Origin of the sequence: Pseudomonas lini, from assembly GCF_964063345.1 — a bacterium.
Lineage (GTDB): Bacteria > Pseudomonadota > Gammaproteobacteria > Pseudomonadales > Pseudomonadaceae > Aquipseudomonas > Aquipseudomonas lini_B.
In genome coordinates this window covers 1,376,647-1,431,337 of sequence record NZ_OZ061318.1, presented here as the reverse complement: position 1 = coordinate 1,431,337, position 54,691 = coordinate 1,376,647, and the positions used below count along the sequence as shown (strand labels likewise).

Sequence of the window (54,691 nt, the reverse complement as noted above, 5' to 3'; positions counted from 1 at the left end):
TCAAGGTCGGCATGCGTACTTCCAGCGCCGTACCGTGGCGCCACGCGCGGTGGTAATTGCAAGCCATGCCACCGAGGCTGATAGTGTGCAGCTGTTGTCGCGAAATACACTCATGTTTGAACAACGTTAATTCGACGGGCACATCATCAGGATGAGGAAGATAACGTCTCATGAACACGGACTCCCTGTGTCGGCCATCTGACATCGTTCCTCCCAGTATAGTGGTCGAATCGGAACTGACCGATTTCGACGCCGACCAACGGCTGTTGGCGATGAACGGTATTTCCCTGGTGATCTTTACCAGCGTCGGCTGCGCCAGTTGCCGATTTGCCCGTGAGCAACTGCCCAGGTTTGATCTGGCGGTCGATCGACTGTGCTGGATCGATGCCGGAAACAATGGCGGGGTGGTCGAGCGTTATCGGGTCTTTCATTTGCCGGCGCTGTTTGTGGTGCGCGACGGTGAGTTCTTCGGGGCGCTACAGTCGCGTCTGACCCGTACGGCGCTCAACGAGGCCCTGGGTCAGGCGTTGAGTCGACAAGCAGAGGAGTTGCCATGACAGACACAGTGGTCAAGCCGAGAATCGGCATCATCGGGACCGGCGCAATCGGTGGTTTCTACGGGCTGATGCTGGCGCGTGCCGGCTTCGATGTGCACTTTTTGTTGCGCAGTGAGTTTTCAGCGGTAGCTGAGCGCGGCTTGCATCTCGACCATGCGTCGTTGGGCCCGCTGGTCTTGAATCCGGTTCAGGCGTATTCGTCGGCCGCAGACATGCCCCCCTGCGACTGGCTGCTGGTAGGCGCCAAGACCACCAGTAACGCGGACCTGGCACCGGCCATTATTCAAGCCGCGGCACCTGATGCCAAAGTACTGCTGCTGCAAAATGGCCTGGACGTCGAAGACAGTCTGCGCGAGTTGCTTCCCGATTCGCTGCACCTGCTGGGTGGGCTCTGTCTGATCTGCGTCCATCGCGCCGGCCCAGGGGTCATTACCCATCAGGCGCTCGGGGCCGTGAACGTTGGCTATCACAGCGGCCCCGCCGCCGATGAACAGACGCGCATGAATATCGTCGAGGAGGGTGCCGGACTGTTTCGCAGTGCGGGCATCGACTCCTCGGCCATGCCAAACCTGCAACAGGCGCGTTGGCAGAAACTGGTCTGGAATATCCCCTACAACGGTCTGTCGGTTCTGCTGGGAGCCAGCACCACGCCATTGATGACGGATGCCGACAGCCGCGCGCTAATTCAGGCCTTGATGGCCGAAGTGGTTCAGGGGGCCAAGGCCTGTGGGCACGATATACCGCCGGGTTACGCCGATTATCTGTTCATGATGACCGAGAAAATGCCCGACTATTGGCCGAGCATGTACCACGACTTCCTGCACAAGCGACCGCTGGAACTGGACGCGATCTACACTCGGCCACTGGCAGCGGCGAAGGCGGCGGGATGTGAATTGCCACGAATAGAAGCCTTGTATCGCAGCTTGAGTTTTATCGACCGACATAATCACTGAGTCGGTCAAAAGGAGAGGGAAGGGCATGGCCAATGGCATAGACGACAAACTGGTGCTGGCGATTTCTTCGCGGGCGCTGTTCGACTTGAGTGAAAGCCACAAGGTTTATCTGTCGAGCGGTGTCGAGGCCTATCGGCAATACCAGATCGAACACGAAGACGAAATTCTCGAACCCGGCGATGCGTTCCCGTTGGTGGAAAAACTCCTGAATCTGAACGCCAGTCTCGGCCGTGCCCGGGTCGAGGTGATCCTGGTGTCGCGCAACAGCGCCGACACCGGCCTGCGGGTTTTCAATTCGATTCATCACTATGGCCTGGCGATCTCGCGTGCGGCATTTGTCGGCGGACGCAGTCCTTATCCGTACCTCAAGGCCTTTGGCTGCGACCTGTTTCTTTCGACCCATTCCGACGATGTGCGCAGTGCGCTGGAGGCGGGTTTCGCCGCAGCGACTATTCTGTCGGGCGGTGCCAGTCGCGCCGCCAGTGATGAATTGCGCATTGCTTTCGACGGTGACGCGGTGCTGTTTTCCGATGAGTCGGAGCGGGTCTATCAGTCGGGAGGCCTGGCGGCGTTTCAGGCCAGCGAGCGGGAGGCCGCTCGCGAGCCTTTGCGCGGCGGGCCGTTCAAGGGTTTCCTCGCGGCGCTCAACCTTTTGCAGCGTGAGTTCCCCGATGATGCCTGTCCAATCCGCACTGCGCTGGTGACCGCGCGCTCGGCGCCGGCTCATGAACGGGTGATCCGCACCTTGCGCGAATGGGACATCCGTCTGGACGAATCGCTGTTCCTTGGGGGGCTGACCAAATCGGCTTTTCTCGAAGCCTTTGCCGCCGACGTATTTTTCGACGATCAGGCCGGCCATTGCGAGCTGGCCCGCGAAGTGGTCGCCACCGGTCATGTGCCGCATGGCATCAGTAACGAGCCGTCGATTTAAAGCGCTGCGGTTCGATGCGCGGAGCCGAACGCCGCACTCGCCACGGCACTGCTAAGCTGAATCAATCTCCGCCATGTTGGCATTAAAGGAGGTCACTATGATTCATTCGATGCTGTATGCCACCGACCTCGGTCTGTATGCACCTTTTGTGATGCAGCATGCGTTGGCACTGGCTCGAACATTCAATGCCGATTTGTATGTGGTGCATGCGGTTGAGCCAATGGGGTTGTTCGCCGAATCGGTGCTTCAGAGTTACCTCGATGAGCAGGCCTTGAACGAGTTTCACAGTCAGGGTCTGAATACGGTAATTGCCAATATCGAGCAGCGGGTGCTCGACAGCTTTCGCGAAGAACTGGGGGATGAGGGGGAGCAGGATTTGCAACGGATTCGGGCAGTGCGGGTACTGCAAGGCGATCCGTCGCAGGTGATTCTCGACCAGGCGCAGAAACTCTCCGTCGATTTGCTGATCGTAGGGAGTCACAGTCATGGCGCTGGCGCGGAAACGCCATTGGGCAGGACCGCTGCGCGTGTGTTGCAGCTGTCCCGGGTGCCGGTCTATCTGGTGCCACTGATGGAGCGTCGCCGCAAAGGGGATCGCTAGGACCCGAATAATGGCATTTTGATAAAAAGTTCTAGATTTATTAATCAAACCATTAATATAGTTATATACCGTCGCTGATGCCCGTGGCGTCTACCTGCTTTGAGGGATTCATATGAAGCTTCAACAATTGCGCTACATCTGGGAAGTGGCGCACCACGACCTCAACGTTTCTGCTACAGCCCAAAGCCTCTACACCTCGCAACCGGGCATCAGCAAACAGATCCGTCTGCTGGAAGACGAATTGGGGGTCGAGGTTTTCGCCCGCAGCGGTAAGCACTTGACCCGTGTTACCCCGGCCGGCGAGCGCATCATCACCACCGCTGGTGAGATCCTGCGCAAAGTTGAAAGCATCAAGCAGATCGCCCAGGAGTTCTCCAACGAGAAAAAAGGCACCCTGTCGATCGCCACCACGCACACCCAGGCGCGTTATGCGTTGCCACCGGTGATCAGCAATTTCATCAAGCAATACCCGGACGTTGCCCTGCACATGCACCAGGGTTCGCCGATGCAGATCGCCGAGATGGCCGCTGACGGCACCGTCGATTTCGCCATCGCCACCGAAGCGCTGGAACTGTTCGGCGACCTGGTGATGATGCCGTGCTACCGCTGGAACCGCTGCGTAGTGGTGCCTCAAGGCCATCCGCTGACCAAGCTGTCGAAGCTGACCCTCGAAGCCCTGGCCGAATACCCGATCGTGACCTACGTGTTCGGTTTCACCGGCCGTTCGAAACTCGACGAAGCCTTCAGCCATCGTGGCCTGACACCGAAAGTGGTGTTCACCGCCGCCGACGCCGACGTGATCAAGACTTACGTTCGTCTGGGCCTGGGCGTGGGCATCGTGGCGAAAATGGCGGTCGACACCAAGCTCGATAGCGACCTGGTAGTGCTCGATGCCAGCGAGTTGTTCGAATCCAGCATTACCAAAATCGGTTTCCGTCGCGGCACGTTCCTGCGTGGTTTCATGTGCGACTTCATCGAGAAATTCGCGCCGCACCTGACCCGCGAAGTGATGGCCAAGGCCATTCAGTGCCACAACAAACAGGAACTGGAAGAGCTGTTCGACGGCGTCGAACTGCCGGTGCATTAATCGTCAATCTTCTTGCCTAGACCACCTCGGTAACAGAAAACTGTTGCCGAGCGCCCGCCACCAGAATCTCCACTTCATCCCCTTCGAACTTGCCCAGCAGGCTTTTGCCCAGCGGTGAGCGAGGGGTGATGACAGTAATCAGTTGCCCCACCAGATCAACTTTCAACCCGGCCGCGTCAGGGGCCAGGAATAGCCATTGTTCGCGACCCTTTTCGTCTTCCAGACCCAGCAGGGCACCGACTTCGATACCGCGCTGATCGTCATAAGGCCGCAGTGTCAGGTTCTGGCAAAGGGTCAATGACTGCCTGATTTCTTCCACTCGTCTGGCCTGTCCGGCCGCCAGATAAGACGCCTCCAGCCCCAACGTGTCGTACTTGTTTTCGGCTATGTTTTCTTCGTGGGTCGCGGTTTCGTAAGCGGTTTGCGCGGCCCGCTCGGCGATGTCGAGATCGATCCGCAGCTTGTCGATAATCAGTTGGTGGACGGTTGGCTTGTGCATAGAGAGCTTCATGATCAATCGCAGAATTGCAGGACGTTGGCGCGGCTTTTTTCGCTCGGCGCAGTTTGATTCTGCTGCAGCCAGAACTGGCATTTTGGATTGGACAGATTGTGTTTGCTGCTTCTGGCCTGTTCCACCATTTGCTGCTGTTCATTCCTGCGCAGGTGGTCCTCGTACTGTTCGAACATCGGGTTCTGCGGGGCAGGTTGGGCAGGCTGCTCAATCACCGGTGGCTTGGCCAGTTGTTCCACCACCTGGGCCAAGGGCGCCAATTGCTCGTTGAACAACAGACGCCAGGCGAGCCAGCAAGTCAGTGCGATCGCGATGAATCCCAGCCACAAACCGAGGGCAATGCTGCCGGTCAGTTGCAGCGCATTAAACTGAATCGGCAAGGGACGGCGCGGGTTGGGACGGTAGGGCATTACTGCCTCCTGGCGGGTAGTCGCGGGCAAGTGGCGATTGTCGCATGAAGATTAATCGCCGTCGGCTCTTCTGCACGGGGTAATTTATGCGGACAATCGGCGCCTTTGCCAACGGGAGCCTGGAATGCCTGAAATGAAAACCCGCTGGGATATTTTTTGCACCGTGGTCGACAACTTCGGCGACATCGGTGTGACCTGGCGCCTGGCCCGACAGCTGGTGGCCGAACATGCCGTGACGGTGCGCTTGTGGGTCGACGACCTGCGGGCCTTCGAGCGTTTGTGTCCGCAAATCGATATCAACGCTGCGCAGCAGTGGCAACAGGGCGTCGAGGTGCGGCAGTGGTCGGCCGACTGGCAGCCCACCGAAGCCGCTGATGTCGTCATCGCCGCATTCGCCTGCCAGTTGCCGAGTGCTTATATGGAGGCCATGGCCGAACGGGAAAAACCGCCGCTGTGGATGAACCTCGATTATCTGAGTGCTGAAGACTGGGTCGTTGGCTGCCACGGCTTGCCGTCGGTGAAGTACAAGAACGTGCAGAAGTTCTTTTTCTTCCCGGGGTTCCGCAAGGGCACCGGCGGCTTACTGCGTGAAAGCGGATTGCTGGAGCGGCGTCGGCAGTTTCAGCAAAGTCCGCAAGCTCAGCGAGAATTCCTGCAAGGCCTGGGAATTGATCGCGCGCCGAATGCACAGTTGATCTCGCTGTTTGCCTACGAAAATACCGGGCTGGCCAGTTGGCTCGACACGCTGGCGGCCGATTCGACGCCGACGCATCTGCTGGTACCCGAAGGCCGTATTCTCGGCGACGTCACACGCTGGCTCGGGGTGGATGGGTTGAAGGCCGGGGCGGTGCATGTGCGCGATGCCTTGACCGTGCAAGTTCTGCCATTCGTCCGACAGGATCAATATGACCTGCTGCTGTGGAGCTGCGATTTCAACGCCGTGCGCGGCGAAGACTCCTTTGTCCGCGCCCAATGGGCTGGTCGTCCGCTGCTCTGGCATATCTATCGGCAGGACGAAGATATCCATCTGGACAAGCTCGATGCTTTCCTGACCCTGTACACCCAAGGCCTGTCCGAGCCTGCCCGCGAGGCGATCAGCGGTCTATGGCGGGCATGGAATGCAGGTGAGACAATGACGGACCACTGGAAATCAACCCGCAAACATTGGCCTGAACTGGAAAAACATGCCGAGACATGGTGTCTGGAACAAGCCTTGCAGGCAGATCTTGCCGCAGCGCTGGTACAGTTTTACCTAAATTGGATATGATACGCGGCCTAGATTTTTGTAAATCCCATCCAAATTCGGATATTCGCAATGAAAACTGGTAAAGAACTGAAACCCGGGATGGTGATCCGTCTCGAAAACGATCCTTGGCTGGTTCAGAAAGCTGAATTCACCAAGTCGGGTCGTAACAGCGCGATCATGAAGACCAAGCTGAAAAACCTGCTGACCGGTTACAAGACCGAGATCGTTTACAGCGCCGACGACAAACTGGACGACGTAATCCTCGACCGTAAAGAAGCGACCCTGTCCTTCATCAGCGGCGACTCCTACACGTTCATGGACACCACCGACTACACCATGTACGAGCTGAACGCTGAAGACATCGAAGCCGTTCTGCCTTTCGTTGAAGAAGGCATGACCGATGTTTGCGAAGCGATCTTCTTCGAAGAGCGTCTGGTTTCCGTAGAACTGCCGACCACTATCGTGCGTCAGGTTGACTACACCGAAGGTTCCGCTCGCGGTGACACTTCCGGCAAGGTGATGAAGCCTGCCAAACTGAAGAACGGTACCGAGCTGTCGGTTGCCGACTTCATCGAAATCGGCGACATGATCGAGATCGATACCCGCGAAGGCGGTTCCTACAAAGGCCGTGCTAAATAAGCACAGCTTCAGGAATGAAAAAGCCCGACCATTGAGTCGGGCTTTTTTGTGCCAGTTGAAATGCAGCTTCAAGAACAGCGATGAACCCTTGTGGGAGCGAGCCTGCTCGCGATGACAGAGTGTCAGTCGATATCAATGTTGAATGACACACCGCTATCGCGAGCAGACTCGCTCCCACATTTGAACTGCGTTATTTCTTCAGGTGTTGCTTGAGTTCTTCAGATGCCTGCAGCATGGCCGAGCGCACCGCGGGCACCTGGCTCACTACGTTGAGCAAACCATAGTCGTGGATCATGCCGTTGTAGCGTACTGCCGTGACCGGTACGCCAGCCTCATCGAGTTTACGGGCGTAGGCTTCACCCTCATCGCGCAGTACATCGGCGCTGGCCGTCTGCACCAGAGCGGGTGGCAAGCCCTTGAGTTGCGAGGTGGTCGCTCGCAGCGGTGAGGCGTAGATTTCGTTCCGCTGTTTGGCATCGGTGGTGTAGTTGTCCCAGAACCACTTCATCATGTTTTTGGTGAGGAAGTGCCCCTCGGCGAACTGGTTGTAGGACGCTGTCTCGAAGCTGGCGTCAGTCACCGGCCACAACAACACCTGGAACCTGATCGCCGGTGTGCCTTTGTCTTTGGCCATCAGCGCAACCACGGCTGCCATGTTGCCACCGACGCTGTTGCCGGCCACGGCCAGACGTTTGCCGTCGACGTTGATCTCTTTACCGTGCTCGGCCACCCACTTCGTCGCGGCATACGCCTGGTTGATCGCCACCGGGTAATGCGCTTCCGGCGACGGGGTGTAATTGACGAATACCGCCGCCGCGCCCGAACCCGTTACCAAGTCGCGAACCAGTCGTTCGTGGGTCGGGAAGTCCCCCAGCACCCAGCCACCGCCGTGAAAGAACATGAACACCGGCAGCTCGCCTTTGACCCCGGCCGGCCGAACGATAGTCAGGCTGATCGGTTGGCCGTCGACCTGGATGGTCTTCTCGCTGACATCGGCTTTGGGCAGCGTCAGTTTCACCCCGGCCTGCGCGCCCACCAACACCGCACGAGCTTCGGCAGGAGTGAGCTGTTCCAGCGGTTTGCCGGTGCCGGCATTCAGTACTTCGAGGAACGCCTGGGTGTTGTGTTCAACCCCATTGCCTGCGAATGCACTGCTGATGGACAGGGCGAGAAGGGTACCGGTCAAGACTTTGCTGAAAGTGTTCATATTCATTTCCTGTTCGACCTTGGAGTCAGCGGTTAGACGGTAACGTGCAGGCGCACATCGACGTTGCCACGGGTGGCGTTGGAGTACGGGCAAACCTGGTGGGCAGCTTCGACCAGGCTTTGTGCATCGGCTTGCTCAAGACCCGGCAGGCTGATGTGCAGATCGATGTCCAGACCGAAACCGCCAGGGATCTGGCCGATGCCGACATGGGCGGTAATCGACGCGTCGTCCGGGATTTTGCGTTTGGTCTGGCTGGCGACGAATTTCAGTGCGCCAATGAAGCAGGCGGAGTAGCCAGCTGCGAACAGTTGTTCAGGATTGGTTGCGGCACCGCCAGCACCACCGAGTTCTTTGGGCGTGGCGAGTTTGACGTCGAGGACGTTGTCGCTGGAGATCGCACGACCGTCACGGCCGCCGGTGGAGGTTGCGATTGCGGTGTAGAGAGTTTGCATGGTGTGAGCCTCATTCGGATTTGGATGTTTTTGCGCTAAATGTTTGTGCGCTAAGTAAGTGCGAGATGAATGTAGCTCGCTAATATTTAGTGCGCAAGATAAATTTTCGAAAAAATGAGTTTCGAGTCATAGGTCCAACAGTTCGATTGAGAAGGAAAAGCTTGAGATAGAGGCTTTCTTGCGGAATTTTTGCGAGGTGAAATTTTTTGCGACGGGGAGGGCGCCTTCGCGGGCAAGCCTCGCTCCTACAGGTTTTCGGTCGATAACATAATTTGTAAACGACACAAAACCTGTAGGAGCGAGGCTTGCCCGCGAAGAACGATAACGCGGTCTAAAGGCTGTCTTGCAGATGGCTACGCAGCGCTTGAAGATCCGCTTGCAGCTTCCTCAACTGTTCCAGCGTTTGTCCGCTGGCGCCGAGAATGCACTGGGGAATGCCCCGTGCCTTGTCTCGCAGCGCACGACCTTGCTCGGTCAGTTCGACAATCACCACTCGCTCGTCTTCACGGCTGCGGGTGCGGCTCAGCAGGCCTTCGGCTTCCAGACGCTTGAGCAACGGGGTGAGGGAACCGGGATCGGTCAGCAGTCGGGTGCTGATTTCGCCGACCGTCAGCCCATCCTTTTCCCACAACACCATCATCGCCAGGTACTGCGGATAGGTCAGGCCCAGCGCTTGCAGCAGTGGCTTGTAGACTTTGGTCATCAGCAGCGAGGTGGAATGCAGGGCGAAGCAGACCTGATTGTCCAGCAGCAGGTCGTCGCAGTTATCCGGGTTGTTGCGCTCGGTGTTCATTTCAAAGCCTTGATCAGTGATCGTCATGAATCTAGCGGGCGAATCTTTAATGCGCCAGATAATTCTGGACTAGTGGCGGTCCAGGTTGGTTTGCAGCGCCAGATCCCACGGCGGGATGGGGCTGAAACGGGTCTTCAGGTATTCCAGCAACAAGCGGCTGCGCGAACTGGGTTGCTGCTCCAGGCGCAACGCATAAATGCCGGTGCTTTCCGGTTTAGGCAAACCATTCTCGCAAAACAGCGGCAGCAGTTCGCCGCGTAATAAATATTCGCTGGCCAGCCAGGTCGGCAAGTGCGCGATGCCCAATCCGGCCAGTGCGCCGCACACCAGCGCCTCGGCATTGTTGGCGCTCATGCGGATTCGCGCTGGTCTGTGCAAGTGCATCTGCCCCTCCCGTTCGAAGCGCCAGGCGAACGGCGGAGCCAGGCCTTCCCAGTCGAGGCCATCGTGGTCGACCAACTGCACAGGGTCGGTCGGCACGCCACGGCGTTGCAGATAATCGGGGCTGGCGCAGGCGATGCGCACCATGCTCGCCAGCGGCGTCGCCACCAGCCGGGTGTCGGCCATCTGCCCGGCACGCAGCACCAGATCGACCTTGCCGAGGTTCGAGCCCTGCATGTCGACAAAGCTGTCGATCAGGTGCAGTTGCACGTCAAGGCCGGGGTAGAGCGTCAGGAAATCGGCAATCACCGGCGCCAAGTGTCGGCGTCCGAACGCTGCCGGCGCATCCACCCGAATCAAGCCTTCTGGCGCACTGCTAAGAGACACCGCTTCCGCCCGGGCCAGGCGCAGTTCAGCGACGATCCGCCGCGCGCGCTCGGCAAAAGCCAGGCCGGCCGGGGTCGCACGCACGGCATGGGTGCTACGAATAAACAATTGGCTGCCGACCGCGCTTTCGAGGCTGTCGATGCGTCGTGCCACTGCCGAAGGCGTCAATGGATGACGGCGGGAGGCGGCGGAAAAACTGCCGCTTTCCAGCACATCGAGAAACAGGCCAAGTTGTTCGGTCAACTGATTGGGATTCATGATTCGTCGGTGCTTGTGCGAAGTTGGCACAGCCATTGTGCGTTGCTGTGCGTTTCCCCGCCAGAGCCGACTGCGTAGGATGAACAACCTGGCAAAAGGAAAATCACCTGTGATTGAGTTCTTGATGTATCTGGTTTTTGGCGCTGCCTTGGGAACCCTCGGCGGACTGTTCGGCATCGGTGGCGGGTTGGTCGCGATCCCGCTGCTGGGCGTGTGGTTCGGTCTTGATCAGCAGATTGCCCAAGGCACCGCGCTGGTGATGGTGGTGCCGAACGTGATGCTGGCGCTGTGGCGCTATCACCAGCGCAATCGCATCGAATTGCGGCATGCGCTGCCACTGGCCTCGATGGGATTTTGCTTCGCCTGGATCGGTTCGATCTGGGCGGTGGGTATCGATGCGCAAACCATGCGCTTGGGCTTCGTCGCTTTTCTGATCGCGCTGTCGGCCTACAACCTGATGCGGATGTTCACCACCAATGCACCGGCCTCTTCGCAGATGCGCTATTCCTGGCCGTGGCTGGGCGTGCTCGGCGCGGCTTCCGGGACGATGGGCGGACTATTTGGAGTGGGCGGGGCGGTGGTGGCAACGCCGGTGTTGACCAGCCTGTTCGGTACCACTCAAGTGGTTGCCCAAGGATTGGCGCTGGCGCTGGCGTTACCGAGTACGGGCGTCACCCTGGCGACTTATGCGGTGCACCATCAGGTGCATTGGGCAATCGGTGTGCCGTTGGCGGTCGGTGGATTGATGAGCATCAGTTGGGGCGTGAGAATTGCCCACGCATTGCCGGAGCGACTCCTGCGCGGGCTGTTCTGCGGTTTTCTGGTGGTCTGTGCGGTAATGCTCGCGTTTAAAGTTTAAAACCTTCCACGATGTGCTCGGCCAGGCATTCGGTGATCGGCGAAGGGTTGTTCAGGTTGCGGATCAGCATGATGCTGGCTTCCGGCAACAGCGGCAGGTCTTCGTTGGCACCAAGGATGCGCATGTCCGGTGTGATCAGGCTTTCCAGCTGCGCGGTGATTGCCAGGCCCGCGCTGACCACGGCCATCAACGCCGACAGGCTGGAGCTGTTGTAGGCAATCCGGTAGTCGCGGCCCATGGCGTCCAGGGCATTGCATGCCCAGAGGCGGCAGAAGCAATCGCTGTTGAACATCGCCAGCGGCAGCGGCGTTTGTTCATGGGCGCTGAAGCATTGGGCTTCGGCCCAGACAAAGCGCTCCTTGCGCAGCAGTTGGCCAATCTCGTTACCGGGCTCACGGGTGACGATGGACAGGTCCAGGTCCTGGCGCTGCAACAGTTGCCGGGTCGATTCGCAATGAACCTCGATCTGGATCAACGGGTAGAACTGTGCAAAGCGCGACAGGATGCCCGGCAGAAAACGCATGACGTAATCATCAGGCGTGCCGATGCGCACTGTGCCGACCATGTGCGGCTCGCGCAGGGTATTGAAGACTTCGCTGTGGAGTTTGAGGATGCGCCGTGCATAGCCCAGCAATACCTGGCCTTCGGCGGTCAGCTTGACCTGGCGCCCGTCGCGTTCGAACAGCTGGCGCTGCAACACGTCTTCTTCCAGGCGCTTCATCTGCATGCTCACCGCCGACTGAGTGCGGTTGACCATTTCACCGGCGCGGGTAAAACCGCCCTGATCGGCGATCGCGACGAAGGTGCGCAGTACATCGGTGTCGATACTGGGGTAGGCGGACATTCATCAATCTCCGAGATGTATGCCATCAGAAACATTCGTTGGATTGATCTTATCGCTGGCGCGAGACTTGAGCCATCCCTAAAGGAGGGCAATACGATGAAAGGTCATAACGAGCATGTAACGGAACAAAAATTCTCAATCCACGCGGTATCCGATCTGCTGCACAAGTTTAGTCGCTGGTACGAACTTCACCGTGAACGTGAAATGTTGGCGGGCTTGAGCGACGAAGCACTGAAGGATATCGGCGTGAGCCGTGCAGATGTGGAGCATGAAACGGTAAGACCGTTCTGGGATGATCCGATGCATAAATGATGATGCCATCGCTACACAAATCACTTGCGGGTGAGGTAGGTTGCGAGCAGACAAGGAGATGCTCATGCCCGCCACACTGTCTTTTTCCCTCAAACAGGCTCGGCGTCTGGCGCTGGCTGCCCAAGGGTTCAACGGGCGCCAGCCGCCAGCGGCGATCAAAGCGGTTCAGCTCAACCGGCTGATCGAGCGTCTGGGCATTCTGCAGATCGATTCGGTCAATGCGTTGGTGCGTTCGCACTACCTTCCCTTATTTTCCCGTCTTGGCAATTACTCCTCCGACTTGCTCGATCAGGCTGCCTGGAGTCAGGGCCGTCGACGCACGTTATTCGAATACTGGGGCCACGAAGCGTCGTTGTTGCCCTTGTCGATGTACCCCTTGATGCGTTGGCGCATGCAGCGCGCGACTCGTGGCGAAGACATCTATCAGCAACTGGCGCGCTTCGGTCATGAGCGGCAAGACACGATTCGCCGAGTTTTGGCGTCGGTTCAGGAGCTCGGTGCGCTGGGTGCGGGCAGCTTGTCGACCCGGCAGGAGCGGGCTGGGCCGTGGTGGGACTGGAGCGCGGAAAAGCATGCGCTGGAATGGCTGTTCGCTGCCGGTGAAGTGACCGTGGCCGGTCGGCGCGGGTTCGAACGGCTTTATGATTTGCCGGAGCGGGTGATTCCTTCGGCGATTCTTCAGCAGCCCTTGCTTGGCGAAGCCGAGGCTCAGCGCGGTCTGCTGCTGCACGCCGCCAATGCGTTGGGGGTGGCGACGGAAAAAGACCTGCGGGATTATTTTCGCTTGAGCCCTGCAGATAGCCGACCGCGTCTGGCGGAGCTGGTCGAGGCGGGTGATCTGCTGCTCTGTGAAATTGAAGGCTGGCGGCAACCGGCCTATTGCCTGGCAGAGCCGAAAGTACCGCGCAAGGTCGAGGCCAGTGCGCTGCTTTCACCGTTCGATTCGCTGATCTGGGAGCGCAGCCGCACCGAGCGATTGTTCGATTTCCGTTATCGGTTGGAGATTTATACGCCACAGCACAAGCGCATCTACGGCTATTACGTATTGCCGTTTTTGCACAATGAGCGGATTGCTGCGCGGGTCGACTTGCGTGCCGAAAGGGCGTTGGGCCGGTTGGCGGTGCATGCCGTGCATGAGGAAGAGCCGGGGCTGGATGAGGCGGGGATGTTGGCGTTGGCGGTCAATTTGCGGCAGATGGCGGATTGGTTGGGGCTGGCGCAGATTCAATTGAATTGCCCGCGAGCGAGTGCGGCAAGATTGCGGGTGGCATTGGCACAAATTGAGGGTGATTGAACCGACGCCATCGCGGGCAAGCCCGCTCCCACAATGACCGCGTCGTTCACAAATTATGTGTCTGGCGCTAACCCTGTGGGAGCGGCGGTGCGACGATTCGACTTGCCCGCGATGGCGGTCTGTCAGGTAATAAAAAATTTACTGACTCACCGTCGAACTTGCTTCAGGGTTTCAGCAATCAAAAACGCTAACTCCAGCGACTGATCGGCATTCATCCGCGGGTCGCAGTGGGTGTGGTAACGGTCCGACAACCCATCCTCGGTAATCGGCCGCGCACCGCCGATGCATTCGGTGACGTTCTGTCCGGTCATTTCGATGTGGATGCCGCCGGCATAACTGCCTTCTGCTTCGTGAACCTGGAAGAACTGTTTCACCTCTCCAAGGATCTGCGCGAAGTCACGGGTCTTGTAGCCGCTGCTGGCCTTGATGGTGTTGCCGTGCATCGGGTCGGAGCTCCACAGCACCTGCTTGCCTTCACGCTGCACCGCGCGGATCAGCTGCGGCAGGTGATCGCCGACCTTGTTCGCGCCCATCCGCGCAATCAGGTTCAGGCGACCCGGATCGTTGTCCGGGTTGAGCACATCGATCAGGCGAATCAGGTCTTCAGGGTTCATGCTCGGGCCGACCTTCACGCCGATCGGGTTGTGCACCCCGCGCAGGAATTCGACATGCGCACCGTCCAGTTGACGGGTACGGTCGCCGATCCACAGCATGTGGGCCGAGCAATCGTAGTAGTCGTTGGTCAGGCTGTCGCGACGCACGAAGGCTTCTTCGTAGTTCAGCAGCAGAGCTTCGTGGGCGGTGAAGAAACTGGTTTCGCGCAGTTGCGGCGAGCTGTCCATGCCGCAAGCACGCATGAAGGCCAGGGTTTCATCGATGCGATCAGCCAGATGGCTGTACTTCTCGGCCAGCGCCGAGTTGGCGATGAAGTCCAGGTTCCATTTGTGCACCTGATGCAGGTCGGCAAAGCCGCCCTGGGCAAAGGCGCGCAGCAGGTTCAGGGTTGCAGTGGACTGGTGGTAAGACTGCAGCAGACGATCCGGGTCCGGCACGCGGCTTTTTTCGTCGAAACCGATGCCGTTGACGATGTCGCCACGGTAGGCCGGCAGCGTTACGCCGTTGATGGTTTCATCGTTGGCCGAACGGGGTTTGGCGAACTGGCCGGCCATGCGTCCGACTTTGACCACCGGGCAACCGGCGGCAAAGGTCATGACGATCGCCATTTGCAGCAACACTTTAAACGTGTCTCGAATTTTCGCGGCAGAGAATTCGGCGAAGCTTTCGGCGCAGTCGCCGCCCTGCAACAGAAACGCCCGGCCCTGGGTGACTTCGGCAAACTGACGACGCAACTCCCGGGCTTCACCGGCAAACACCAGTGGCGGATAGCTCGCCAGGGTTTGCTCGACGTGCAGCAAATGCGCCGCGTCGGGGTATTGGGGTTGTTGCTGGATCGGCAGGGCGCGCCAGCTGTCAGGGCTCCAGGGTTGGCTCATTGCAGTCTCTAGTGTTTTACGCTCGGACGGTTATGTTATCAGCAATTAGTGCGTGACCTGTTCCCGTCGCTTCGCGGACAATCGCGCCTTTGCCGCCACCCACGCGGTCTTATTGCGCTGCTATTTACTGCATTGCAGGCCCGGTAACGATCAGGAGACGAAATGACTGAGGAGCGCGTCGAGCATCTGCTCGCCGAGGTACAGGATGAATTCGGCGTGATTCGCGTGCTGGAAGTGGCCGATTACCGTTTTCTGGAGTTCGGTGATGCCATCGAACAGAGCTGCGTGTTCACCGCTGACCCGAGCTGGCTCGAGTACGATTACACCCGGGCGATGCTGATTGGCGCGCTGTGCCACGAGCAGCCGGAAAGCGCGCTGTTCCTCGGGCTCGGCGCCGGCACGCTGACCCAGGCTTGCCTGAAGTTCCTGCCGCTGGAAGACGTCGAAGCCATCGAGCTGCGCCCCGATGTGCCGCGCCTGGCCATCGAATACCTCGGGCTCGATGACGATCCGCGGCTGTACATTCGCGTCGGCGATGCCCTGGAGCTACTCGAAACGGCTGAGCCGGCCGATCTGATTTTCGTCGACCTCTATACCGATGTCGGGCCGGGTGTCGGGCATCTGGCCTGGGGTTTTCTGGAAAACTGTCAGAAACGTTTGAATCCGGGTGGCTGGCTGGTGATCAACCAGTGGGCCACCGACGATGGTCGACCGTTGGGGGCGGCGTTGCTGCGCGGCCTCTATCACCGGCATTACTGGGAGTTGCCGGTGAAGGAGGGCAACGTGATTCTGATCGTGCCCTCCGAGCTGGATCAGGAGCTGGATATGGAGGGGCTGATTGCGCGCGCTGAAGGCCTGGCGCCGCGATTGGGGTATTCGTTGCAGTCGTTGATCAAGGCGATCCGGCCGGCGACATAAGTCGGCGTCTGTGAGGTCCTCATCGCGGGCAAGCCCGCTCCCACAGTGATTTGCGTCGTTCACGGACCTGTGGGAGCGGGCTTGCCCGCGATGAGGCCCTCACAGTCAACACATGCCTCAAAGCCCTTTGAAAACGCCCGGCCGCTTCTCGAGCATCGACCGCACACCCTCCTTGGCATCCTCGCTATTGAGCAATGTCTTCACCAGCGCCGGCAAAGCCTGAGCTGCCGCCATTTCACCCTCATAGCGCGCCTGCCGGGCAGACATCAGCGTTGCCTGAACCCCCAGCGGTGCCTGCCGGGCAATCCGCTCGGCCAACTCGACCGCCCGCGGCAACAAGTCCTCGCTGGCCATGACCTCCTGCACCAACCCCAGATGCAAGGCGTCATGAGCGTCGAACTCATCGCCAGTAAGCAACCAGCGCATCGCATTGCCCCAGCCGGCCACCTGATGCAGGCGCAAGGTGGCGCCGCCGAACGGGAAGATCCCGCGTTGCACTTCCTTCTGCGCAAAACGGGTATTGCTGGCGCACAGGTTGATGTCGGCAGCCAGCATCAACTCGATGCCAACGGTCAGGCAGTAGCCTTGAGCCGCGACAATCACCGGTTTGCTGACCCTGGGGCCTGCGAGCACGCCCCATGGGTCGCAGCCACCGGGCGGTGCCTGCCAGCCTTCGGCCAGGGCCGCGCCGGCGCTGACCAGATCCAGCCCGGCGGTGAAATGCTCACCATGACCGAACACCACCGCGACCCGCGCCTCGCTGTCGGCCTCGAACTCGCCATAGGCCAGACTGAGTTCATTGAGCAGGTCGAGGTCGAAGGCATTGCGTTTGGCCACCCGATCCAGGCCGATCATCAGGACATGACCGTGTCGTTCACGGGTTACACGACTGGGGCTGGGCTGATTCATGGAAGATTTCCTCGGGCGGGAAGGGGGGTGTCAGACCGAAGGTCTGCGTCACAAGAGTGAACCGTTTTAGCGCCATCGTCAGCAGGGCCGGGCCTTTGCAAAATAGACCGTCGCACGAATATCCGCAAAGCCCGTGACACAACGCTATGCGCCGGTTTTTTCCGATAAAAAAAGCTCCCTTTTCGGGCTAATTCCGGTATAGTGCGCGCCGGCCTTTAACCGGGCCGCGTTTAGGTAGCGCAATTCCCCGAAGCCAGCTTCGGCTGCACGTCCGCACAGCGGACTCTTCCTTGACGAATCTTTTTCATTCATTCGTTTTCGCAAATCCCCGCCGACAAAGCAGCCAGGGCGACTCTTGAGTCTTACACGGCATGCGCAGCTTTGGAGCATGGGTCTTTGCGGATGCACTTAGAGGCAGACCCATGACCCAGGAAACCGGCGGCTTCGCCGCTTTTAATCTTAATCCGAATATTCTTGCAGCCGTCATTGCGACCGGCTACGAAGAGCCTTCGGCTATTCAGCAGCAATCGATCCCGATCATCATGGCCGGCCACGACATGATTGGCCAAGCGCAAACCGGTACGGGTAAAACCGCCGCGTTCGCCCTGCCGATCCTGCACCGCATCGATCCTGCCAAGCGCGAGCCGCAAGCCCTGATCCTGGCGCCAACCCGTGAGTTGGCGCTGCAAGTAGCAACCGCTTTCGAAACCTACGCCAAGCAAATGCCGGGCGTTACCGTTGTGGCCGTTTACGGCGGCGCGCCTATGGGCCCACAACTGAAAGCAATCCGTAATGGCGCACAGATCGTTGTCGCCACGCCGGGCCGTCTGTGCGACCACCTGCGTCGTGACGAAAAAGTTCTGGCTACCGTGAACCACCTGGTTCTCGACGAAGCTGATGAAATGCTCAAACTGGGTTTCATGGACGACCTCGAAGTTATCTTCAAGGCCCTGCCAGCAACCCGTCAGACAGTATTGTTCTCGGCCACCCTGCCGCAGTCGATCCGTGCCATTGCTGAACGCCATCTGCGCGATCCGCAACACGTGAAGATCCAGACCAAGACTCAGACCGTTACCGCGATCGAACAGGCTCACCTGTTGGTTCACGCTGACCAGAAGACCTCGGCTGTATTGAGCCTGCTGGAAGTGGAAGATTTCGACGCCCTGATCATGTTCGTGCGCACCAAGCAAGCGACCCTGGACCTGGCCAGTGCCCTGGAAGCCAAAGGCTACAAAGCCGCTGCGCTGAACGGTGACATTGCTCAGAACCAGCGTGAGCGCGTGATCGAATCCCTCAAGGATGGTCGTCTGGACATCGTTGTGGCGACCGACGTTGCCGCTCGTGGTCTGGACGTTCCGCGTATCACTCACGTGTTCAACGTTGACATGCCGTACGATCCTGAGTCCTACGTTCACCGTATCGGCCGTACCGGCCGTGCCGGTCGCGAAGGTCGTGCGCTGCTGCTGGTGACTCCGCGTGAGCGCCGCATGCTGCAAGTGATCGAGCGTGTAACCGGTCAGAAGGTTGCCGAAGTTCGTCTGCCGGATGCCCAGGCCGTTCTCGATGCCCGCATCAAGAAACTGACCAACAGCCTGTCGCCGCTGGTCGCTGATGCCGAATCGACTCACGGTGATCTGCTGGATCGCCTGACCGCCGACATCGGTTGCACCCCGCGTGCACTGGCCGCTGCTCTGCTGCGCAAGGCAACCAACGCTCAGGCGCTGACCCTGGCTGCAATCGAGAAAGAACGTCCACTGGTGCCGAACAACGCACCGCGTGGCGATCGTCCAGAGCGTTCCGGTGATCGTCCGGACCGTGGTGATCGTGAGCGTCGCGCTCCGGTTCCATTGGCTGAAGGTCGTGCTCGTTGCCGTACCGCGCTGGGTGCGCGTGATGGTATCGCTGCCAAGAACCTGCTGGGCGCCATCCTGAATGAAGGCGGTTTGGCGCGTGAAGCCATCGGTCGCATCCAGGTGCGTGACAGCTTCAGCCTCGTCGAGCTGCCGGAAGATGGTCTGGAGAAACTCCTGACCAAACTGAAGGACACTCGCGTTGCCGGTAAGCAGTTGAAGCTGCGTCGCTACCGCGAAGATTAATCCGCTCTCGAGCTGATTGATCGAACATAAAAAATCCCCGACTGGTTCGGGGATTTTTTTTGCCTGATCGTTCCCACGCTCTGCGTGGGAATTAATCAATGGACGCTCTGCGTCCGCTTCTGGGGCGCGGAGCGTCCCGGGCTGCATTCCCACGCAGAGCGTGGGAACGATCAAGTGTCAGCCAAAGCGATAAATGTCCATCCCAAGTGCTCCCATGGTGAAACCCTTGTGCGCAATGCTGAACTCACCCCCGGCCGCGCGGGCAAAGTACAGCGGCAGCAGATGCTCGTCACTCGGATGGTTGCGCACAGCATTCGGAGCTTGCTGACGATAGTCGTGCAATGCGGCTTCGTCGTTCGCTTCGAGTTTCTCGATCATCCAGTCGCGGAACGCCTTGGCCCAGGGTTCGACGCTTTCCGGGCCAGCGTGCCAGTCCAGTTCGCGCAGGTTGTGGGTGATGCTGCCGGAGCCGATCAACAGCACACCGTGCTCGCGCAGGCTGGCCAACGCATGGCCGACACGGGTTTGCAGGGCAGGGCCGCCACGGGTGGGCAGCGAGACCTGCACCACCGGGATATCAGCTTGCGGATACATCAACGCCAAGGGCACCCAAACACCATGGTCGAACGGTCGCTGGCTGTCGATCCGCGCCGGCAGGCCATCGGCTTTCAGCAGCTCGACCACCTCCGCCGCCAGTTGTGGATTGCCGGGGGCCGGGTATTGCACCTCGAACAAGGCCTGCGGAAAGCCGCCGAAGTCGTGCCAGGTTTCAGGTTGGGGGTTGCCGCTGACCAGCAGTTCGCTGCTTTCCCAGTGCGCGGAAACCATCACGATGGCCCTGGGTTTCGGCAATGCCGCGGCCAGGCGCGCGAGAGCCGGCCCGCTGGCGCCAGGTTCCAGGGCTAGCATCGGGGAGCCATGAGAGATATACAGGCTGGGGAACATGTATGAGCTCCTGAGAGTAAGATGGCACCATCTTCAGTCAGATCATTGATCTAAATCTAATATAAGTTTTAGGGTCTTTTGATCGAATTTTTCGGGGTTAATTATGCAGCCGGAGTTTTGGCACAAACGATGGGCGTCGAATCAGATCGGCTTTCATCTGCCGGAAGTGAATCCTTATCTGCAACGGTTCTGGCCAGCGCTGAGCCTGGAAAAGGGCGCTCGCGTGCTGGTGCCGCTGTGTGGGAAAAGTCTGGATCTGTTGTGGCTGGCGCACCTAGGTCATGAGGTCTTGGGGATTGAGCTGTCGGAAAAGGCCGTGGAGGATTTCTTCAGTGAGCATCAATTTGACCCGGACGTCAGTGAGCAGGGGCCGTTCAAGGTCTACCGTGCCGGTTCAATCGAGTTGTGGTGTGGCGATTTCTTTGAGCTGACGGCAGGCGATGTCGCCGATTGCAGTGGGCTGTACGACCGCGCGGCGTTGATTGCCCTGCCGCCGGCAATGCGTGAGCAGTATGCGGCTCATTTGATTCGGATTCTGCCGCAGGATTCTTTAGGGCTTTTGATTACGCTGGATTACGACCAGGCGCAAATGGCCGGGCCACCGTTTGCTGTGCTTGATGACGAGGTGCAACGGTTGTTCGGCGATGTGTGGGCGCTGAAGACTCTGGAAGACCAGGATGTTCTGGGCGAGAGCTGGAAGTTTCTCGAGGCCGGTGTGACGCGGCTTGAGGAGCGGGTTTATCGGATTTCCAGTCGATAAAAGCTGCTGATTGTGCTGACCTCATCGCGGGCAAGCCCGCTCCCACAGGGGATGGTGGTGCATCGACAAACGCATATCCTTGTGGGAGCGGGCTTGCCCGCGATGAGGGTCTCAAGAGCACCGCACTAATCAAACAGACAAAAAAAGGCCCGCATCACTGCGGGCCTTTTTTTGTGCAGAGCCTGTCAGCCCCGACGACGCAGTGCGTCAATGCGCTCTTCCAGCGGCGGGTGGCTCATGAACATGCGGGCGAACCCTTGTTTGAGACCGCCGTTGATGCCGAAGGCATTCAGCGTATCCGGCATGTGTACCGGCAGCCCTTGTTCTGCACGCAGACGCTGCAGCGCACCGATCATTGCACTGGTACCCGCCAGGCGCGCACCGGCATCATCGGCCCGGAATTCGCGCTTGCGCGAGAACCACATGACGATGGCGCTGGCCAGGATGCCCAGGACCAGTTCGGCGAAGATGGTCGCTACGTAGTAGGCGATACCTTGGCCTTCTTCGTTCTTGAAGATCACCTTGTCGACAAAGTTGCCGATAATCCGGGCGAAGAACATCACGAAGGTGTTCACCACGCCCTGGATCAACGCCAGGGTGACCATGTCGCCATTGGCCACGTGGCCGATTTCGTGGGCCAGAACGGCTTTCACTTCATCCGGCGAGAAACGCTCGAGCAAGCCCTGGCTGACCGCGACCAGTGCGTCGTTCTTGTTCCAGCCGGTGGCGAAGGCGTTGGCTTCATAGGCCGGGAAAATCCCGACTTCGGGCATCTTGATCCCGGCTTCGCGGGACAGTTGCTCGACTGTTTGCAGCAGCCATTGCTCGTGCCGGGTGCGCGGCTGGCTGATGATCTGGGTGCTGGTACTCATTTTCGCCATCCACTTGGAGATGAACAGCGAGAACAGGGAACCGGCGAAACCAAAGACCGCACAGAAAATCAGCAGCTGATTGAGGTTGAGATCAACCCCGTTGGCCGCCATGAACCCGTTGAAGCCGAAAAGGCTCAGGGTGATGCTGGCAATCAGCACGACCGCCAGGTTAGTGGCCAAAAACAGCAAAATGCGCATCATGGTTGTAGAAATCTCCTCGTGCTAAAGATGTAGCGTACTGCGGGGTATATAAGGTGCTGCACCGGGCTATTCAACCGAGTGACTATTTCAAACTGTGTCCTACAGCAACAGTCTAGCGGCTTGAAGGGCATTTCCGACGTCGGCATGGGAAACGGTTGTCAGCCAATTAGCCTCGCAGGCCCCCGCCGTTGTTAGGCGCGGGCATGAAACGTGTCATCAGTCAGCGCTTGAAACAACGATGCAGGGTAGGGGGCAAAGATATGTTGCTGAATTAATCACCGTGCGACTTTAACCAGCGTCGCACGGTGACAGGCCACTTACTGGCGATAGGATTTGAGGAAGTTACCGATCCGGCCAATCGCCTGGTCCAGGTCGTCGAGTCGTGGCAGGGTGACCACGCGGAAGTGGTCCGGCCATGGCCAGTTGAAGGCCGTACCCTGTACCACCAGCAGCTTCTCGGAGAGCAGCAGGTCAAGCACGAATTTCTCGTCGTTGTGGATCGGGCAGACTTTCGGATCGATCCGCGGGAACGCATACAGCGCGCCCATCGGCTTGACGCAGCTCACGCCCGGAATGTCGTTCAGCAGTTCCCAGGTACGATTGCGCTGTTCCAGTAGACGCCCTTGCGGCAGCACCAGATCGTTGATGCTCTGATAGCCGCCCAGCGCGGTCTGGATGGCGTGCTGGCTCGGCACGTTGGCGCACAGGCGCATGTTGGCCAATATGTCGATGCCTTCGATGTAGCTCTGGGCGTGATGTTTCGGACCGGAAATAGCGACCCAGCCGGAACGGAAGCCAGCCACACGATAGGACTTGGACAGACCGTTGAAGGTCATGCACAGCAAATCCGGCGCCAGCGAGGCGGTGCAGATGTGTACGGCGTCGTCGTACAGAATCTTGTCGTAGATCTCGTCGGAGAACACCACCAGATTGTGCTGACGGGCCAGTTCCAGCATGCCCAGCAGGACTTCTTTCGAGTACACCGAGCCGGTCGGGTTGTTCGGGTTGATGATCACCAGAGCCTTGGTGTTCGGGGTGATCTTGGCCTTGATGTCCGCCAGATCTGGCCACCAGTTGGCCTGTTCATCGCACAAGTAATGCACCGCGTTGCCGCCCGCCAGGCTCACTGCGGCGGTCCACAGCGGATAGTCGGGAGCCGGCACCAGCACTTCGTCGCCGTTGTTGAGCAGGGCCTGCATCGACATCACGATCAGCTCGGAAACGCCGTTGCCCAGATAGATGTCTTCGATGCCGACGCCTTCTACCTGTTTTTGCTGGTAGTACTGCATCACAGCCTTGCGAGCGCTGAACAACCCCTTGGAGTCGCTGTAGCCCTGGGCGGTCGGCAGGTTGCGGATCACGTCCTGAAGGATTTCATCCGGTGCTTCGAAACCAAAGGGGGCCGGGTTGCCGATGTTCAGCTTGAGGATGCGATGGCCTTCCTCTTCCAGGCGTTTGGCGTGCTTGAGCACTGGGCCGCGAATGTCGTAGCAGACGTTGGCGAGCTTGTTCGATTTGCTGACCTGCATGGCGATGTGTTCCCGAAAATGAACGATCCAGGCGGCGTATGAACGACCGTACTGGGAATCCTGCGTATTCACACAGGCCTGACGCCTCGAATGGCGGCACTCATAATCCGTTTGAATGCACGTGGTCTGGCTGCCAGACTGGCGTTTGACGAGGCGCAATCATACGTGCCGCCCGATCCGTGGAAAAGGTACAGATCGGGCTTTTTCAGCTGCTGAGGTGTAACAATGGAAAAGTTGGAAAAAACCCTGGAAGAATGGCGTGCAATGCTCGACCCGGAGCAGTACAACGTTTGCCGCCTCAAGGGCACCGAACGGCCGTTCTCCGGTAAGTACAACGACAGCAAGGTCGACGGTGTTTACCACTGCATCTGCTGCAACTCGCCGCTGTTCGACTCAAAGACCAAATTCGATTCCGGCTGCGGCTGGCCGAGCTTCTACGCGCCGATCGGCGACAGCGCCATGGTCGAGATCCGTGATGTCAGCCACGGCATGATCCGCACCGAAGTGGTCTGCGCCACATGCGATGCGCATCTGGGGCATGTGTTCCCGGATGGTCCGCCGCCCACTGGCTTGCGTTATTGCATCAACTCGGTGTGCCTGGACCTCGTTCCCCGCTCGTAATGCGAGCCCGGTAGGAGCGAAGCTTGCTCGCGAAGGCGTCTTGGCATTCAACATTGATGTTGACTGGCCCAGCGCCTTCGCGAGCGCTCCTACAGATGAATGGTGTTCAATATTTTAAATTGCACACAATTAAATTGCTCGCTATGTTTGGTCTTTGTTCTTCCATTCGGAGTTCGTGCCATGAGCGACAACCTGCTGAGCATTCCTTGCACCACCATCAAGGGCGAGCAAAAGACCCTGGCCGATTTCGCCGGCAAAGCGGTGCTGGTGGTCAACACCGCCAGCAAATGCGGGTTCACCCCGCAGTACAAAGGCCTCGAAGAGCTGTGGCAGACCTACAAGGATCAAGGCCTGGTGGTGCTCGGCTTTCCTTGCAATCAGTTCGGCAAACAAGAGCCGGGCAACGAGGGGGCGATTTCCGAGTTCTGCGAGTTGAATTACGGGGTGAGTTTCCCGCTGTTCAAGAAAATCGAAGTGAATGGTGCCGACGCCCATCCACTGTTCGTTCAGCTGAAAAAGCGCGCACCGGGCGTGCTGGGCTCCCAAGGCATCAAGTGGAACTTCACCAAATTCCTGATCGGCAAGGACGGCCAGTTGGTCAAGCGCTTTGCTCCGGCGACCAAACCGCAGGACCTGAGCCGTGAGATCGAAGCCCTGCTCAAATGAATACGTTGTCAGTTGATTCGCTGAAGCTCGACAGTCAGCTCTGCTTCAAGCTGTATGCGGCTTCTCGGGCGGTGATTCGTGCCTATAAGCCGATGCTCGATCAGTTGGGCCTGACTTACCCGCAATACCTGGCGATGCTGGTGTTGTGGGAATGGCAGGAGGCAGCGCCGGAGCAGCCGACGGTCAAGGCCTTGGGTGAGCGCCTGGCGCTGGATTCCGGGACGCTGACGCCGCTGCTCAAGCGGCTTGAGCAACTGCAGATGGTGCAGCGTCAGCGTTCGGCGCGCGATGAGCGTGAGGTGCACTTGAGCCTGTCGCCCGCCGGCAAGGCGTTGCGCGATCAGGTCGGGCCGCTCAAGGCCCGGCTGTTGTGCGATAGCGGCGTCGATCTTGATCGCCTGAATGATCTGCGCGATGGCCTCGATCACCTGCTGGGGCAAATCAAAGCGCTGTCGTAGTGGGTATCCACAAGTCGAGCAGGGCGGCCAGTTCTTCTCGGCGGAAGGGTTTGGCCAGGTAGTCACTCATGCCCGCCGCACGGCAGCGTTCGCGTTCTTCGGACATGGCGTTGGCGGTCAGGGCGACGATGGGCAACTGTGGCCAGCGCCCGCTGCGGCGAATCTGCCGACTGGCTTCATAGCCGTCCATCACCGGCATGTTGCAATCCATCAGCACCAGATCGAATTCGCTCTGCTCAAGTTGATCCAGCGCTTCACCGCCGTGGGCCGCGACGCTCACCTCGCAACCGAGTTTTCCGAGCATTCCCTTGGCCACCAACTGATTGACCGGGTTGTCCTCCACCAGCAGGATGCGTCCGCGTCGCAGGGGTGAGATGGCTTCGATCCGGGCGCCGTTGATCGTGGTGAGTTCCGGCTGCAAGATCCGCCGCAATGCCTGATAAAGCGCGTTACGCGCCAAAGGCCGTGCCTGCTGCTGCAAAGGCGCCAGGGCGTTGGCTTGCTCGCCGGGCAGGAAACTGCCGTAAGCGGTCACCAGCAGAATCGGCGCGGTGAAGCCAGGACGCAGGCCAAACAGGCATTCGGGACAGTCGGTGATCAGCACATCCGGCTCCAGACCGATCAACCGGTCATCGATGGAGCGCTGCTGATAGTCGAGCCCCCAGCCGGGCAGCAGACTGCTCAACAGTTCCGCCAGACCGCTGCTGGCGGCGGTGATCGCGACGATGTTGCCCCGCAGTGCTGCCGGAGAAATGGCCCGGGTATGGCAGGGTAGAGGCAGGTCGGCGCAGAACTGACTGCCGAATCCCGCTTCCGAGCTGATCGTCAGACGCCCCTGCATGGCTTCGCAGAGGCTATAAGTCAGCGCCAGACCCAAACCGGTCCCACCGAATTGCCGGGTAATACCGGCACCGGCCTGGGTGAATGGCTGGAAGATTTTGACCTGCGCATCCTGGGCGATACCGATGCCGGTGTCGCAGACTTCGATCCGTACGCCGTCTTCGAACATGGAAAGACGCACATCGACCCGCCCGAAACGGGTGAACTTGAGGGCGTTGGACAACAGGTTGCTGACAATCTGCCGGACCCGGGTCGGATCGCCGAGCACCAGTGCAGGAAAATGCGGGTCGATCAGGCATGCCAACTCGACACTCGGCGCGGCGTTCTGGGACAGCAGGTTGGCGGTGTCTTCGATCAGCGAACCAAGGTCGAATGGAATGTGTTCGAGTTCAAGCTGGCCGGCATCGAACTTCGACAGGTCGAGAATATCGTTGAGCAGTTCCACCAGCACTTTGCCCGAGTCATGGGCGATGGACAGCTGTTGCTGCTGCTCGGCATTGAGCGGTCCGTCCAGCGAGAGCGCGATCATCCCCAGCAGACCGTTGAGGGGCGTGCGGATTTCATGACTCATGTTGGCCAGGAACACCGAGCGCGCTTCGGCCATGTCCAGGGCAGTGCTGCGGGCGACTTCCAGTTCCTCGTTGGATTGGCTGAGGCGGGTATTGATCGCCTTGAGTTCGGCGGTGCGGGCCGAGACGATATTTTCCAGTTGCGAGAGGTAGTCGGTCAGACGGTTTTCAGCGTTGCGCCGTTGCTGGATTTCGGTGGCGATGTTTTCAAACTGCTGATTGGCGACCTTGACCAAGACCCCGATTTCATCGTTTTCATGCCCTGTCGGACACTCCAGCAACGTCGGTTCCGCGCTGCGCGGATCACGGCCACTGAGTTCGCGGATGACCCGCACCAGCGGTTTGGTCAGCATCACGTAAAACAGCGCCAGCAGAATACCCGTGAGAATCAGGCTGCGCGCAAAGCCGTTGAGCAGGGTCACTTCGGCCCGGCGCAGGAAGCGGCTGCCGAAGGTGTAGGTGTCGACTTCCAGTTGCAAGGTCCCGAGGGATTCGTCCGGCAAGTGATCGAGGTAAAGGCGGTCTGCGAATTGCCGGTTGGCGCCGAACAGGAAGTCGCTGATCATCCGGTCATTGTTTTCCAGGCCCGGACGTTTGACGCTGGCCAGCACGGTATTGTTGTTATCGGTCAATTGCGCGCCGATGATTGCCGGGGAGCGCAACAGACCCAGGGCCAGTTCCTGAGCGAGTTCGGCATCAATGTTATAGGCGATGCGGGACGCGGGGTTATGGCTGATTTCCAGCAAGGACAGTATTTCGCGGTTGATGGAGGCGTCTTCGCTGGCATAATCGATGCCTATTTGCAGCAGGCTGAGCAGCGTGCCCAGAATGAAACCGGCCAGCACCGTAACCCGGGCTTGTTTGTACGACAGCCGGTGGCTGAACTTGATATCCATGGGATGTTGAACCACTTCCGTTTCCCTTCGCTGCTCAAGCATAGTCGATCAATGGATACCGATGTTCTCGCAAAACACCTGTAGGGGTGTAGATGCTGTGTTTCGTCGCTGTACCGCCATCATTACCGTGAACGTGCCCCGAGGAGAAGACGTGGATTCCCGATTGAATGCTTTTCTTGAACGCGCCGATGCCGTTCTGGCCCGTATCGAACCGCTGCTGCCTGCCCCTCGGCAAGCCATCGACTGGACGCACTGCCTGGCCGCACGCTGGCAGCGCGAGGGACGCAGCGGTTTTCTGTTGCCGCTGCAAGTCAGCCTCGACACGCGTTTGTCCGACCTGATTGGCGTTGACCGGCAACTGGAGCAATTGGGCCGCAACACCCGACAGTTCCTCGACGGCATGCCGGCCAACCACGCCTTGCTCTGGGGCTCGCGTGGCACCGGTAAATCTTCGCTGGTGCGCGCCTTGCTGTCGGAACACGCCAAAAGCGGCCTGCGGCTGATAGAGATCGAACGCGATCACTTGGCGGACTTGCCGCGCGTGGTCGAGCAGATCGCCAAGTTGCCGCAGCGCTTTGTGCTGTTCTGCGATGACCTGTCGTTCGAATCGGGTGAGGGCGATTACCGCGTGCTCAAGAGCGTGCTCGATGGTTCTCTCGAACAGGCGCCAGACAACGTTCTGCTGTACGCCACTTCCAACCGCCGCCATCTGGTGCCGGAAAAGGAAAGCGATAACGAGAACTGGAAAAGGGTCGATGGCGAACTCCATCCCAGTGAGGCGGTGGAAGACAAGATCGCGCTGTCGGACCGTTTTGGTCTGTGGCTGTCGTTCTATCCATTTACTCAGGAGCATTTCCTCAACGTCGTCGAACACTGGATCGGCCAATTGGCTGACAAGGCCGGCCTTGAGTGGCAGCGTGATGAAGCGCTGGACATCCTCGCGGTGCGCTGGGCCACGGGCCGGGGCAATCGCAACGGGCGTTGCGCGTATCAATTTGCCCGCTATTGGGTCGGGCTGAAGCTGTTGGAGCACAAGGCATGATTGATTTGCAAAAAAGCGGCCAAGGCCTTGAGGGCTATGGCATGTTGTGGGCACAACTGGAATCGCTGCTGGCGGACGAGCGTGATTTTATCGCCAACGCCGCACAATTTTCGGCGTTTCTGTTCAACCAGCTCGACGATCTGAACTGGGCGGGTTTCTACCTTAATCGCAACGAAGAACTGGTACTTGGTCCGTTTCAGGGGCAGATCGCCTGTGTACGAATTCCATTCGGTCGCGGTGTGTGCGGGGCGGCGGCGGCCACCTTGCAGACTCAACGGGTTGAAGATGTACACGCGTTCCCCGGGCACATCGCCTGCGACAGTGCCTCGAACAGTGAACTGGTGGTGCCACTGGTCAAGGACGGTCGACTGATCGGTGTGCTGGACCTCGACAGCCCGAAGCTCGCACGTTTTACCGCTGGCGATCAGGCCGGTATCGAACAACTGGCGGCGATTTTCCTGCGTCTGACCGACTGCTGATCAGGCCATCAAGCCGGCCTTGATCAGCAGGCTTGACGGGTCGACCGCATCAATCTGCCGTGGGTCGAGAAAACGGTTGGCGTACTGCAAGTAGACTTCGTCGTTGATGAACAGCCCGAACAACTCAGCGTCAATGTGGGCGTCACGGCACATGGTGGCCATGATGCCCAGCGCTTCGCTCAAGGACTTGGCTTTCTTGTAGGGGCGATCGGCGGCGGTCAGCGCTTCGAAAATATCGGCTATCGCGATCATCCGCGCCGGCAAGCTCATGTCTTCGCGTTTCAACCGTTTGGGATAACCGGTGCCGTCCATTTTTTCGTGGTGGCCGCCGGCGATCTCCGCGATGTTATTGAGGTGGCCGGGGAAGGGCAGGTGATTGAGCATCAGAATCGTCTGCACCATGTGGTGATTGATGATGTAGCGCTCCTCGCGGGTCAGGGTGCCTCGGGTGATGCCCAGATTGTAAAGCTCGCCCCGGTTGTACTTGTAGCGCGGTACGTCGAGCTTGAACCCCCACGGATTATCGGCCGGGATCAGTTCGCTGTCGGCGCGTTCGAGCAAGTGTTCGGGTTTATCCGCCAGCAGTGGCTCGCTGACCGGCAGGGTCGGCGTCGGGGTCCGGGCCTGGCGACGGTTCTCTTCCCACGAGACCCCCAGTCGATCATCCAGGGTTCGGGTCCAGGTGCGTTGGGCGATGGTGTTCAGGCGTTGCAGATCGGCCTCGGCCATGGCCTCGCTGCCGAGATTGCAGCGGGCGATGAACGCGAAATCATCATCCAGCGCCGCCAGGTTCGCATTGCGCAATTGCGCCAGACGCTGTTCGTCTCCTCCCAGGGCGATGGCCTGCCAATAGTTGATCCAGGCATCACGCTTGAGTACTTCGAAACGGGTGCGGATTTCGTGGATGCGGTCGTTCAGGGTCTCAAGCTTCGTGGCTTTGTCGACCACGTATTCAGGCGTAGTGACCTTGCCGCAATCATGCAGCCAGGCGGCGATGTGCAGGGTTTCCCATTCATCTTCGGTGGGCTGATAGCTGCTGAAGGCCGGGTCCTGACTGGCTGCGGCCGCCTGCGCCAGCATCAGCGTCAGTACCGGCACCCGCTGGCAGTGCCCGCCGGTATAGGGACTCTTGGCATCGATCGCGCCAGCCAGCAGTTGAATAAATGAGTCCAGCAACTGCTTCTGCTTGGCTTGCAGGCGCTGACTTTCGATACTCACCGCGGCGGCACCGGAAACCGCCTGGAGAAACGCGATGCGGTCCGGGCGAAGTTTTTCCAGGTCGTCCTGCGTGCCGCTGTCGGCCAGCAGCAAGACCAGCAGCCCGACTGTTTCGTTGTGACGATTGTGCAGCCGGATACCGATCAGATGAACCCGTGGGCACTCCAGTGCCAGCAAAACCTTCTGCAAATCCCCCGCCTCTTCAAAACCCAGGCTGGTGACGACATTGTTGGTGCTCGACAATTTCTGCATCCATTGAGGGCTCTGCAGATCCTGAGGTGTGTGTCCTTGAATGGCGAATGACGGCAATGCCTGTGAGCTCCCATTGATGACCAGCGCATGAGGCTCCACGCGATCGTCATCACTTTCGCGCAGGTAGAGCAGACCGGCCTGGGCCTGGCCGATCTTCACGGTTTCAAACAGCACCCGTTGCAGCAGCGGGGCGAAACGGGTCTCGGCGCTCAGGCTGTCGGTGATCTGGAAAAAACTCGCCAGGGTGTCTTTCATACGCGCCATCGACACGCTCAATTGGTCGACTTCAAGCACTGGCGAGCGACGGGAAGCCGGAAAATTGAAATCGAAACTGCGAATTGCATCGGCTTCCTGCACCAGGGCACGCAAGGGTTTGACCAGGATTCTCGAGGTCAGCCAACCCATCGGCAGGCACAACAGCAGCGTCGCCAGGGTAATCAACGCGCCTTGCCAGCGCATGCGGTAGGCATCGACGAGCAATTCGTCCTCCGGCACCAGTAGTGCCAGTTGCAGTCCCTGCGGGCCACCCTCCTGGATACTGCTGCGCGCCACGATCCATTGACGACCCGCGGCGTTCAATCGATTGACCTCGGCGGGGCTGGTGAGCAGCGCCGCGAGTGTGGGGCTCAGGTCTGCGGCTTTGGTCAACCGCGCCGTCTGGTCGTCGATAATCAGTTTGCTACTGTCGGGGTAGGCGATGGCATTCCCCTCGGCATCGAACAGCACAATTTCGGTACTGGGGGTCACCACATGTTCGGCCAGGGTCGCCGACAGTTCCGCCAGCGTAAGGTCGGCCCCCATCACCGCATGCTCGCCACTGCTCCGGGCCAGTGTGGTGCCGACATTGTGGGTGGAGAAAAAAAGGTAGGGCGCGGTGGTGATCTGATCACGGTTGCCGCGGGCGCTGGAGAACCAGGCACGGGCACGGGGATCGTAGGTTTCGTCGGGGTTGTCCTGACGACTGATGAGGGCCAGGTTCTGATCGAAAAACAATGATTGGGAGCGGATCTGACCGCTGCTTGAGTGTTCGATGCTCCATACCTGATACGCCGCCGTGTCGGGTGCCTTGACCAGTGCTTTCAGGGCTCCGGTCGGCAAAGGACGAACCATGAAGAAGTCGCCATTGCTGTAACCCAGATATAACGAGGCCAGATCGGGGTTGTCCTTGAGTGATTGGCTGAAGGGCTTGAGCAACGCCAGGCGCTGCTCAAGGCCGGGCGCCTGGGTCGCCGGAATATCCGCCAGCAGGCTCAGCAGGTGGCGAATCGGCTGATAGATGCGATGCAGGTCCAGACGGACATCCTGCTCGATACGGTTGAAGAGTTTTTCGCTGCTGGAAAGAATGATCCGGGTGGTTTGCCGATAGTTGAAAATGCCCAGTACCACCCCGGTCAGTAACAACAGGAAGGTGAACATCACGCTGATATGGATGTGCAGGGGGAACCGGCGTTGATCCGGGCGCAGTGGGCTGGGCATTGCAGCTTTCTCCATGATGATTAACACACTGCTCAGTCCCCAAGCATAGTTAATGCTCCTTCATTGTGCTTTTGTCATGGTGTGCCATCTGTTGTTGCAACGCCTGCTCGAGTTCGAGCATGGCGCGCTCCATGGACTTGCTGCAATCGGCCACTTCATCGTCGTGGAATCTGTTATTGCAGGCCTGTTCGAGCGCCTCGCAACTGTCGATCAGTCGGGAGGCCTGGACGATTCGGGCCGCGCCCTTGATTTTGTGGGCAATGTCGAGGAATGACTGCCGGTCCTTCGACTCGGATAACGCCAGCAGCGCTTCGCGGTCCAGGCGGTTGCTGTTCAGCAGTTCGACCAACAATCGCTGGTTGAGTGACGGGTTGCCACCGGTCAACAGGTGCAGCCCTTCCAGGCTGAAGGCTGGCTCGCGGACCCTCGGCGTGATGCCTTCGACCCATTGGCTCAAGGCCGTCAGGCTGAGGGGCTTGAACAGGCAATCGTCCATCCCGGCCAGTTTGCAGCGTTGTCTTTCCTCCGGCTGCGCGTTGGCGGTGAAACCCAAAACGGTACAGGGAGGGCGCTGCAGTTGCTGTTCATATTGGCGAATGGCACGGACCAGCTCATATCCATTCATGATCGGCATGTTGCAATCTGCAATCACCAGATCGAATGGCTGATTCTTCCATGCCTCGAACCCTTCCTCGCCATCCGCAGCGACGTTGAATCGATGCCCCAGAAACTCCAGTTGCTGGCACATGAGCAAGCGATTGGCCGGGTGATCATCGACCACCAGCACGTTCAAGGGGGCAGTGCTCAAGTGAATTTGCGGCTCGACAGGTTCCGGTATCCGTTCCGTCGGCAGGGTTGCCAGGTTCAGCGAAACCCGAACCTGTGTGCCGACTCCCCGCTCACTGTTCAATTGCAGGCTGCCGCCCATCATTTCGCATAGATTGCGGCTGATCACCAGGCCAAGCCCCGCGCCGCCTCTGGCTGACTGGCTGGAGTTATCGGCCTGGACAAAAGGCTCGAACAACCGCTGTTGATCCTCCTCGCTGATCCCTGCGCCACTGTCTTCAACCAGCAATTGCAGGTCAACTCGCTCGGGCTCGTCGGTCGGCTGCAACTCTACGCTGATCCTGACTTGGCCCTGTTGCGTAAACTTGATGGCATTGCTGATCAGATTGGACAGCACCTGCTTGAAGCGCATCGGGTCCAACAGGACATCAGTCGCCGGTTTGGCAGGGCTGAATTGCAGTTGCAGCCCGAGATTTTTCTGCCGGGCCAGCCCGTCGAAAATCCGCACCACCGAGGCGACGGTTTCAGCCAGATTGACGCGCTCCGGGCTCAGGCTCAGACGCCCGGATTCGATGCGCGCAATATCGAGAATGTCCCCGATCAGTTCCAGCAGGTCTTTCGCTGAGTGGTACGCGACGTCGATGGCGGGTCGATCCGGATGACGGTGATCGATACGCTTGAGTGTCAGTTCGAGCATGCCGATGATTGCATTCATTGGCGTGCGGATCTCATGGCTCATGGTCGCCAGAAAGGTGCTTTTAGCTCGGTTGGCTTCATCGGCGCGCTCTTTCGCTGCCCGCAACTCATCAAACAGTTTCCGCCGCTCGCTGATATCGATCCAGCCGCCGATGATGCCTTGCACATCACCGCTCGAGTCGCGATAGGGAAGAATCCAGTGATAGATCGTCAGCTTGTGGTCGTCGATGTGCAACGGACGGTCGAGAACCAGCGGCGTGCCCTCGGCCATGACGCGTTGGTAGTCCGCCTGATATTCCCGTGCTTCGAAGGCGTTGCTGAAGCAGCCCTGCATGACGCCTTTACCAATGATGTCTTCGCGTTTCGCGCAGAAGGTCTCCAGGTAACTATCGTTGCAGCTTTGCAGCAATCCCTGGCGATCCCGCACATAAATGGGATGAGGTGTGCCATTGACCAGTGATCGCATGAATTCCAGTTGATCGTTCAATGCGCGTTCGGCCGCCTGACGCTGTTTTATCTGACGTCTCATATAGGCGTTCCAGGCAACGGATATCAGCAGTAGAACACCAGCGCCTGTAACGATCTGATAGAACACTCGGTGATAGTTGCGCCAAGTATTCTGCGAGGGCGTCGAATAACCACGCCAGCGGTTGTTGATGATGCCCAGCTCCTCCGGTGCAATGCTCAGCAGCGCCTTGTCGAGGATGGCATTCAGTTCTTTGGCGTCGCGCCCGGTCGCCAGGGAAAACGCTGCCTGTCGGGTGCCGATGGTGGTGCTGATCTGAAGTGTCTGTTCGAAGATCCGCGATGAGATGAAGTAGTTGGCGATCACCAGTGAGTTCACCGCACCTTCTGCCTGGCCCACGGCGAGCAATTCCACGGCGCTGAACGTGTCCGGGGTTTCAACCAGATTGATCCGCGGAAACTCGCTGCGCAGGTAATCCACCAGTGGATTGCCTTGAGCGATGGCCAGGCGTTTGTCCTGCAATTGCGTGAGATTTGTCGGGCTGTCGGCCGCTTTGCGCGTCAGTAGCACAAAGGAGTTTTCCAGATAGGGGCGGCTGAAATTCAACGTCGTTTCACGTTGGATGCTGGGGAGCAGGGCGGCGATCAGGTCAGCCTGATGGTTAGCGATCTGCTCGATCATCTCGTCATCGCTTCGGCTGCGCTGGATTTCGAAACGCAAACCGGTGCGCAACCTGATCAGCTCGAGCAGATCAGCCGTGACACCTCGAAAGTTGCCGTCGCTGTCGAAAAACGACAGCGGCGCAAACGCTTCATTAACCACGACACGCACAACCGGATGTTGTGCCAGCCAGCGTTCTTCACGGTGGCTGAGTTGCAGTTTGTGATCGGTGAGAAGAATGTCGCTGCCGGCACTCCAGCGTTTGGCAATGTTTTCTCGCTCGCTGGTGGGGATGGTCTTGAGTACCACGTTGATGATTGCAAGCAGATTCGGGTTGTCCTTCTGCACGGCAAAGCTGAAACCATGGGCTTCGTGTTTACCGAAGTTGGCCATGCGGATGTTGTTCAGATACCCCTTGTTGATCATGTAGTGGGTTGAAATGGTGTCGCCGAGAAAAACGTCGGCCTGGTCGAAGGCAACCGCATTGATCGCATTCTGGTAGGACGGATAGGAGGTAATGATGGCCTTCGGATACAGCGCCCTTACCTCATCCAGAGGCAAATAGTGATACACCATGCTGAGCCGCATGCCGGCAAGTCCATCGGTCAGCGATCTGGTTTCTCCTTCTCGTGTCACCAGTACGGGTTGATCCACCGCATAAGGCATGGATAAGGCAATGTCGGCGTTGTCGGCTTCGAACCCATTGGCGGTGCCGAGCATGTCGACCTGGCCTTTTTCCAGCGCCTCGATCGCGGCCCCCCGGGATGCGAAACGCTGCACCTTGATCGGCAACCCTATGGCCTTGCCGAGGATACCTGCGTAATCGGCGGTCAAACCTTCATAGTCGTGGCCGCTGAGGGTCAGGTCGAAAGGAGGATAGTCCGGGGCCGATGTACCCAGGATCAATTCACGTTTGTCTTTAGCCCATTGTCGTTGTGAGGTATCCAGTTGGACTTCCATGTGCCCGGCCGTCGAGCGACTGAGCAGGGAGTAATGCTCGCCGGCTGTCTTGGCCGCGAGTACTGAGGTACTCAGGCATAAACCCGCGGCCATGAGTATTAGATGATCCTTCAAGCGGCTGGGCATCCTGTTTCTCACACTAACGCGTTACGTTTTGCCATATCGATGAGTTCAACCAAGGATTTGGCTTTGAGTTTCTGCATGAGTCGTTTTTTATAAGTACTGACCGTTTTGTTGCTGAGAAACATGCCCTTGGCAATTTCTTTATTGGTGCGACCTTGGGCGAAAAGTTGTAATACCATCAGCTCTCGATCATTGACGGATTTAAACAATTCCAGGTCGGACCAGCGCGCGTCGTCACGACGAACAGGGTTCAAGGCTTGACTGGGAAAGTAGTTGTAACCTGATAAGACCGCTTTGATCGCACTCATCAGTTCACTGAGGTCTTCCTGCTTGCAAACATAGCCCGATGCACCGGACTGCATGCATCGAATACCGAAAAGTGTCGGGCACTGTGCAGTTAACACCAGTGTTTTTAAGGGGGTACTCATGGCGTTGAAACGGGAAAGAACTTCCAGCCCATCCAGTTTGGGAATACTGATGTCGAGGATGATCAGGTCAGGCATGCATTCGCGAACCATCTGCATTGCATCGACCCCATTGTCAGTTTCGCCGACGACTTTGTAACCTTCATGTTCCAGCAGCATTCGAACGGCAAGGCGGATAACAGGGTGATCGTCGACAATAAAAACGGAGTTCATAATCAAATCCCATACGTGCACAAATAAAGCGCGCACCTTAGCTCAGATAGTTGAGGCGCCGCATGAACTGAGGGGGCTGTAGCAGCAATACAGGAAAAGTCCTACAACCGAAGAAGAATCGGACTACGTATCAACTAGGTTTTGCATGAGGAAGGGCAAAAGTTTTGAGGGTATTCAAGAGATTGAAAATATTGAGTTAGAGGTATGGGTTTTTATTTTTTGTAATGGCTTTAGTGTGTTTTGGTTCTTGTGTTTTTAGGATGAAGCCAAGGTCAACAAGTTTCTGAAGTCTGATTGTTTCAATGGTTTGATCAAGTAACCGAGCAAGGGCAGTCCATGTTCGTGGGCCATTACTTTAAGTTGGTCCAGTTCGACGGATGTCAGGCTGCTCAAAAGTATTGCCTGCCTGATCATCCCCCGGTGACTGGCGTATTCGATCAAGTCGAGGCCTGGAAGGTCAGGCAGGCATTGGTCGCACAAAAGAATATCGAACGGTTGCGCAGCCTTGAGCATTTGTTGCAAGGCGGCTTCGGCACTGTCAGTGGCAGTCAATTGGGTGAAGCCATAACTCTCGAGCAGGTATTGAGTCGCTCGTAGCTGAAAGGGATGATCTTCCACCAGCAAGATGCGCCAATCATGTTTGAACATAGGTATTTTCATGCGTCATCTGTCGAGCAGGGGAGTGCGATTATTTCGCGAGACAGCCGAACAATCGATCAGTCCGCTCTGCACAGTGTGTAGGGCGATTCTGTCGACGTTGAAATACACATGAATGTCGAGACATTCGATCAGCCGTTCAGAGGTCTCTGAAACGGCTAACCGATATGCTTCTATCCGTGGCTTGAACGACCGGTCATTTCCAGCGCCATTTCACTGGCATAGCTGTCGGTCATGCCGGCGATGAAATCAATCATGCGCAAGAAGGAGGTGTGCAAAGGGCCCTGAGGATCGGGCGCATTGTTGCCCAACAGGTCGAGTATGCGGCGGTGCTTGAAGGATGGCGTGCGACCGTTGTGTTGCTCCAGTGCCGCGCCGCAAAAGGCGTTGAGCAGGATTTCCAGGGTGGTGTAGGCGCCGATTTCGTGGAGTGTCTTGCGCTTGTCCTGGAAGATTTTTTTGCGCGCCATGTCCTTGGCATTCAAGACGCAGCGTTTGGCGGGGCCATGCATATGTTCCACCAGGTCGCCAGGGAGCGTGCCGGCCAGCAGCGCGTCCTGTTGCTCGACGAAGGCTCGGGCTGCTGCGTTGGTCAGGTGTTCGATGGCTTTGCCCCGCAGGATCGCCAGTTTGCGCCGACGCGAATCCTGGGGACCGAGCTGGCGATAGGTTTCCGGGAGATCGTCGCCCACCAGGTCCAGCAGCAGGGACTCGACTTCGGCGTATTCCAGCAGCTCCATCTCCAGGCCATCTTCCAGATCGATCAGCGCGTAGCAGATATCGTCGGCGGCCTCCATCAGGTACACCAGCGGATGACGCGCCCAACGCTGTTCTTCCAGCTGCGGCAGGCCGAGTTTATGAGCGATCTGTTCCAGCAACGGCAGTTCGCTCTGATAGCAGCCGAACTTGTGCTTCTTGTAGCCTAGTGAGTCGGCGTGCCGAGCCGTCCACGGGTATTTCAGGTAGGTACCCAGCGTGGCGTAGGTCAGCCGGGTACCCCCTTCGAACTGGTGGTATTCAAGCTGGGTAAGCACCCGGAAACCCTGGGCATTGCCTTCGAAATTGAGGAAGTCATTGCGTTCGGCTTCGCTCATCGCATCCAGCCAGCCACGGCCTGCGGCCTGCTGGAACCAGTGGCGGATCGCGTCTTCACCGGAATGACCGAAGGGCGGATTACCAATGTCATGGGCCAGGCAAGCCGATTGCACCACCATGCCCAGGTCGCTCGGTTCGCACCAGTCGGGCAGGGCGCTGCGGATGGTTTCACCAACGCGCATGCCTAGCGAACGGCCGACGCAGCTGACTTCCAGCGAATGGGTCAGGCGCGTGTGGATATGATCGTTGCTGGAGACCGGATGGACCTGGGTCTTGCGCCCGAGACGGCGAAACGCGCCCGAGAAAATGATGCGGTCATGGTCTTTATGGAAAGGGCTGCGGCCGAGTTCTTCCGGGCTGTGTACAGGCTTTCCGAGGCGTTCGCGGGTAAGCAGGGTTTGCCAATCCAAGGCTGGTCTCTCCGTCAGGTGACTGATCCCCTAGCTTCCCGGTTCAAGCGGGTCCCTGCAAGGAGAACTAGAGCCCTGCGGCATCGATATCGATGAGTAGCAGGCGCTCGCCGTTATCGGTAAATAGCCCGGCGGTTAGGCAGTACTGGACCTGGACACCATGCAGGCACGCAGGATTAACCTCTCGATAAAGAGGTTAATCCTGGTGATATTGAAAGAATGCAGCCAAACAGGACTGATTAATGTTTGCGCGAAGCGCTCTGCATGATCAGCTTGATCAGTGGCCCCAGCGTGACGCCCAGGCGAGCCAGCCGAGTCAGGCTGCCAATACTGCCACCCTTGGCACCTTTGCCGGTCAGAAAGCCCAACCCGATCACGGCCACGATCCCCCAGAGCGGAGCGTGTTTGATGCCGAGACCGTCTTGCAGGTTTTGCGTCATGCCACGCACCCGTTGCAGAGGGTGCAGCAGGTGTTGGGATTCGTGGCGAATTTCCTGGCGATGCATTTCCATGCGCAGGCGGATCAGCGCTTTGCGCATTTCCGTGCGTGAGCTGTTGCGGGGAAGTTCAGACATGCTCATGGCAACAGACGCTCCCGATCATTGGCCAACTCTTCCAAGGTGCCATGGAAGGGCGAGGATTCATCGAAAATCGCTGCTCTCAAGCGCATCGCACAGAACAACGCTGCGAGGGTATAGAACACACAGAGCCCGATGATTGCTGCCAGGCGATAGGTGTCCCAAAACAGGATCAACACCAGCGTCGACAAGCCCACCAGCAATAACAAGGCAAAGACCAGCGTCAGGCCGGCAAACAGCAACAGGCTTACGGTGCGTGCTTTTTGTTCCTGCAATTCAATGCCGAACAGTTCGACATGACTGTGCAGCAGTCCAAGAAACGCGGCCCCGAGGCGCCGCGGTGATGAGCCGGTGCCCGTCGCGGACGGGTCGGATTCGCCGATCGCCATATCAGCGCCTAGTGGCTAGCAGGCCAATCAGGAAACCCACGCCAGCCGCGATTCCGACCGATTGCCATGGGTTGGCCTGGACGTAATCTTCCGTGGCAGTGACAGCGGCTTTGCCGCGCTCGCGCACAGAGTCTTCGGTCAATCTCAGGGTTTCCCGCGCGCGCAGCAGACTGTCATGGATCTGCTGGCGCAACTCATCGGCCTGATCGCCAGCCAGGGATTTGGTGTGTTCCAGCAACCTTTCAGTGTCGGTGACTAGCGTCTGAAAATCTTCCATCAGAACTTCTTGAGCAGTCTTTGCTGTGGTGCGTGCCATTGGTGATCTCCATAAGTGGCTTCTGAAGCGTTCGAGTATGAGCCTTGCGTGAAGGTTCAGTACAAATGACTGGTACAACTTTTGCTATGTCGTGGTGCGTGAACCTGCGCCCTTGCGCTGTTGCCGGGCATGATTTCAGGAAAACCTTAACTCAAATAATCAAAACTCGCGCAGAGGCTGCGATCTTGTGCGCCAAACCGGTTCATCCAGACTAGCGCTACGATCTGGATGAGCTGCAACTTGGTGCGTCAGTCATCTTCGCGAACTGCTTTGGTGCTTTTTTTCAGCCTTCAGGTCTGCCAATCCATGGAAAATCTGCAAAGTGCTGTGGACAGTCTGGTCCATAGCTCCAACACATTGTTCATCCTTATCGGTGCGGTCATGGTCCTGGCCATGCACGCCGGTTTCGCCTTTCTCGAGGTGGGCACGGTTCGACAAAAGAACCAGGTCAATGCCTTGTCGAAGATCCTCAGCGACTTCGCCATTTCGACCCTGGCCTACTTCTTTATAGGCTATTGGATTTCTTACGGGGTCACTTTCATGCAGCCGGCGGCGGTGATTACTGCCGACCATGGCTATGGGCTGGTGAAGTTTTTCTTTCTGCTGACCTTTGCTGCGGCAATACCGGCAATCATTTCCGGAGGCATCGCCGAGCGTGCCCGGTTCGCCCCGCAGCTGTGCGCGACGGCGCTGATCGTGGCGTTCATCTATCCCTTCTTCGAAGGCATGATCTGGAATGGCAACTTTGGTCTGCAAGCCTGGTTGCTGGAACGCTTTGGCGCCAGCTTCCATGACTTTGCAGGCTCTGTGGTGGTTCACGCCATGGGCGGCTGGCTGGCACTCGCGGCGGTATTGTTGCTCGGCCCAAGGCAAGGTCGTTATCGCGATGGGCGACTCGTGGCATTCGCACCGTCGAGCATTCCCTTTCTCGCGTTGGGTTCGTGGATTTTGATCGTCGGCTGGTTCGGCTTCAACGTGATGAGCGCTCAGACCCTGCAAGGGGTCAGCGGGTTGGTGGCAGTGAACTCGCTGATGGCCATGGTCGGCGGCACCGTGGCGGCGTTGATCGTCGGACGCAATGACCCGGGCTTCCTGCATAACGGCCCATTGGCCGGGTTGGTGGCGATCTGTGCCGGATCGGATCTGATGCACCCGGTGGGCGCGTTGGTGACTGGTGCCGTCGCCGGGGCACTGTTTGTCTGGTGCTTTACTGCGGCTCAAGGCAAATGGCGCATCGATGATGTGCTGGGCGTCTGGCCTCTGCATGGACTGTGTGGCGTTTGGGGCGGGATCGCTTGTGGCATTTTTGGTCAAACCGCCTTGGGTGGTTTGGGGGGCGTGAGCCTGATCAGTCAGTTGATCGGCACTTCTCTGGGGGTGATTGTGGCGCTGGCCGGCGGTTTTGTGGTGTATGGCGCGATCAAGGCGTTCCATGGTCTGCGCCTGAGCCAGGAAGAGGAGTATTACGGCGCGGACTTGTCGGTGCACAAGATCGGTGCCGTAAGTCAGGATTGAATTACTGTTCCTCATCGTCAGCGCCAGGGTAAAAACCGTGCAGCAGGCGATAGCGGTCACGCCGTATCTGGTCGACCCGGTCTCGTACCTGCCGGCCGGGTATGCCCAGCATGATCAGCGCGTGGGAGGCGAGCATCAGGCTGGACTCCAGCAACTCGGGTACGACTTCGCTGGCGCCAGCGGCCTTTAACTCGGCCAACTGACTGTCGTCCCGTGTGCGCACCAGGATCGACACGCTCGGGTTGAACCGGCGTGCTTCCTTGAGTATCAACAGTGCGATGTCCGTCTTGTCCACGGCGACCACCAGCAGCCTGGCGCGTTCCAGCCCTATCGCGACCAGCAGCTCGCCGCGACGTGAGTCGCCGTAATGAACACAGCTTTCATTGACGGCTGCCTCCTGAACCCGCACCGGGTCGGTATCCAGCGCAATGTAAGGTTGATCTATATTACGCAGGACGCGCCCGATGGACTGGCCTACACGGCCGTAGCCACAGATCACTACGTGATTGTGCAAGCCTGCATTGAGCGCGCTGATTTCTTCGAGTTCGGCTTCTTCGTTGGGCTTGTGGTGCAGACGTGTGGCGATGTGGGGCGCGGCACGCAGCAGTAAAGGCGTCACCAGCATCGAGCAGAACGTGGCGGCCAGCAGCAGGCCACCGAAGTCGGCGGGCATCAGTTTGTTCTGCTGCATCTGCGTCATCAGGGCAAAGCAGAATTCGCCCCCTTGAGCCAATGCCAGGCCGCTGCGCCAGGCGGTTTCGACATCGCTGCCGCGCCATTTGACCAGCAGCGCGACCACGGTGCCTTTGATCAGCAGCAACCCCAGCGTCAGGCCAAGAATCAGCAGGCCGTGGCTGGCAAACAACCGCAAGTCGATCAGCATGCCGATGCTGACGAAGAACACCCCGAGCAGAATGTCGCGGAACGGACGGATGTCCGCCTCGATCTGATGTCGGTAGTGGCTTTCCCCCAGCAGCATGCCGGCGAGAAAGGCGCCCAGGGCCGGGGAGAGGCCGAGCAGGTGAGTCAGCCAGGCCGTCAGCAAAACGATCACCAGCGCCAACAGCACGAACAGTTCCGCGGACCGGGACGCGGCGACTTCATGGAACAGCCGTGGCAGAAACCAGCGACTGACCAACAGCAGACCAACGAACAGTACTATGGTCTTGCCCAGCGTCAATGGCAGCGCCCAATACCAAGCCTGGTCGCTGCTGCCGGCGAACACCGGCACCAGGGTCAGTAGCAACACCGCGACCACGTCCTGAAACAACAGCACGGCGATGGCATTCTGGCCGTGGCGGCTGAAAAGTTCACCGAGGCTGCTCAACTCTTTGCTGACAATGGCGGTGGACGACAGCGCCAAACCGGCACCAAGTAACAGTGCAGGCGTGGTCGGCATGCCGAACAGCATCAGCAGCCCCCCCAGCACCATCCCGGAACCCAGCACCTGCAGGCTGCCCAGGCCAAATACCACCTGGCGCAGTGCGAGCATTTTCGACAGAGAAAATTCAAGTCCGAGAGAAAATAGCAAGAACACCACGCCCAACTCGGCAAGGTCGGGCAACTCTTCGCTTTCATTCACCCAGTTGAACGCGGTCGGCCCGATCATCAGCCCTACGCACAGGTAGCCCAACACCGGTGGCAAGCGCAGGCGCTGGAACAGTGCAATCACCACCAGAGAGGAGGTGAAGATGATTAACAGATTGGCGAACACAAAAAACTCCGGTGAAGTTCAGGCTACTCAAGCGTAGAAGTAAAAAAGACGCGAGCATCGCGCAAGTGCCGGTTGAGGCGAATGATTTGCATCAGGAGTTTGCCGAAATCTCTTGAAATCGGCCATTGCTCAGACAGATTGGGCATCGGCTCGACGGCTTTTGATAGCGGGCCTAGAATGAGCGCTTACTTCGATGGATCTTGTCGTCATGCCTCCTGAATGTCAGCTGTTCGGCACCGTTGGTTGCCATCTTTGTGAACTCGCCGAAGCCATGCTGATGGAATTTGTCGAGCGTGGTCTGTTGGTGGAGCTGGTGGATATCGCTGACGACGAAACGTGGTTCGAAGCTTACAGTCTGCGTATTCCAGTTTTGCGACGGGTCGATACCGGCGCTGAGCTGGGCTGGCCGTTCGGTGCCGATGAAGTGGTGGCGTTCCTGCGGTAGGGGGACGGCGACGGTGTTCCCGTGTGTCGAACTTTATGATTGATACCTTGGCTTAACCGATGTTATTCGGATACTGTATGCGCATACAGTTATTCGGATTGCCTGCCATGCTTTTCCCTGTTTCGGGTTTGGCAGCCGATCCCGGACGTCAGAGGGATGAACCTTGGTCAATGTCGAGCAATTGAAGAACAGCGTGAACCGGATGTCGGTGGACGTGGTGCGCGAGGCCGTCCTCGAACTGCGTTTGGATGGCCTGGTCACGGAGGGGAAAACGCCCTTCAACAAATTGCATTTCAATACCTGTTTCGCCGAAATCGAAGCCTTGTTCCAGCGTGCGGGCTATCACCGGCAGCTGGATGTCGTGGGCTATCAGGGTTTGTTGTATGCGCTTTATGATCCGGGTCGCTGGGAAGCGGTCGATGTGCTGCGCTGGCTCAAGGAGTTCACCGAAGCGGCCGCTCGCACACAGTCGATACCGGCCTGAGGATTCTCTTCTAGGTTCGTTCCGGCCACTGTTGGATAATGCCGCCCTGCATTGAGGGTTAGAGCTTTTCGTATGTCCATTTCATCTTTTTCTGCTGCACATAACCAGGCCAGTACGCTCTACCTGCCGCCGGGGCCGTGGCAGACCGTACTCGATTGCCTGTGCGAACACTTCAGTGCCATCGGTCGTGAACAATGGCTGGACAGAATTGCTCGCGGTCGTGTCCTCGATGGGCAAGGCCTGCCGATCGCCCTGGACCTGCCTTACAAGGAAGGTCTGCGGATTCATTATTTCCGTGAAGTACCGGACGAAAAACCGATCCCGGTAGTAGAGTCGATCCTCTATGCCGACGAGCATCTGGTGGTGGCAGACAAACCGCACTTTCTGCCTGTGACTCCGGCGGGCGAATACGTGGAGCAGACGTTGCTGCGGCGGCTGATCCGTCGCCTGGATAACCCGCACCTGGTGCCGTTGCATCGCATTGATCGGCATACAGCCGGGTTGGTGTTGTTTTCAGCCAATCCTCAGAGTCGGTCGGCCTATCAGTCATTGTTTCCTACACGCCAGATCGAAAAGCGCTACGAAGCAATTGCCCGGGCATTGCCTGAGCACTCCTTCCCGCTGGTCCATAAAAGTCGACTTATAGATGGCGAGCCGTTTTTTCGCATGCAGGAAGGTCCGGGCGTCAGCAATACCGAGACGGCTGTCGAGGTCCGGGAAAAAAACGGTGAACTCTGGCGTTATGCGCTGTACCCGGTGACGGGCAAGAAACATCAGTTGCGAGTTCACATGACAGCCTTGGGGGCCAGCATCTGCAATGATCCGTTCTATCCGCAGGTGCTCAAGGACGTAGAAGATGACTATGCCAACCCCTTGAAGCTGTTGGCCCAGGGTCTGCGATTTGTCGATCCGGTCACGGGGCAGGAAAGAGAATTCGAAAGCACTATCACCTTGCAGTGGTGATCACAGGGCTAACGACTCTGCTTTTCTTCACTCACGAAAAAGCCCGCTTTGAAAGCGGGCTTTTCTGTATCTGGTTGTCGCCGTAAAGATTACAGATCTTTAACGGTACGGACCTGATCTTTGTTGACGCGGGTGTGCTTGCCATCCAGTTGTTCGAATTCGTAAAAGCCCGATTCTTCATCGTACTTAGGCGCGTCGACGGCCTGGATTTCTCGACCGTCATTCAAGGTGATCACTGTAGGCGATGCGCAACCGGCGAGGGTCGCAAGGCCCAGTGCGAGCATGAAAGTGGCGAGGGTCCGTTGAGTCATGAGTGTGTCTCCGAATGGGAATTCTTTTGGTTGCTGAGCTTGAGACGTATACAACGCGCGCAAGTTCCTTCGCGTGTCAGTCTGACACAGTGTGATGTGTGCTTAACAGTTCCGGCGTATTGAGATTGGCCAGGCGAGGGTCGTTGTCCGGGCATTGCAGGGCTGTGGCGCCTAGCTTGCGCATAAGGCGACCCGGGCTGCGCTCGCCTTCGTTCCAGGCGGTCTCGAAAGCTGCGGAAAGGGCGACGGGAATCATGCACAGCAAGGGTTCCCAATGTTCGCCATGGCGCAGCATCAGCGGTTTGTCCGGATGCTGCCCGGCGGTTTCACGCATGCTCTGGAGCAGCGCGGCATCGATGCGTGGCACATCGCAGGGCAGCACGAGCAAGTAGGCGTGACGGGCGGCCTTCAGGCCTGCGCGAATACCCGCCAACGGCCCCGGAAAGTCGCCTTCGTCGTCATGGACCAACTGATCCGCATAAGGCGCATATTTTTCCAGGTTTCTGTTGCAGGAGATGATCAGGTCATCACTCAGCGGGCGCGTCTTACGGTGCAGATGCGCGATCAGTGGCTCGCCGTGCCAATCCAGCAAACCCTTGTCCTGACCGCCCATGCGTTGGCCGCGACCGCCAGCCAGGAGCAGAATGGAGCAAGGCGCCAGAGGTGTATTCGATGTCATCGCTCTTCTCCATGGGGGCGGCGAAAAAATGAGGCGCTGTGATATAACACCGGGCTGTTTCTCCTACAACTGGACGAGCCTATGAAAGCCAAGGCTGATGTACCTTTCGCACCGCTCAACATCGCGGTGCTGACTGTCAGCGATACCCGTACCCTGGAAACCGATACCTCAGGCCAGGTCTTCGTCGACCGTTTGAGCGCTGCCGGTCATAACCTGGCGGCCCGTGTACTGCTTAAAGATGATCTCTACAAAATTCGCGCGCAAGTCGCCAACTGGATTGCCGATGAGGTCGTGCAAGTGGTGTTGATCACCGGCGGTACCGGGTTCACCGGTCGTGACAGCACGCCCGAAGCCGTGAGTTGCCTGCTGGATAAGCAGGTCGATGGTTTTGGTGAATTGTTCCGGCAGATATCGGTAGCGGACATCGGCACCTCGACGGTTCAGTCCCGGGCCTTGGCCGGTCTGGCCAATGGCACGTTGGTGTGCTGTTTGCCGGGCTCGACCAATGCGGTGCGCACCGGTTGGGACGGCATACTCGCCGAGCAACTGGATTCGCGTCACCGTCCGTGCAATTTCGTGGCCCACCTGAAACAGGCGGCACCCTGTGAATCGCGTGGGTAAGCCAGGCAAGACTGGCAGTCTGATGGCTGTCGAGGTGGCACTGGCGCGTTTACTGGAAATGGCCGACGCCTCGAAGATTCATGAGCACGAACGTTTGCCGTTGGCGCAGGTTCAGGGGCGTGTACTGGCCACTGACTTGGTCTCGACACTGGATTTGCCGCCTTGGCCCAACAGTGCCATGGACGGTTATGCCTTGCACCTGGCCGACTGGACGGGAGAGCCGTTGGTGGTCAGTCAGAAGATTTTTGCAGGCCAGGCCCCGGAGCCCTTGAAGCCGGGTACCTGTGCGCGAATCTTCACCGGCGCGCCTGTGCCTGCAGGTGCCGACTGTGTCGAGATGCAGGAGAACGCCGAGGTTCAGGCGGATGAGCGGGTACGTTTCACCGAGACCATGAGCCCAGGAAAGAACATCCGTCCACAAGGTCAGGAAGCCACCGTTGGTGAGCTGATCCTGCCCGCCGGAACGCGTTTGGGGCCTATCGAGCAGGGGCTGTCGGCATCGCTGGGATGCGCTGAGCTGGACGTGGTTCGCAAAATTCGTGTTGCTGTCTTGTCTACCGGTGATGAGTTGATTGAGCCTGGTCAGGCCCTTGGGCCGGGACAGATCTACAACAGTAATCGAGTATTGCTCTGCAGCTGGTTGCAGCGATTGGGTTGTGAGGTGATCGATGCCGGCATTCTTCCCGATGATTTAGCGACTACTCGTGCCCGCCTTGGTGAGCTAAAGGATGTCGAGCTGATTCTCTCGACCGGTGGCGTATCGGTGGGAGAAGCCGACTTTCTGGGCATTGCCTTGCGGGAAGAGGGTGAATTGACTCTGTGGAAGCTTGCCATCAAACCAGGTAAGCCGCTGACGTTCGGGCATTTTCGCGGCGTGCCTGTGATTGGTCTGCCCGGCAATCCGGCGTCGACCCTGGTGACTTTTGCTCTGTTGGCAAGGCCCTACCTCTTGCGCCGCCAAGGCGTAAAAGAGGTTGAGCCCCTGAAGTTCCAGGTGCCGGCAGGGTTTGTCTGGCCAAAAGCTGGTAACCGACGTGAGTACTTGCGTGGGCGTCTGGAGAATGGCCGGGCAATCATCTACAGGAATCAGAGCTCTGGCGTACTGCGCAGTGCTGCCTGGGCTGACGGGCTAGTTGAAGTGCTAGAGGACCGTACGCTGCTCGAGGGTGATTGTGTGAGCTTCATCCCGCTGAGTGAAGTCTTGAGCTGATACAGGCGCTGGTTTTGCCACGCAAGCCCGATTGATCGCATTGGGCTTGCGTGCATACCATTCTAATGTGCCAGAAGTGTCACGACCTGGTCGAAGCGGCTGTTGGCGATCCAGGTCAGAAGTCCCAGGATCACGGCTGTTCCGCCAGCTGAATAGGCAAGCCTGTGTTTAATGGATTTGACGTCACCACGGACTTCATCCATGTCTCTTCGGATGTACTTGAGGTGTGTCTCCAGTTCAATAACGCGAGGTTCCATATCAACTTCTCCGGCGGGCTTTGCACTGTTTTTGAGTTCAGCCTGATGATTGGCGCAATTTTCAGCGAACGGCGCGACCGGAGTAACCGGTAGTCTGAGTTCATGGCTTTGCATGGAGTAACTGGCTCCTTGCGTTAAAACCGTTCGAGTGGCCGATGCCAATGTTGCGTGCGCTTTTTGAGGCCCTTAAGGTGGTTCCATTCATTGTTTTCACGTCCCTGTATAAATTAACGGGTGATGACTGATAGCCGAGACACGACGGTGTACCAATTGTCCGGGTGGGTCAATTGAGCCGATTCCTCATGTTTTGTAAGAAAAAATACCGCTCTGTAGGACTCACGTTTCCTGCCCTTGGAAATAATTAAAATCCTTGCGACTTTTATGAGGGGCTGCGAGGTCAACATATCCTATGGAATTTGCGGATATGGGGAGTGGCCAAAATGAGCGAGCGCAAGGCGCTGTTGATCCTGCATGGCAAGCAGGCACTCAATGAGGAGGTTCGTGCAGCCGTCGAAGGCAAGCGCCAGCAGGGCTGGGAACTGGCTGTTCGACTGACCTGGGAGGCCGGCGATGCGCAGCGGCTGGTGGAAGAAGCGCTGACGGCAGGTTATACGCAGCTGATTGCCGGCGGTGGGGATGGCACATTGCGTGATATCGCCGAAGCCATGGCGGCGCATTCGACGCAGGCCAGTCTGGTACTTTTGCCCTTGGGCACCGCCAACGATTTTGCTCGCGCTGCCGGTGTGCCTCTGGAGCCCGCTCAGGCATTGGACCTCCTGGAGGTTGCCCCGCGAGCCATTGATCTGGGAGAAGTCGGCGGGCAGGTTTTCCTGAACATGGCCACCGGCGGTTTTGGCAGTCAGGTCACGGCCAATACCTCCGAGGATCTGAAAAAAATTCTTGGAGGCGCCGCTTATCTCTTCACGGGTTTATCGCGCTTCAGTGAGTTGCATGCGGCCTATGGCGAGTTGCAGGGACCGGATTTTCACTGGCGCGGCGAATTGCTGGCATTGGGCATTGGCAATGGTCGACAGGCTGGCGGTGGTCATGTGTTGTGCCCGCAGGCGCTGGCTGACGATGGTCTGCTGGATATCAGCATTTTGCCCGCGCCACAGGAAGTGGTCGGTACCTTGAGAGACCTGCTGACCGATGGCTTCGGGATCGACAATATGTTTGTGCGAGCTCGCTTGCCATGGGTCGAGATCAAAGTCTCGGAGGGTCTTTATATCAACCTTGATGGTGAGCCTCTGGAGGGCGATAGTCTGCGATTCTTGACGCGCCCGGCGGCATTGCGGGTGCATTTGCCCGAGGGCTCGCCGCTGCTGAGTGTCTCGAGTCCAGTTAGTCGTCCAGACTGATGATTTGCTCACGCACGGCGAACAGCACCAGGCCGGCCACATCGTAGATCTGCAAGCGTTTCATGATTTGCGAGCGGTGGGTTTCGACAGTCTTGATACTCAGACCCAGGCCATTGGCGATTTCCCGGGTGGATTTGCCGCGAACGATCAGTCGCAGGATTTCCAGCTGACGTGCCGTCAGGTTGTGCGAGTCCTGGGTTTGCGTCTGATTTTTCTGGGTTCGGGTCAGCGCCTGGTTGATGACAGTATGGGCAATGGCCGGGCTCAGGTAGCGTTCGTTATTGCGCAAGGCATCCAGGGCATGTTCGAGTTCGGTGGGCGTGGTGTCCTTGAGCAGGTAGCCATGCGCCCCTGATTCCAATGCCTGCATGATGAGCGCCGGGTCGGTGTGCATCGACAGGATGAGCACTTTGCACTGCGGGCGTACTCGCTTGAGTCGCTGCAAGGCTTCAAGGCCACCGGTTTCCTTCATGGAAATATCCAGCAGAATGATGTCCGGGGAAAGCTGCTCGACCATCTCGACCAACTGCGAGCCGTCATTGGCCTCCCCGATTACCGCATAGCCGGGAATATCCAGCACCAGAGCGCGCACGCCAGCCCTGATCAGTGAGTGGTCGTCCACCAGAAGTAAGTTACAAGTCAATGCATAACCTTATTCGTACTGGCCCGTTCTAGCGCACGGGGCGCCCAGGGGAAGAGTGCTTCTATTTGAGTGCCTTTGCCCGGTTCGCTGGTCACGGTCAGTGTGCCACCAAATTGATCGATCCGTTCCGACATTCCGGCCATTCCGCGTTGCCCCTCGCGAGCAGGATCTGCCGCTGGCGCGAAACCCAGGCCATCGTCGCTGATCAACAGCGTCAGGCCCTGAGGCAGGCGTTGCAGGCGAACCAACAGATTTTTGGCCTCGGCGTGACGCAGAATATTGGTAACTGCTTCTTGAGTGATTCGAAAAGCTGCCACCGCCATTTCCTCAGGTATGGCCGTCAGGCGTTGATGGCATTCCAGGCTCCAGTTCACGGAGGTATTGGCCAGGGTCCTGAGTAAATGCGCACGCAGACTGGCTTCCAGCCCGAGACTGGTTAGTTGCCGTGGATTGAGGATGGCCGAGACGTCCCGAACCTTGGTCAGGGTTTCGTCCAGCGTATCGCAGAGTACCGAGCACTGACCCTGCAGTTCTTCGGGTAGTCGACGTTTGAGCCATTCACTTTGAAGTTTTGCGGCGGTCAGCAATTGACCGATGTCATCATGCAGTTCCCGACTGAGCCGGTGGCGTTCGTTTTCCTGGACTTCCAGCAGACGGTCAGCCAGTTCTTGAGGTTGAAACTTTATCGATTTGCGCGAGAGACAATGTCCCACCCAGACACAGGTCAGCGCTGCACTGTTGAGCACCAGCAGACTCACCGGCAGAGGCATGGACAAGCTGTAGACCAGCAGGCTGCCAAGCGCCGAGCAGATGCACACTAAAAGCGTGAACCGGCGCGCGTTTTTTCGGGAGGGTGGCCACAGGGTAATTGACTTGAGGCTGGCGTACATAGCGGATGGAGCCAATGGATGTTCGCTGCGGGTAGACCGGCCATAAGGGCTGACGGGTCTCTGTGTGGAAGTCGTTGTGTGAAGTCGCCTTCAATGGCTGCGGTGCAGTAACTGAAATACAGCCTTGAATGTGTTTGGCTGGAGTCACTCTGCCATTAATTGGCGTCAACTAATGGTCGGCATAATACCACTTAAGATACCGTTGGTCGCGTTCGGTATATAGCTCTATACAGTCGGGAAATATAGTTCTTGGACGGTAGTTCCATAATGGAAAAGCTTTCGAGTTTTAGCGTAGGAAGATATCGATTGCCAGGCATTTCATTTTATTGGACAGGCATTATCTGAAGTCGAGACAGGGATAACTATTTGTTTCGCGCTGTCATCGAATGGTCAGAAATATTCAATTGCGACATGACAATAAAAAGCGCAACACGGCCAGAGGCCAGTGATTTCAGGCTTGCCGTTCCGCGAACGAAACGAGCCTGAACGGTCTGGAGTGGCTGTGTGGCTGAAACTGATTTTGTCCCACTTGAAACGCAAACGCTTCAATCAGTGAGGTCTGTTCAGTGTCATCCAGACCGAGCTGGCCAGTAGTCTGGTCAATAAGTTCGAGTTGCCAGGCCATTAATGTGAAGCAGTCCTTGAGTGCGTCCAGGGCTTGATCGTGCAGGTCCATGTGGTTCTGAGCGTGATTCAGCAATCCATGAATATGCAGCGAGAACTCCGAAACCGTCGCCAGTGCCAGGGCATCGGCCTTGCTGGACAGCTTGAGAAGGGTGCTGAGCATGCAATCGATGGCGTCCTTGTCATTGCTGATCAGTTGCAAATGACTCAGGCATTCCTCGGATTTGGCCAAGAGTGTTTCAGCCTCGACGAGAAACTCTGGAAATCGCTGAGCCCACTCTTTGGTGTCGTTCGGCATGCTTATCTCCACAACGTCATGTCAGATGAGGGAATGTCGTGTGTGCCGACGAGAACCATAAGTGTCCCGGCGCTGGCAAGTCTTCGTGAGATCGCGCTCTGGCAGGTTTGAGCGCCAGCTGGGGAACTCGAGAGGGTGGATGGCCACTGACCTGCGATCGCACACAAAAGCCTGACTCCGTTCATGCAATGAGAATGGCGTCACATTAATGGCTATTGGATATTGCGAATATCAGGTTGGGCCTGATTGTTACTAGGGGAATCCCTTACGCAGGGGAACCTAACGTGCAAACCGAGGTCGCGCCGCAGGGAATAAAAGCAGATGAAAAACCACGGAGCCAGTAAAGCATGATGTTAATGTGACATCAATGCTTGGTCGTGGCATTTTGTCTGGGGGTCAAGGTCCGGCAAAAACAGCCGATAACTCCCTTTAGTGAATTCAACAGTACAAGCCCAGGAGTCATCAATGGCCGGCATTCTCGACACGGTAGACCAACGCACGCAACTGGTGGGTGAGAATCGCCTGGAAATTCTCATGTTCCGGCTGGCCGGACGACAATTGTTCGCGATCAACGTCTTCAAGGTCCAGGAAGTGCTACAGCTGCCAAAGCTGACCCTGATGCCCCAACGCCATCCCTTTGTTTGCGGCGTGGTCAACCTGCGTGGCCAGACGTTGCCCGTGATCGACCTGTCCCAGGCTATCGGCATGCGGCCGCTGGTGCCAAGCCCCACCAGTACGATCATCGTCACCGAGTACAACCGGTCGGTGCAGGCGTTCCTGGTCGGCGGCGTGGACCGCATCGTCAACATGAACTGGGAAGCTATTTTGCCGCCGCCGGCCAGTGCCGGTCGCCAGCATTACCTGACCGCCATCAGCAAGGTCGATGATCAGTTGGTAGAAATCATCGACGTCGAAAAAGTCCTGGCCGAAATCGTTCCGTACAACGCCAAGGTCTCGCGCGACAAACTCGAGGACCCGGTTCTGGAGCTCGCCCGTGGTCGTGAAGTGCTGCTGGTGGATGACTCGAACGTGGCCCTGTCGCAATTGCGCGATACCTTGGGTCAATTGGGCGTGAAGATGCACATCGCCAGCGATGGTTTGAAGGCGCTGAACATGCTCAAGGCCTGGGCCGATACGGGCGAAGTCATGACCGACAAGCTGCTGATGATCTTCACCGATGCGGAAATGCCGGAAATGGACGGCTATCGCCTGACTACCGAAATCCGCAACGATCCCCGTTTGCGCGGCCTTTATGTGGTCTTGCACACTTCGCTGTCAGGCAGCTTCAACGACTCGATGGTCAAGAAGGTTGGCTGCGACAACTTCCTCTCCAAGTTCCAGCCCGACAAACTCGTCGACGTGGTGCGCCAGCGCCTGATGCTCGACGCAGTACCTGTTTGATAACGAACTGGAAAAAAGCGCAGTTGCAGTGTTCGGGCCGCTGCGCAGCCAAGCCCCAATGCCGGTAAGTTGAGCGACGAAAATCCTGTGGGAGCGTGGCTTGCCCGCGAAGAATGCATCGCGGTTTTTCAGGTATTACGCGTCATCGTTCTTCGCGGGCAAGCCACGCTCCTACAGGTTCTGCGCAAACTCCCCCCGTCACAGGGTCTTTGATTCGGCAATCAAGCTCGTATAGGGTGGCGTTTTTACCCACCAGGGAGCTGGCTATGCTGCGTCTGAGCGCGCTTTATCGTTTTCCGTTGAAATCCGGCAAGGGCGAGACCCTCAATAAGGTCAGCCTGGACAAGTTGGGACTGGACGGCGATCGACGCTGGATGCTGGTGGACGAGGCCAGTGGGCGCTTTTTGACCCAGCGCGCGGTGGCGAAAATGAGTCAGTTGTCGGCGTTGTGGAATGCCGACGGCGGCTTGACCCTCAGTGCCCCGGACCATTCACCGATCGATATTGCGTTGCCTGACGGCGATGCCGATTTGCGAGGGGTGACCATCTGGCGCGACACGTTGCGCGTTCCCGATGCCGGCGATGCGGCGGGTGCCTGGGTCAGTGAGTTCATCGGCAAGCCGACGCGTCTGGTGCAAGTGCCGCTTGATCGTGCACGGACCACCCAGTCCGGTTACGGCAAGGACGACGATCAGGTGGCTTTTGCCGACGGTTTTCCGCTGTTATTGATTGGTCAGGCGTCACTGGAGGACTTGTCGAGCAAGGTCGGGCGGCCGCTGGAGATGTTGCGTTTCCGGCCGAATCTGGTGATCGAGGGCAGCGCGGCGTATGCCGAAGATGGCTGGAAGCGCATTCGCATCGGCGATGTCGAGTTCCGCGTGGTCAAGTCCTGCTCACGCTGCATTCTGACCACCATCGACCCGCAGACCGGCGAACGCAGCGAAGATCGTGAACCGCTGGCGACCTTGCAGAAATACCGCGCCGAGGCCGACGGCGCGATGTTCGGTCAGAACCTGGTCAACGACGGCAATGGCCGCCTGGAAGTCGGCATGCCGGTGACGATCCTCGAATAAAAGCCCTTCAAAAAGAAAAATGCCCGTGTCCAGGACACGGGCATTTTTTTGTCGCAGTGAAAACCCAGGGTTTTAGCCGCGGTATTCGCACAGGTAAGCGGTGTCGACGGCCACTTTCAGCTGGAACTTGCTGTTGGCGGGTACGTTGAACTGGCTACCGGCGGCGAAGGTTTCCCAGGTGTCGCTGTCAGGCAGTTTGACGGTCAGGGCGCCGGACACCACGTGCATGATTTCACGCTGGCTGGTGCCGAATTCGTATTCGCCCGGTGCCATGACGCCGATGGTCGCTGGACCTTCAGCGGTGCCAAAGGCGATCGACTTGACGGTGCCGTCGAAGTACTCGTTGACTTTAAACATGGGCGGTTCCTCGAAAAGGGCTAAAAAGGGCCGGCCAGTATGCACAAGGTGTCGATAGGCGTCACCTCCTGCACTCAAGGATTAGCCGGGAAAATCAGCGGTAACAAACGCG

At 58.1% G+C, this 54,691-nt stretch carries 58 protein-coding genes (2 of these 58 running past the window's edge); 27 read left to right on the top strand and 31 right to left on the bottom strand.

Annotated elements, in window-relative coordinates; all coding sequences use genetic code 11:
- Positions 1–172, bottom strand: the 5' end (the start) of a protein-coding gene (locus tag AB3226_RS06465; protein WP_367372461.1) for a PilZ domain-containing protein. 257 nt of this gene lie to the left of the window's left edge; the window shows 172 of its 429 coding nt (coding positions 1–172); the start codon lies at positions 170–172; the stop codon falls past the left edge of the window.
- On the opposite strand from AB3226_RS06465, the gene AB3226_RS06460 reads away from it, so the two are divergent.
- From AB3226_RS06460 to cysB, 5 genes are all read left to right on the top strand, one after another.
- Entirely contained in the window at positions 171–557 is a 387-nt protein-coding gene (locus AB3226_RS06460) for a thioredoxin family protein (RefSeq protein WP_367372460.1), read from the top strand. The two genes, AB3226_RS06465 and AB3226_RS06460, sit on opposite strands and share 2 nt — an antisense overlap.
- A complete protein-coding gene (locus tag AB3226_RS06455) occupies positions 554–1,510 on the top strand; it encodes a putative 2-dehydropantoate 2-reductase (RefSeq protein WP_367372459.1) in 957 nt (318 codons plus the stop codon). The genes AB3226_RS06460 and AB3226_RS06455 overlap by 4 nt, the downstream gene beginning before the upstream one ends.
- A gap of 25 nt (positions 1,511–1,535) precedes the next feature.
- Positions 1,536–2,441, top strand: a complete 906-nt coding sequence (locus AB3226_RS06450; protein WP_367372458.1) for a 5'-nucleotidase — start codon at positions 1,536–1,538, stop codon at positions 2,439–2,441.
- Positions 2,442–2,538: 97 nt separating this feature from the next.
- On the top strand, positions 2,539–3,042 hold the full coding sequence (locus tag AB3226_RS06445; RefSeq protein WP_123357700.1) for a universal stress protein: 504 nt from the start codon (positions 2,539–2,541) through the stop codon (positions 3,040–3,042).
- Between the two features lie 112 nt (positions 3,043–3,154).
- Positions 3,155–4,129 carry an HTH-type transcriptional regulator CysB gene (cysB, locus tag AB3226_RS06440; RefSeq protein WP_007899921.1) on the top strand — a complete coding sequence of 325 codons (975 nt, stop codon included), beginning with the start codon at positions 3,155–3,157 and terminating at the stop codon, positions 4,127–4,129.
- A gap of 16 nt (positions 4,130–4,145) precedes the next feature.
- Here the strand turns inward: cysB and AB3226_RS06435 are convergent, their stop codons facing one another.
- Positions 4,146–4,628 carry a transcription elongation factor GreAB gene (locus tag AB3226_RS06435; protein ID WP_305502762.1) on the bottom strand — a complete coding sequence of 161 codons (483 nt, stop codon included), beginning with the start codon at positions 4,626–4,628 and terminating at the stop codon, positions 4,146–4,148.
- A gap of 14 nt (positions 4,629–4,642) precedes the next feature.
- A complete protein-coding gene (locus AB3226_RS06430) occupies positions 4,643–5,050 on the bottom strand; it encodes a hypothetical protein (protein ID WP_367372457.1) in 408 nt (135 codons plus the stop codon).
- Positions 5,051–5,174: 124 nt separating this feature from the next.
- Between AB3226_RS06430 and earP the strand changes: the two genes are divergently transcribed.
- Complete coding sequence (gene earP / locus AB3226_RS06425; RefSeq protein ID WP_367372456.1) at positions 5,175–6,317, top strand: elongation factor P maturation arginine rhamnosyltransferase EarP; 1,143 nt, start codon at positions 5,175–5,177, stop codon at positions 6,315–6,317.
- A gap of 48 nt (positions 6,318–6,365) precedes the next feature.
- Entirely contained in the window at positions 6,366–6,935 is a 570-nt protein-coding gene (locus AB3226_RS06420) for an elongation factor P (protein WP_007899917.1), read from the top strand.
- Between the two features lie 190 nt (positions 6,936–7,125).
- Here AB3226_RS06420 and AB3226_RS06415 read toward each other — a convergent pair whose 3' ends face one another.
- The 4 genes from AB3226_RS06415 to AB3226_RS06400 all read right to left on the bottom strand — a co-directional run bounded on the left by AB3226_RS06415 (position 7,126) and on the right by AB3226_RS06400 (position 10,413).
- Entirely contained in the window at positions 7,126–8,142 is a 1,017-nt protein-coding gene (locus AB3226_RS06415; RefSeq protein WP_367372455.1) for an alpha/beta hydrolase, read from the bottom strand.
- A 32-nt stretch (positions 8,143–8,174) separates the two neighbouring features.
- Positions 8,175–8,594, bottom strand: a complete 420-nt coding sequence (locus tag AB3226_RS06410) for an organic hydroperoxide resistance protein (protein ID WP_008009416.1) — start codon at positions 8,592–8,594, stop codon at positions 8,175–8,177.
- A 331-nt stretch (positions 8,595–8,925) separates the two neighbouring features.
- Complete coding sequence (locus AB3226_RS06405; protein ID WP_367375763.1) at positions 8,926–9,387, bottom strand: MarR family winged helix-turn-helix transcriptional regulator; 462 nt, start codon at positions 9,385–9,387, stop codon at positions 8,926–8,928.
- Positions 9,388–9,456: 69 nt separating this feature from the next.
- Positions 9,457–10,413 carry a LysR family transcriptional regulator gene (locus tag AB3226_RS06400; RefSeq protein WP_367372454.1) on the bottom strand — a complete coding sequence of 319 codons (957 nt, stop codon included), beginning with the start codon at positions 10,411–10,413 and terminating at the stop codon, positions 9,457–9,459.
- Positions 10,414–10,522: 109 nt separating this feature from the next.
- Between AB3226_RS06400 and AB3226_RS06395 the strand changes: the two genes are divergently transcribed.
- Complete coding sequence (locus tag AB3226_RS06395; RefSeq protein ID WP_315866334.1) at positions 10,523–11,272, top strand: sulfite exporter TauE/SafE family protein; 750 nt, start codon at positions 10,523–10,525, stop codon at positions 11,270–11,272.
- Here the strand turns inward: AB3226_RS06395 and AB3226_RS06390 are convergent.
- Positions 11,262–12,116, bottom strand: a complete 855-nt coding sequence (locus AB3226_RS06390) for a LysR substrate-binding domain-containing protein (RefSeq protein ID WP_007899911.1) — start codon at positions 12,114–12,116, stop codon at positions 11,262–11,264. The two genes, AB3226_RS06395 and AB3226_RS06390, sit on opposite strands and share 11 nt — an antisense overlap.
- 96 nt (positions 12,117–12,212) lie before the next feature.
- On the opposite strand from AB3226_RS06390, the gene AB3226_RS06385 reads away from it, so the two are divergent.
- Both AB3226_RS06385 and AB3226_RS06380 read left to right on the top strand, forming a co-directional pair.
- A complete protein-coding gene (locus tag AB3226_RS06385) occupies positions 12,213–12,428 on the top strand; it encodes a DUF1127 domain-containing protein (protein ID WP_008075682.1) in 216 nt (71 codons plus the stop codon).
- Between the two features lie 64 nt (positions 12,429–12,492).
- Complete coding sequence (locus AB3226_RS06380; protein WP_367372453.1) at positions 12,493–13,722, top strand: winged helix-turn-helix domain-containing protein; 1,230 nt, start codon at positions 12,493–12,495, stop codon at positions 13,720–13,722.
- A gap of 146 nt (positions 13,723–13,868) precedes the next feature.
- Here AB3226_RS06380 and AB3226_RS06375 read toward each other — a convergent pair whose 3' ends face one another.
- Positions 13,869–15,215, bottom strand: a complete 1,347-nt coding sequence (locus AB3226_RS06375) for a class II 3-deoxy-7-phosphoheptulonate synthase (RefSeq protein WP_007899909.1) — start codon at positions 15,213–15,215, stop codon at positions 13,869–13,871.
- 162 nt (positions 15,216–15,377) lie between these two features.
- Between AB3226_RS06375 and AB3226_RS06370 the strand changes: the two genes are divergently transcribed.
- Positions 15,378–16,133, top strand: a complete 756-nt coding sequence (locus AB3226_RS06370; protein WP_367372452.1) for a spermidine synthase — start codon at positions 15,378–15,380, stop codon at positions 16,131–16,133.
- A gap of 117 nt (positions 16,134–16,250) precedes the next feature.
- On the opposite strand, the gene AB3226_RS06365 is transcribed toward AB3226_RS06370, so the two are convergent.
- Positions 16,251–17,042: a crotonase/enoyl-CoA hydratase family protein gene (locus AB3226_RS06365; protein WP_367372451.1), complete on the bottom strand. Its 792-nt coding sequence runs from the start codon at positions 17,040–17,042 to the stop codon at positions 16,251–16,253.
- 422 nt (positions 17,043–17,464) lie between these two features.
- Between AB3226_RS06365 and AB3226_RS06360 the strand changes: the two genes are divergently transcribed.
- Positions 17,465–19,138 carry a DEAD/DEAH box helicase gene (locus AB3226_RS06360; RefSeq protein WP_007899905.1) on the top strand — a complete coding sequence of 558 codons (1,674 nt, stop codon included), beginning with the start codon at positions 17,465–17,467 and terminating at the stop codon, positions 19,136–19,138.
- A 177-nt stretch (positions 19,139–19,315) separates the two neighbouring features.
- Here AB3226_RS06360 and AB3226_RS06355 read toward each other — a convergent pair whose 3' ends face one another.
- Entirely contained in the window at positions 19,316–20,083 is a 768-nt protein-coding gene (locus tag AB3226_RS06355; protein WP_367372450.1) for a class III extradiol ring-cleavage dioxygenase, read from the bottom strand.
- A gap of 103 nt (positions 20,084–20,186) precedes the next feature.
- On the opposite strand from AB3226_RS06355, the gene AB3226_RS06350 reads away from it, so the two are divergent.
- The gene (locus AB3226_RS06350; protein WP_367372449.1) at positions 20,187–20,843 is read left to right on the top strand and encodes a thiopurine S-methyltransferase; all 657 of its coding nucleotides are present in this window, start codon (positions 20,187–20,189) and stop codon (positions 20,841–20,843) included.
- Between the two features lie 185 nt (positions 20,844–21,028).
- Here the strand turns inward: AB3226_RS06350 and htpX are convergent, their stop codons facing one another.
- Together htpX and AB3226_RS06340 are read right to left on the bottom strand one after the other, a co-directional pair.
- Entirely contained in the window at positions 21,029–21,916 is an 888-nt protein-coding gene (gene htpX / locus AB3226_RS06345) for a protease HtpX (protein ID WP_008075669.1), read from the bottom strand.
- 317 nt (positions 21,917–22,233) lie between these two features.
- Positions 22,234–23,445, bottom strand: coding sequence for a pyridoxal phosphate-dependent aminotransferase (locus tag AB3226_RS06340; protein WP_367375762.1), 1,212 nt, complete (start codon positions 23,443–23,445; stop codon positions 22,234–22,236).
- A 225-nt stretch (positions 23,446–23,670) separates the two neighbouring features.
- Here AB3226_RS06340 and msrB point away from each other — a divergent pair, with 225 nt between their 5' ends.
- The 3 genes from msrB to AB3226_RS06325 all read left to right on the top strand — a co-directional run bounded on the left by msrB (position 23,671) and on the right by AB3226_RS06325 (position 25,190).
- Positions 23,671–24,066, top strand: coding sequence for a peptide-methionine (R)-S-oxide reductase MsrB (msrB, locus tag AB3226_RS06335; protein WP_367372448.1), 396 nt, complete (start codon positions 23,671–23,673; stop codon positions 24,064–24,066).
- Positions 24,067–24,246: 180 nt separating this feature from the next.
- On the top strand, positions 24,247–24,732 hold the full coding sequence (locus AB3226_RS06330; RefSeq protein WP_008009392.1) for a glutathione peroxidase: 486 nt from the start codon (positions 24,247–24,249) through the stop codon (positions 24,730–24,732).
- On the top strand, positions 24,729–25,190 hold the full coding sequence (locus tag AB3226_RS06325; RefSeq protein ID WP_123357686.1) for a MarR family winged helix-turn-helix transcriptional regulator: 462 nt from the start codon (positions 24,729–24,731) through the stop codon (positions 25,188–25,190). Before AB3226_RS06330 ends, AB3226_RS06325 begins: the two co-directional genes overlap by 4 nt.
- Here the strand turns inward: AB3226_RS06325 and AB3226_RS06320 are convergent.
- Positions 25,174–27,495, bottom strand: a complete 2,322-nt coding sequence (locus AB3226_RS06320; protein WP_367372447.1) for a response regulator — start codon at positions 27,493–27,495, stop codon at positions 25,174–25,176. The genes AB3226_RS06325 and AB3226_RS06320 overlap by 17 nt on opposite strands.
- Positions 27,496–27,646: 151 nt before the next feature.
- Between AB3226_RS06320 and AB3226_RS06315 the strand changes: the two genes are divergently transcribed.
- Positions 27,647–28,537, top strand: a complete 891-nt coding sequence (locus AB3226_RS06315) for an ATP-binding protein (RefSeq protein WP_095055472.1) — start codon at positions 27,647–27,649, stop codon at positions 28,535–28,537.
- Positions 28,534–29,016 carry a GAF domain-containing protein gene (locus tag AB3226_RS06310; protein ID WP_367372446.1) on the top strand — a complete coding sequence of 161 codons (483 nt, stop codon included), beginning with the start codon at positions 28,534–28,536 and terminating at the stop codon, positions 29,014–29,016. The genes AB3226_RS06315 and AB3226_RS06310 overlap by 4 nt, the downstream gene beginning before the upstream one ends.
- On the opposite strand, the gene AB3226_RS06305 is transcribed toward AB3226_RS06310, so the two are convergent.
- The 8 genes from AB3226_RS06305 to AB3226_RS06270 all read right to left on the bottom strand — a co-directional run bounded on the left by AB3226_RS06305 (position 29,017) and on the right by AB3226_RS06270 (position 39,736).
- Positions 29,017–31,962, bottom strand: a complete 2,946-nt coding sequence (locus tag AB3226_RS06305) for an HD domain-containing phosphohydrolase (protein WP_367372445.1) — start codon at positions 31,960–31,962, stop codon at positions 29,017–29,019.
- Positions 31,963–32,011: 49 nt separating this feature from the next.
- Positions 32,012–35,656 carry a transporter substrate-binding domain-containing protein gene (locus AB3226_RS06300; RefSeq protein WP_367372444.1) on the bottom strand — a complete coding sequence of 1,215 codons (3,645 nt, stop codon included), beginning with the start codon at positions 35,654–35,656 and terminating at the stop codon, positions 32,012–32,014.
- Between the two features lie 8 nt (positions 35,657–35,664).
- Positions 35,665–36,291, bottom strand: coding sequence for a response regulator (locus tag AB3226_RS06295; protein ID WP_367372443.1), 627 nt, complete (start codon positions 36,289–36,291; stop codon positions 35,665–35,667).
- A 255-nt stretch (positions 36,292–36,546) separates the two neighbouring features.
- A complete protein-coding gene (locus AB3226_RS06290) occupies positions 36,547–36,951 on the bottom strand; it encodes a response regulator (RefSeq protein WP_367372442.1) in 405 nt (134 codons plus the stop codon).
- A gap of 170 nt (positions 36,952–37,121) precedes the next feature.
- A complete protein-coding gene (locus tag AB3226_RS06285; protein WP_367372441.1) occupies positions 37,122–38,453 on the bottom strand; it encodes a deoxyguanosinetriphosphate triphosphohydrolase in 1,332 nt (443 codons plus the stop codon).
- Between the two features lie 239 nt (positions 38,454–38,692).
- Complete coding sequence (locus AB3226_RS06280) at positions 38,693–39,034, bottom strand: hypothetical protein (protein ID WP_367372440.1); 342 nt, start codon at positions 39,032–39,034, stop codon at positions 38,693–38,695.
- Positions 39,031–39,420 (bottom strand): phage holin family protein, encoded by a 390-nt coding sequence (locus tag AB3226_RS06275; RefSeq protein WP_367372439.1) that lies wholly within the window; start codon positions 39,418–39,420, stop codon positions 39,031–39,033. Before AB3226_RS06275 ends, AB3226_RS06280 begins: the two co-directional genes overlap by 4 nt.
- A 1-nt stretch (position 39,421) precedes the next feature.
- Positions 39,422–39,736: a YqjD family protein gene (locus AB3226_RS06270; protein WP_008009371.1), complete on the bottom strand. Its 315-nt coding sequence runs from the start codon at positions 39,734–39,736 to the stop codon at positions 39,422–39,424.
- 306 nt (positions 39,737–40,042) lie between these two features.
- On the opposite strand from AB3226_RS06270, the gene AB3226_RS06265 reads away from it, so the two are divergent.
- A complete protein-coding gene (locus AB3226_RS06265; RefSeq protein WP_367372438.1) occupies positions 40,043–41,251 on the top strand; it encodes an ammonium transporter in 1,209 nt (402 codons plus the stop codon).
- A 1-nt stretch (position 41,252) separates the two neighbouring features.
- Here AB3226_RS06265 and AB3226_RS06260 read toward each other — a convergent pair whose 3' ends face one another.
- On the bottom strand, positions 41,253–42,965 hold the full coding sequence (locus tag AB3226_RS06260; protein WP_367372437.1) for a cation:proton antiporter: 1,713 nt from the start codon (positions 42,963–42,965) through the stop codon (positions 41,253–41,255).
- A 208-nt stretch (positions 42,966–43,173) separates the two neighbouring features.
- On the opposite strand from AB3226_RS06260, the gene AB3226_RS06255 reads away from it, so the two are divergent.
- The 3 genes from AB3226_RS06255 (at position 43,174) to AB3226_RS06245 (ending at position 44,857) form a co-directional block, all read left to right on the top strand.
- On the top strand, positions 43,174–43,410 hold the full coding sequence (locus AB3226_RS06255) for a glutaredoxin family protein (protein ID WP_030132301.1): 237 nt from the start codon (positions 43,174–43,176) through the stop codon (positions 43,408–43,410).
- 163 nt (positions 43,411–43,573) lie between these two features.
- Positions 43,574–43,894: a transcriptional regulator gene (locus AB3226_RS06250; protein ID WP_192227859.1), complete on the top strand. Its 321-nt coding sequence runs from the start codon at positions 43,574–43,576 to the stop codon at positions 43,892–43,894.
- 72 nt (positions 43,895–43,966) lie between these two features.
- On the top strand, positions 43,967–44,857 hold the full coding sequence (locus AB3226_RS06245) for a pseudouridine synthase (RefSeq protein WP_123357674.1): 891 nt from the start codon (positions 43,967–43,969) through the stop codon (positions 44,855–44,857).
- An 89-nt stretch (positions 44,858–44,946) separates the two neighbouring features.
- Here the strand turns inward: AB3226_RS06245 and AB3226_RS06240 are convergent, their stop codons facing one another.
- Positions 44,947–45,168: a YgdI/YgdR family lipoprotein gene (locus AB3226_RS06240; RefSeq protein ID WP_007895056.1), complete on the bottom strand. Its 222-nt coding sequence runs from the start codon at positions 45,166–45,168 to the stop codon at positions 44,947–44,949.
- Between the two features lie 76 nt (positions 45,169–45,244).
- Positions 45,245–45,847, bottom strand: coding sequence for a molybdenum cofactor guanylyltransferase MobA (gene mobA / locus AB3226_RS06235; protein ID WP_367372436.1), 603 nt, complete (start codon positions 45,845–45,847; stop codon positions 45,245–45,247).
- An 81-nt stretch (positions 45,848–45,928) separates the two neighbouring features.
- Between mobA and moaB the strand changes: the two genes are divergently transcribed.
- The gene (gene moaB / locus AB3226_RS06230) at positions 45,929–46,468 is read left to right on the top strand and encodes a molybdenum cofactor biosynthesis protein B (RefSeq protein ID WP_007895059.1); all 540 of its coding nucleotides are present in this window, start codon (positions 45,929–45,931) and stop codon (positions 46,466–46,468) included.
- A complete protein-coding gene (gene glp / locus AB3226_RS06225) occupies positions 46,452–47,678 on the top strand; it encodes a gephyrin-like molybdotransferase Glp (protein ID WP_367372435.1) in 1,227 nt (408 codons plus the stop codon). The genes moaB and glp overlap by 17 nt, the downstream gene beginning before the upstream one ends.
- Before the next feature lie 62 nt (positions 47,679–47,740).
- Here the strand turns inward: glp and AB3226_RS06220 are convergent, their stop codons facing one another.
- Entirely contained in the window at positions 47,741–48,049 is a 309-nt protein-coding gene (locus tag AB3226_RS06220) for a hypothetical protein (RefSeq protein ID WP_367372434.1), read from the bottom strand.
- 326 nt (positions 48,050–48,375) lie between these two features.
- On the opposite strand from AB3226_RS06220, the gene yegS reads away from it, so the two are divergent.
- Positions 48,376–49,293, top strand: a complete 918-nt coding sequence (yegS, locus tag AB3226_RS06215) for a lipid kinase YegS (protein WP_367372433.1) — start codon at positions 48,376–48,378, stop codon at positions 49,291–49,293.
- On the opposite strand, the gene AB3226_RS06210 is transcribed toward yegS, so the two are convergent.
- The 3 genes from AB3226_RS06210 to AB3226_RS06200 form a co-directional block, all read right to left on the bottom strand.
- A complete protein-coding gene (locus tag AB3226_RS06210; protein WP_367372432.1) occupies positions 49,277–49,936 on the bottom strand; it encodes a response regulator in 660 nt (219 codons plus the stop codon). The two genes, yegS and AB3226_RS06210, sit on opposite strands and share 17 nt — an antisense overlap.
- Positions 49,933–50,826, bottom strand: coding sequence for a sensor histidine kinase (locus AB3226_RS06205; protein ID WP_367375761.1), 894 nt, complete (start codon positions 50,824–50,826; stop codon positions 49,933–49,935). The genes AB3226_RS06210 and AB3226_RS06205 overlap by 4 nt, the downstream gene beginning before the upstream one ends.
- Positions 50,827–51,277: 451 nt before the next feature.
- Positions 51,278–51,748: a hypothetical protein gene (locus tag AB3226_RS06200; RefSeq protein ID WP_367372431.1), complete on the bottom strand. Its 471-nt coding sequence runs from the start codon at positions 51,746–51,748 to the stop codon at positions 51,278–51,280.
- Positions 51,749–52,213: 465 nt separating this feature from the next.
- On the opposite strand from AB3226_RS06200, the gene AB3226_RS06195 reads away from it, so the two are divergent.
- Both AB3226_RS06195 and AB3226_RS06190 read left to right on the top strand, forming a co-directional pair.
- Positions 52,214–53,149 carry a chemotaxis protein CheV gene (locus AB3226_RS06195; RefSeq protein ID WP_367372430.1) on the top strand — a complete coding sequence of 312 codons (936 nt, stop codon included), beginning with the start codon at positions 52,214–52,216 and terminating at the stop codon, positions 53,147–53,149.
- 266 nt (positions 53,150–53,415) lie between these two features.
- Positions 53,416–54,222 carry an MOSC domain-containing protein gene (locus AB3226_RS06190; protein WP_367372429.1) on the top strand — a complete coding sequence of 269 codons (807 nt, stop codon included), beginning with the start codon at positions 53,416–53,418 and terminating at the stop codon, positions 54,220–54,222.
- A 72-nt stretch (positions 54,223–54,294) separates the two neighbouring features.
- Here the strand turns inward: AB3226_RS06190 and AB3226_RS06185 are convergent, their stop codons facing one another.
- Both AB3226_RS06185 and AB3226_RS06180 read right to left on the bottom strand, forming a co-directional pair.
- Positions 54,295–54,579, bottom strand: coding sequence for a pyrimidine/purine nucleoside phosphorylase (locus AB3226_RS06185; protein ID WP_007895072.1), 285 nt, complete (start codon positions 54,577–54,579; stop codon positions 54,295–54,297).
- A gap of 74 nt (positions 54,580–54,653) precedes the next feature.
- Positions 54,654–54,691 carry the 3' portion of an exonuclease domain-containing protein gene (locus tag AB3226_RS06180; RefSeq protein WP_367372428.1) on the bottom strand. Its footprint extends 511 nt past the window's final position, so the window shows 38 of its 549 coding nt (coding positions 512–549); the start codon falls outside the window, past its right edge; the stop codon is at positions 54,654–54,656.

Coding starts and splice junctions, on each gene's coding strand:
- AB3226_RS06400 (WP_367372454.1), bottom strand. CDS start 10,413: ATGAATCCCAATCAGTTGACCGAACAACTTGGCCTGTTTCTCGATGTG.
- AB3226_RS06305 (WP_367372445.1), bottom strand. CDS start 31,962: ATGCCCAGCCCACTGCGCCCGGATCAACGCCGGTTCCCCCTGCACATC.
- AB3226_RS06275 (WP_367372439.1), bottom strand. CDS start 39,420: ATGGCGATCGGCGAATCCGACCCGTCCGCGACGGGCACCGGCTCATCA.
- AB3226_RS06185 (WP_007895072.1), bottom strand. CDS start 54,579: ATGTTTAAAGTCAACGAGTACTTCGACGGCACCGTCAAGTCGATCGCC.
- moaB (WP_007895059.1), top strand. CDS start 45,929: ATGAAAGCCAAGGCTGATGTACCTTTCGCACCGCTCAACATCGCGGTG.
- AB3226_RS06435 (WP_305502762.1), bottom strand. CDS start 4,628: ATGCACAAGCCAACCGTCCACCAACTGATTATCGACAAGCTGCGGATC.
- AB3226_RS06380 (WP_367372453.1), top strand. CDS start 12,493: ATGCCCGCCACACTGTCTTTTTCCCTCAAACAGGCTCGGCGTCTGGCG.
- AB3226_RS06205 (WP_367375761.1), bottom strand. CDS start 50,826: ATGTACGCCAGCCTCAAGTCAATTACCCTGTGGCCACCCTCCCGAAAA.
- AB3226_RS06360 (WP_007899905.1), top strand. CDS start 17,465: ATGACCCAGGAAACCGGCGGCTTCGCCGCTTTTAATCTTAATCCGAAT.
- AB3226_RS06385 (WP_008075682.1), top strand. CDS start 12,213: ATGAAAGGTCATAACGAGCATGTAACGGAACAAAAATTCTCAATCCAC.
- AB3226_RS06455 (WP_367372459.1), top strand. CDS start 554: ATGACAGACACAGTGGTCAAGCCGAGAATCGGCATCATCGGGACCGGC.
- AB3226_RS06290 (WP_367372442.1), bottom strand. CDS start 36,951: ATGAAAATACCTATGTTCAAACATGATTGGCGCATCTTGCTGGTGGAA.
- AB3226_RS06195 (WP_367372430.1), top strand. CDS start 52,214: ATGGCCGGCATTCTCGACACGGTAGACCAACGCACGCAACTGGTGGGT.
- AB3226_RS06265 (WP_367372438.1), top strand. CDS start 40,043: ATGGAAAATCTGCAAAGTGCTGTGGACAGTCTGGTCCATAGCTCCAAC.
- cysB (WP_007899921.1), top strand. CDS start 3,155: ATGAAGCTTCAACAATTGCGCTACATCTGGGAAGTGGCGCACCACGAC.
- yegS (WP_367372433.1), top strand. CDS start 48,376: ATGAGCGAGCGCAAGGCGCTGTTGATCCTGCATGGCAAGCAGGCACTC.
- AB3226_RS06460 (WP_367372460.1), top strand. CDS start 171: ATGAACACGGACTCCCTGTGTCGGCCATCTGACATCGTTCCTCCCAGT.
- AB3226_RS06350 (WP_367372449.1), top strand. CDS start 20,187: ATGCAGCCGGAGTTTTGGCACAAACGATGGGCGTCGAATCAGATCGGC.
- AB3226_RS06370 (WP_367372452.1), top strand. CDS start 15,378: ATGACTGAGGAGCGCGTCGAGCATCTGCTCGCCGAGGTACAGGATGAA.
- AB3226_RS06310 (WP_367372446.1), top strand. CDS start 28,534: ATGATTGATTTGCAAAAAAGCGGCCAAGGCCTTGAGGGCTATGGCATG.
- mobA (WP_367372436.1), bottom strand. CDS start 45,847: ATGACATCGAATACACCTCTGGCGCCTTGCTCCATTCTGCTCCTGGCT.
- AB3226_RS06320 (WP_367372447.1), bottom strand. CDS start 27,495: ATGGATATCAAGTTCAGCCACCGGCTGTCGTACAAACAAGCCCGGGTT.
- AB3226_RS06240 (WP_007895056.1), bottom strand. CDS start 45,168: ATGACTCAACGGACCCTCGCCACTTTCATGCTCGCACTGGGCCTTGCG.
- earP (WP_367372456.1), top strand. CDS start 5,175: ATGCCTGAAATGAAAACCCGCTGGGATATTTTTTGCACCGTGGTCGAC.
- AB3226_RS06450 (WP_367372458.1), top strand. CDS start 1,536: ATGGCCAATGGCATAGACGACAAACTGGTGCTGGCGATTTCTTCGCGG.
- htpX (WP_008075669.1), bottom strand. CDS start 21,916: ATGATGCGCATTTTGCTGTTTTTGGCCACTAACCTGGCGGTCGTGCTG.
- AB3226_RS06295 (WP_367372443.1), bottom strand. CDS start 36,291: ATGAACTCCGTTTTTATTGTCGACGATCACCCTGTTATCCGCCTTGCC.
- AB3226_RS06200 (WP_367372431.1), bottom strand. CDS start 51,748: ATGCCGAACGACACCAAAGAGTGGGCTCAGCGATTTCCAGAGTTTCTC.
- AB3226_RS06190 (WP_367372429.1), top strand. CDS start 53,416: ATGCTGCGTCTGAGCGCGCTTTATCGTTTTCCGTTGAAATCCGGCAAG.
- AB3226_RS06220 (WP_367372434.1), bottom strand. CDS start 48,049: ATGCAAAGCCATGAACTCAGACTACCGGTTACTCCGGTCGCGCCGTTC.
- AB3226_RS06245 (WP_123357674.1), top strand. CDS start 43,967: ATGTCCATTTCATCTTTTTCTGCTGCACATAACCAGGCCAGTACGCTC.
- AB3226_RS06365 (WP_367372451.1), bottom strand. CDS start 17,042: ATGAATCAGCCCAGCCCCAGTCGTGTAACCCGTGAACGACACGGTCAT.
- AB3226_RS06445 (WP_123357700.1), top strand. CDS start 2,539: ATGATTCATTCGATGCTGTATGCCACCGACCTCGGTCTGTATGCACCT.
- AB3226_RS06410 (WP_008009416.1), bottom strand. CDS start 8,594: ATGCAAACTCTCTACACCGCAATCGCAACCTCCACCGGCGGCCGTGAC.
- AB3226_RS06300 (WP_367372444.1), bottom strand. CDS start 35,656: ATGCCCAGCCGCTTGAAGGATCATCTAATACTCATGGCCGCGGGTTTA.
- msrB (WP_367372448.1), top strand. CDS start 23,671: ATGGAAAAGTTGGAAAAAACCCTGGAAGAATGGCGTGCAATGCTCGAC.
- AB3226_RS06355 (WP_367372450.1), bottom strand. CDS start 20,083: ATGTTCCCCAGCCTGTATATCTCTCATGGCTCCCCGATGCTAGCCCTG.
- AB3226_RS06330 (WP_008009392.1), top strand. CDS start 24,247: ATGAGCGACAACCTGCTGAGCATTCCTTGCACCACCATCAAGGGCGAG.
- AB3226_RS06405 (WP_367375763.1), bottom strand. CDS start 9,387: ATGAACACCGAGCGCAACAACCCGGATAACTGCGACGACCTGCTGCTG.
- AB3226_RS06430 (WP_367372457.1), bottom strand. CDS start 5,050: ATGCCCTACCGTCCCAACCCGCGCCGTCCCTTGCCGATTCAGTTTAAT.
- AB3226_RS06375 (WP_007899909.1), bottom strand. CDS start 15,215: ATGAGCCAACCCTGGAGCCCTGACAGCTGGCGCGCCCTGCCGATCCAG.
- AB3226_RS06280 (WP_367372440.1), bottom strand. CDS start 39,034: ATGAGCATGTCTGAACTTCCCCGCAACAGCTCACGCACGGAAATGCGC.
- AB3226_RS06390 (WP_007899911.1), bottom strand. CDS start 12,116: ATGTCCGCCTACCCCAGTATCGACACCGATGTACTGCGCACCTTCGTC.
- AB3226_RS06415 (WP_367372455.1), bottom strand. CDS start 8,142: ATGAACACTTTCAGCAAAGTCTTGACCGGTACCCTTCTCGCCCTGTCC.
- AB3226_RS06255 (WP_030132301.1), top strand. CDS start 43,174: ATGCCTCCTGAATGTCAGCTGTTCGGCACCGTTGGTTGCCATCTTTGT.
- AB3226_RS06270 (WP_008009371.1), bottom strand. CDS start 39,736: ATGGCACGCACCACAGCAAAGACTGCTCAAGAAGTTCTGATGGAAGAT.
- AB3226_RS06420 (WP_007899917.1), top strand. CDS start 6,366: ATGAAAACTGGTAAAGAACTGAAACCCGGGATGGTGATCCGTCTCGAA.
- AB3226_RS06340 (WP_367375762.1), bottom strand. CDS start 23,445: ATGCAGGTCAGCAAATCGAACAAGCTCGCCAACGTCTGCTACGACATT.
- AB3226_RS06325 (WP_123357686.1), top strand. CDS start 24,729: ATGAATACGTTGTCAGTTGATTCGCTGAAGCTCGACAGTCAGCTCTGC.